44 protein-coding genes and 1 pseudogene are annotated in these 49,029 nt (G+C 67.3%); 20 read left to right on the top strand and 25 right to left on the bottom strand.

What is annotated here, in order from left to right; genetic code table 11:
* Window positions 1-324, top strand: a 324-nt coding sequence (locus F816_RS0112725; protein WP_019593421.1) for an IS110 family transposase, incomplete at its 5' end; no start/stop codon positions are given.
* A 13-nt stretch (window positions 325-337) separates the two neighbouring features.
* On the opposite strand, the gene F816_RS0112720 is transcribed toward F816_RS0112725, so the two are convergent.
* The 5 genes and pseudogenes from F816_RS0112720 to F816_RS0112700 form a co-directional block, all read right to left on the bottom strand.
* Entirely contained in the window at window positions 338-1,126 is a 789-nt protein-coding gene (locus F816_RS0112720) for a sulfite exporter TauE/SafE family protein (protein WP_019595053.1), read from the bottom strand.
* An 18-nt stretch (window positions 1,127-1,144) separates the two neighbouring features.
* Window positions 1,145-2,125, bottom strand: coding sequence for a M14 family metallopeptidase (locus F816_RS0112715; protein WP_019595052.1), 981 nt, complete (start codon window positions 2,123-2,125; stop codon window positions 1,145-1,147).
* A 97-nt stretch (window positions 2,126-2,222) separates the two neighbouring features.
* Window positions 2,223-6,128, bottom strand: coding sequence for an EAL domain-containing protein (locus F816_RS0112710; protein ID WP_019595051.1), 3,906 nt, complete (start codon window positions 6,126-6,128; stop codon window positions 2,223-2,225).
* A gap of 32 nt (window positions 6,129-6,160) precedes the next feature.
* Window positions 6,161-6,593: pseudogene (locus tag F816_RS14150) on the bottom strand (response regulator).
* Window positions 6,590-8,677, bottom strand: coding sequence for a PAS domain S-box protein (locus F816_RS0112700; protein WP_026333270.1), 2,088 nt, complete (start codon window positions 8,675-8,677; stop codon window positions 6,590-6,592). The pseudogene F816_RS14150 and the gene F816_RS0112700 overlap by 4 nt, the downstream one beginning before the upstream one ends.
* A gap of 241 nt (window positions 8,678-8,918) precedes the next feature.
* Here F816_RS0112700 and hisI point away from each other — a divergent pair, with 241 nt between their 5' ends.
* The 5 genes from hisI to F816_RS0112675 all read left to right on the top strand — a co-directional run bounded on the left by hisI (window position 8,919) and on the right by F816_RS0112675 (window position 14,456).
* Window positions 8,919-9,359: a phosphoribosyl-AMP cyclohydrolase gene (hisI, locus tag F816_RS0112695; protein WP_019595048.1), complete on the top strand. Its 441-nt coding sequence runs from the start codon at window positions 8,919-8,921 to the stop codon at window positions 9,357-9,359.
* Entirely contained in the window at window positions 9,356-10,765 is a 1,410-nt protein-coding gene (gene cysS, locus F816_RS0112690; RefSeq protein WP_019595047.1) for a cysteine--tRNA ligase, read from the top strand. Before hisI ends, cysS begins: the two co-directional genes overlap by 4 nt.
* A gap of 5 nt (window positions 10,766-10,770) precedes the next feature.
* A complete protein-coding gene (locus tag F816_RS0112685; protein WP_019595046.1) occupies window positions 10,771-11,418 on the top strand; it encodes a DUF1007 family protein in 648 nt (215 codons plus the stop codon).
* Window positions 11,419-11,487: 69 nt separating this feature from the next.
* Window positions 11,488-12,555, top strand: a complete 1,068-nt coding sequence (locus F816_RS0112680; protein ID WP_019595045.1) for a nickel/cobalt transporter — start codon at window positions 11,488-11,490, stop codon at window positions 12,553-12,555.
* A gap of 98 nt (window positions 12,556-12,653) precedes the next feature.
* A complete protein-coding gene (locus tag F816_RS0112675; protein WP_019595044.1) occupies window positions 12,654-14,456 on the top strand; it encodes a long-chain fatty acid--CoA ligase in 1,803 nt (600 codons plus the stop codon).
* Window positions 14,457-14,564: 108 nt separating this feature from the next.
* On the opposite strand, the gene F816_RS0112670 is transcribed toward F816_RS0112675, so the two are convergent.
* From F816_RS0112670 to F816_RS0112625, 10 genes are all read right to left on the bottom strand, one after another.
* Entirely contained in the window at window positions 14,565-15,035 is a 471-nt protein-coding gene (locus F816_RS0112670) for a DsrE/DsrF/DrsH-like family protein (RefSeq protein WP_018144415.1), read from the bottom strand.
* A gap of 105 nt (window positions 15,036-15,140) precedes the next feature.
* A complete protein-coding gene (locus tag F816_RS15010) occupies window positions 15,141-15,287 on the bottom strand; it encodes a hypothetical protein (RefSeq protein WP_019595043.1) in 147 nt (48 codons plus the stop codon).
* Between the two features lie 100 nt (window positions 15,288-15,387).
* On the bottom strand, window positions 15,388-16,953 hold the full coding sequence (locus F816_RS0112660) for a dynamin family protein (protein WP_019595042.1): 1,566 nt from the start codon (window positions 16,951-16,953) through the stop codon (window positions 15,388-15,390).
* 27 nt (window positions 16,954-16,980) lie between these two features.
* Window positions 16,981-17,502 (bottom strand): hypothetical protein, encoded by a 522-nt coding sequence (locus F816_RS0112655; RefSeq protein WP_019595041.1) that lies wholly within the window; start codon window positions 17,500-17,502, stop codon window positions 16,981-16,983.
* A gap of 44 nt (window positions 17,503-17,546) precedes the next feature.
* A complete protein-coding gene (locus tag F816_RS0112650; RefSeq protein WP_018176017.1) occupies window positions 17,547-18,134 on the bottom strand; it encodes a DUF302 domain-containing protein in 588 nt (195 codons plus the stop codon).
* A gap of 51 nt (window positions 18,135-18,185) precedes the next feature.
* The gene (locus F816_RS0112645) at window positions 18,186-18,830 is read right to left on the bottom strand and encodes an AAA family ATPase (protein WP_019595040.1); all 645 of its coding nucleotides are present in this window, start codon (window positions 18,828-18,830) and stop codon (window positions 18,186-18,188) included.
* Between the two features lie 112 nt (window positions 18,831-18,942).
* On the bottom strand, window positions 18,943-19,383 hold the full coding sequence (locus F816_RS0112640; RefSeq protein WP_019595039.1) for a sulfur globule family protein: 441 nt from the start codon (window positions 19,381-19,383) through the stop codon (window positions 18,943-18,945).
* A gap of 596 nt (window positions 19,384-19,979) precedes the next feature.
* Entirely contained in the window at window positions 19,980-20,690 is a 711-nt protein-coding gene (locus F816_RS0112635) for a sulfur globule family protein (protein WP_019595038.1), read from the bottom strand.
* A gap of 31 nt (window positions 20,691-20,721) precedes the next feature.
* A complete protein-coding gene (locus F816_RS0112630) occupies window positions 20,722-25,035 on the bottom strand; it encodes an efflux RND transporter permease subunit (RefSeq protein WP_019595037.1) in 4,314 nt (1,437 codons plus the stop codon).
* Window positions 25,036-25,165: 130 nt separating this feature from the next.
* Window positions 25,166-26,374, bottom strand: a complete 1,209-nt coding sequence (locus F816_RS0112625) for an efflux RND transporter periplasmic adaptor subunit (protein WP_019595036.1) — start codon at window positions 26,372-26,374, stop codon at window positions 25,166-25,168.
* Window positions 26,375-26,804: 430 nt separating this feature from the next.
* Here F816_RS0112625 and F816_RS0112620 point away from each other — a divergent pair, with 430 nt between their 5' ends.
* Window positions 26,805-28,205, top strand: coding sequence for a sigma-54-dependent Fis family transcriptional regulator (locus tag F816_RS0112620; RefSeq protein WP_019595035.1), 1,401 nt, complete (start codon window positions 26,805-26,807; stop codon window positions 28,203-28,205).
* A gap of 107 nt (window positions 28,206-28,312) precedes the next feature.
* On the opposite strand, the gene F816_RS0112615 is transcribed toward F816_RS0112620, so the two are convergent.
* From F816_RS0112615 to F816_RS0112595, 5 genes are all read right to left on the bottom strand, one after another.
* Window positions 28,313-28,972 (bottom strand): hypothetical protein, encoded by a 660-nt coding sequence (locus F816_RS0112615; RefSeq protein WP_019595034.1) that lies wholly within the window; start codon window positions 28,970-28,972, stop codon window positions 28,313-28,315.
* 220 nt (window positions 28,973-29,192) lie between these two features.
* A complete protein-coding gene (locus F816_RS0112610) occupies window positions 29,193-29,996 on the bottom strand; it encodes a class I SAM-dependent methyltransferase (RefSeq protein WP_019595033.1) in 804 nt (267 codons plus the stop codon).
* Window positions 29,993-31,045 carry a glycosyltransferase family 4 protein gene (locus F816_RS0112605; protein WP_019595032.1) on the bottom strand — a complete coding sequence of 351 codons (1,053 nt, stop codon included), beginning with the start codon at window positions 31,043-31,045 and terminating at the stop codon, window positions 29,993-29,995. Before F816_RS0112605 ends, F816_RS0112610 begins: the two co-directional genes overlap by 4 nt.
* Before the next feature lie 5 nt (window positions 31,046-31,050).
* Window positions 31,051-31,449: a 6-carboxytetrahydropterin synthase gene (locus tag F816_RS0112600; RefSeq protein WP_019595031.1), complete on the bottom strand. Its 399-nt coding sequence runs from the start codon at window positions 31,447-31,449 to the stop codon at window positions 31,051-31,053.
* Between the two features lie 39 nt (window positions 31,450-31,488).
* Window positions 31,489-32,499, bottom strand: a complete 1,011-nt coding sequence (locus F816_RS0112595; protein WP_019595030.1) for a zinc-binding alcohol dehydrogenase — start codon at window positions 32,497-32,499, stop codon at window positions 31,489-31,491.
* 136 nt (window positions 32,500-32,635) lie between these two features.
* On the opposite strand from F816_RS0112595, the gene F816_RS0112590 reads away from it, so the two are divergent.
* Both F816_RS0112590 and F816_RS0112585 read left to right on the top strand, forming a co-directional pair.
* Window positions 32,636-33,415, top strand: coding sequence for a CDP-alcohol phosphatidyltransferase family protein (locus F816_RS0112590; RefSeq protein WP_019595029.1), 780 nt, complete (start codon window positions 32,636-32,638; stop codon window positions 33,413-33,415).
* Window positions 33,408-34,049: a YceI family protein gene (locus F816_RS0112585; protein WP_019595028.1), complete on the top strand. Its 642-nt coding sequence runs from the start codon at window positions 33,408-33,410 to the stop codon at window positions 34,047-34,049. Before F816_RS0112590 ends, F816_RS0112585 begins: the two co-directional genes overlap by 8 nt.
* 427 nt (window positions 34,050-34,476) lie before the next feature.
* Here F816_RS0112585 and F816_RS0112580 read toward each other — a convergent pair whose 3' ends face one another.
* Both F816_RS0112580 and F816_RS0112575 read right to left on the bottom strand, forming a co-directional pair.
* Complete coding sequence (locus tag F816_RS0112580; RefSeq protein ID WP_019595027.1) at window positions 34,477-34,689, bottom strand: YjfB family protein; 213 nt, start codon at window positions 34,687-34,689, stop codon at window positions 34,477-34,479.
* A gap of 238 nt (window positions 34,690-34,927) precedes the next feature.
* A complete protein-coding gene (locus F816_RS0112575; RefSeq protein ID WP_019595026.1) occupies window positions 34,928-35,557 on the bottom strand; it encodes a class I SAM-dependent methyltransferase in 630 nt (209 codons plus the stop codon).
* A gap of 501 nt (window positions 35,558-36,058) precedes the next feature.
* On the opposite strand from F816_RS0112575, the gene F816_RS0112570 reads away from it, so the two are divergent.
* Window positions 36,059-37,795, top strand: a complete 1,737-nt coding sequence (locus tag F816_RS0112570; protein ID WP_019595025.1) for a uracil-xanthine permease family protein — start codon at window positions 36,059-36,061, stop codon at window positions 37,793-37,795.
* A 28-nt stretch (window positions 37,796-37,823) separates the two neighbouring features.
* Here F816_RS0112570 and folE read toward each other — a convergent pair whose 3' ends face one another.
* Both folE and F816_RS0112560 read right to left on the bottom strand, forming a co-directional pair.
* Window positions 37,824-38,477: a GTP cyclohydrolase I FolE gene (folE, locus tag F816_RS0112565; RefSeq protein ID WP_019595024.1), complete on the bottom strand. Its 654-nt coding sequence runs from the start codon at window positions 38,475-38,477 to the stop codon at window positions 37,824-37,826.
* A 24-nt stretch (window positions 38,478-38,501) separates the two neighbouring features.
* On the bottom strand, window positions 38,502-39,287 hold the full coding sequence (locus F816_RS0112560) for a DUF3429 domain-containing protein (protein ID WP_026333269.1): 786 nt from the start codon (window positions 39,285-39,287) through the stop codon (window positions 38,502-38,504).
* Between the two features lie 143 nt (window positions 39,288-39,430).
* On the opposite strand from F816_RS0112560, the gene F816_RS0112555 reads away from it, so the two are divergent.
* The 10 genes from F816_RS0112555 (at window position 39,431) to F816_RS0112505 (ending at window position 48,099) form a co-directional block, all read left to right on the top strand.
* Window positions 39,431-40,804 carry an NAD(P)/FAD-dependent oxidoreductase gene (locus tag F816_RS0112555; RefSeq protein WP_019595022.1) on the top strand — a complete coding sequence of 458 codons (1,374 nt, stop codon included), beginning with the start codon at window positions 39,431-39,433 and terminating at the stop codon, window positions 40,802-40,804.
* Window positions 40,805-41,575, top strand: a complete 771-nt coding sequence (locus F816_RS0112550; RefSeq protein WP_019595021.1) for a DUF1365 domain-containing protein — start codon at window positions 40,805-40,807, stop codon at window positions 41,573-41,575.
* Window positions 41,575-42,831 (top strand): cyclopropane-fatty-acyl-phospholipid synthase family protein, encoded by a 1,257-nt coding sequence (locus F816_RS0112545; protein ID WP_019595020.1) that lies wholly within the window; start codon window positions 41,575-41,577, stop codon window positions 42,829-42,831. The genes F816_RS0112550 and F816_RS0112545 overlap by 1 nt, the downstream gene beginning before the upstream one ends.
* Window positions 42,812-44,176: an MFS transporter gene (locus F816_RS0112540; RefSeq protein WP_019595019.1), complete on the top strand. Its 1,365-nt coding sequence runs from the start codon at window positions 42,812-42,814 to the stop codon at window positions 44,174-44,176. Before F816_RS0112545 ends, F816_RS0112540 begins: the two co-directional genes overlap by 20 nt.
* The gene (locus F816_RS0112535) at window positions 44,173-44,763 is read left to right on the top strand and encodes a chalcone isomerase family protein (protein WP_019595018.1); all 591 of its coding nucleotides are present in this window, start codon (window positions 44,173-44,175) and stop codon (window positions 44,761-44,763) included. The genes F816_RS0112540 and F816_RS0112535 overlap by 4 nt, the downstream gene beginning before the upstream one ends.
* Window positions 44,764-45,129: 366 nt before the next feature.
* Complete coding sequence (locus F816_RS0112525) at window positions 45,130-45,627, top strand: GNAT family N-acetyltransferase (RefSeq protein ID WP_019595016.1); 498 nt, start codon at window positions 45,130-45,132, stop codon at window positions 45,625-45,627.
* Window positions 45,628-45,966: 339 nt separating this feature from the next.
* Window positions 45,967-46,449 carry a hypothetical protein gene (locus F816_RS0112520; protein ID WP_018144443.1) on the top strand — a complete coding sequence of 161 codons (483 nt, stop codon included), beginning with the start codon at window positions 45,967-45,969 and terminating at the stop codon, window positions 46,447-46,449.
* The gene (locus F816_RS0112515) at window positions 46,415-47,266 is read left to right on the top strand and encodes a hypothetical protein (RefSeq protein ID WP_019595015.1); all 852 of its coding nucleotides are present in this window, start codon (window positions 46,415-46,417) and stop codon (window positions 47,264-47,266) included. The genes F816_RS0112520 and F816_RS0112515 overlap by 35 nt, the downstream gene beginning before the upstream one ends.
* A 201-nt stretch (window positions 47,267-47,467) precedes the next feature.
* Window positions 47,468-47,719, top strand: coding sequence for an AbrB/MazE/SpoVT family DNA-binding domain-containing protein (locus F816_RS0112510; RefSeq protein WP_019595014.1), 252 nt, complete (start codon window positions 47,468-47,470; stop codon window positions 47,717-47,719).
* Window positions 47,713-48,099, top strand: a complete 387-nt coding sequence (locus tag F816_RS0112505; RefSeq protein WP_255349505.1) for a type II toxin-antitoxin system PemK/MazF family toxin — start codon at window positions 47,713-47,715, stop codon at window positions 48,097-48,099. The genes F816_RS0112510 and F816_RS0112505 overlap by 7 nt, the downstream gene beginning before the upstream one ends.
* A gap of 67 nt (window positions 48,100-48,166) precedes the next feature.
* Here the strand turns inward: F816_RS0112505 and F816_RS0112500 are convergent, their stop codons facing one another.
* Complete coding sequence (locus tag F816_RS0112500) at window positions 48,167-49,012, bottom strand: transposase (protein ID WP_026333267.1); 846 nt, start codon at window positions 49,010-49,012, stop codon at window positions 48,167-48,169.
* Window positions 49,013-49,029: the final 17 nt, after the last annotated feature.

Below are 49,029 nucleotides of genomic sequence, written 5' to 3'. Positions count from 1 at the left end.
CGCACGTTCACGAGCGCCCGGCAGGCGGCGGCGTTCCATGGGCTGGTACCGGTCCATCAGGAGTCCGGGACCTCGATCCAGCGGCCCCCGCGACTGGCGAAGGCCGGCTCGGGCCGGCTGCGCAAGACGCTCTACATGGCGGCTGTGGTGGCCACCCGCTACAACCCGGACGTGCGGCACCAGTATCACCGCCTCCTGAGGCGGGGCAAGGCCAAGATGGCGGCGATCGGGGCGGCCATGCGCAAGCTCCTGCACATCGCCTTCGGCGTGCTCAAGTCGCAAACCCCGTATCAACCCCGTAATGACATGCCTTGCAACTCATAGATCAAGACGGTATCTACAAGTCAGGCGACGCGAGCCAGGCGGGATCGAGGAAAAACAAGAGGGTAATCACCGCCCCGATCAGGGTGACGGCATGACGATAGCCGGCCTCCGGCACGCGGCGCACCAGGGCGATGCCAAGCCGCGCACCCAGGATCGCGCCGGCGCCGACGGCCAGCAGCCCGGTCGCCACCACCTGCCCGCCCGCGATGTAGACCCCCACCGCCATCAGGGTCAGCACCGAGGAAAGCAGGTTCTTCACCGCATTCGCCCGCGCGAGATCCGTGATCCCCTGGCCACGCAGGATGGCCAGCAGCAAGATGCCGACGCCACCGTTGAAATAGCCGCCGTAGGCGCAGCCCAGCCCGGCCCCCAACACCCGCAGCGGCCCCGAATGCGCCCGCGCGGCCTGATGCTGTAACCAAGGGCCGAGGGCAAACAGCACCGTGGCCAGCAGCAACAGCCAGGGGATCAGCGCGCGGAACCGGGCATCCCCGGTCAGCAGCAGCACGGAGGCCCCCAGGGCCCCGCCCAGCACCCCCGCCAGCAGCAGGCCCCAGGCCAGCCCCTGGCCCAGCTCCTGCCACGCCCGGCGTAACTGCCGCCGATCCGCCAGCACGCTGGCCAGATAGCCAGGCAGCAGCGCCGCGGTCCCGGTGGCATTCGCGGCCACCGGCGGCACGCCAACGCTCATCAGGGCCGGCAAGGTCAGGAAGCTGCCGCCACCAGCCACGGCATTCAGCAGGCCGGCAAAGAACCCGGCGGCGAGGAGCAGCAACGCAACGCCGGAGGGCGCAAAGTCCATGCCGCGCGGTATCCCGGCTCAGACGACCTTGCGGTCACTGAACTCGGCGCGGTAGAACCACTCGTTGCCCGGCAAGGAATTGGGGTTGGGAAACACGATGAAGCCCGGCTCCGGGGCACGCACCTCGGTGCCGTCGGCACGCGTACCGATCAGCTCGCCGGCCGCCAGCGGATCGAAGCTCTTCCACTCTCGCGCAAAGCGGTCATCCGGGTGGTCGCGGTCGATCACCTCGACCAGACGCAGCACCTCCGGACTGACCTGGCCCGCGGTGGCCGGGGCCTCCAGCATGTCCAGATGCGCGAGGGTGTTGCGGATCGCGTTGTACGCCACCTCCGGCGCCTGCGGGTCGTCATGCTGGCCGCATTCCAGGGTCACGCCGTAGCCGCCCTGCGAGCGCATGTACTCGGTGGTGCCGATGCCGTAGCTGGGGTCGGTACTGAGCATCTGCGCGCGCTGGCTGGCGTTCGGGTTCTTCATCCGTCGCGCGACCCCCCGGGCGTAGGTATCCAGCCAGCCCTCGACCATGCGCTGCGGCCCCAGGCAGGCCGCCAGCGCCTGTTCCTCGGCCGCGTGCGCGAAGCCTTCCAGCTCGCCGTCATTATTGCGCGGGCCAAGCATGATGAATGGCTGCCCACCGGTGTGGAACGAGTGCAGATCCAGCAACACGTCATGCGCCGCCAGCAGCGGGCACAGCACGTTGGCGATGCGGTCCTCGAAGTCCTGCGGGTCGTCGGTCACGCGCAGATTGCGGTTCAGGTTGCGCTCGCCCATGCGACTTTCCAGCTGATAGGCCAGCGGGTTGGTGCGCGGCACCAGCGTCAGTTGTCCGCGCAGCAGGCGCCGCTGCCCCGACTCCAGCTCCGCGTGGAGGCGCTCGGTGGCCTGGGTGCCACAGGTCTCGTTGCCGTGCACCGCCCCCAGCACGATCAGACGCGGCCCCGGCTCCAGGCCGTGAAAGGTGATCGAACGCAAGGCAGTGGGACGGGACGGATCGGACATCGAGACAGCTCCGGGCAAGAGACGGGCCTAAAGGCTACCGGAGCGGCCCAGGGGATGCCATGCGGGCATGCCTGACGACGCTGACCAGCGGGGCCCCTCAGGGTACCGGCAGGCCGGCATGCTTCGTCATCCAGGCATCCAGCGCCTCGATCTCCAGCGGCCGACTGTAGAGATACCCCTGCCCCAGGGCACAGCCGCGCTCCTGCAGGAAGGCCGCCTGCTCCGCCGTCTCCACGCCTTCGGCGATCACCTGCATATTCAGGTTGCGGCCCATCGCGATGATGGTGGCGGCGATCTCGCGGTCGGCGCTCTCGCTGGCAACGCCATCCACGAAACTGCGGTCGATCTTCAGGACATCCAGCGGATAGGTCCTCAAGGCCGCCAGCGAGGAATACCCGGTCCCGAAGTCGTCGATGGCCAGCTTCACCCCCAGCGCCTTCAGGGCCACCAACCGTGCAATGGCCTGATCGCCCTGCTGCATGATCGCGGTCTCGGTGATCTCCAGCTCCAGCTGGGCGGCCGGGAAACCGGTCAGCGCCAGGATCTCCGCCACGCGATTGACGAAATCGCTGCGCTGCAGCTGCACCGGGGACAGGTTGACCGCCAGACCGAAATCCCCGGCGCCGCGGTCCAGCAATCGGCGCCCGGCATCGCAGGCCTCGCGCAATACCCACTCGCCCAGCGCAACGATCAACCCGGTGTCCTCGGCAAGTGGGATAAAGCGATCCGGCGGGATCATCTCGCCCTGTGCCGGCTGCCAGCGCAGCAGCGCCTCCATGCCGAAGGGTTGCCCGTCCTCCAGCCGCACCTGTGGCTGGAAATGCAGCCGCAACTCGCCGTTGTCGTCCTGCAGGGCCTGGCGCAGGCGGTTCTCCAGTTCCAGGCGCTCGTCGGCCGCGCGTGTCAGGGCCTGGGTATAGACACTCCAGGTCTGGCGCCCGGATGCCTTGGCCTGGTACATCGCCGCATCCGCGTGCTGGATCAGCGCGGTCACGGTGTCGCCATGGTCCGGGTAGAGACTGATGCCGATGCTGCCATTCAGATAGACCGAACGCCCGTCCTCCAGCGTAAAGGGGCGCTCGAAGCTTGCCAGCAAACTGCGGGCGCAGCGCGCGACCTCATCGTCACTGTCCGGATTCTCCGCCACAATCAGGAATTCATCGCCGCCCAGCCGACCCAGCACATGGGTTGGCCCCAGCACCCCGCGCAGACGCCGCGCGACCTCTACCAGCACCTGATCGCCCGCCGGGTGCCCCATGGAATCGTTCACGTTCTTGAACCGGTCCAGATCGAGATTCAGCACGGCAATCCGGTGCCCATGTATGCGGGCACGCTCCAGCGCCTGCCCCAGCATCACCTGCAGCTGACTGCGATTGGGCAGATCGGTCAGGGCATCGTGTTGCGCCAGGTACTGCAGTTCATCCTCCGACCGCCGCAGCTCCGACATGTCGGTCAGTACGCCAGCGTAATGCAGGGCCTGGCCCTGCTCGTCATAGACGGTATTGAGGCTCAGCCACTGCGGGGCCACCTCGCCATTGCGCCGCCGGTTCCAGATCTCGCCCTGCCAGTGCCCCTCTCGCTGGAGTCCGTCCCACATGCGCTTGAAGAAATCGGCATCGTGCCGCCCGGACTGCAGGAAACTCGGGTTGCGACCCATCGCCTCGGCCTCGGAAAAACCGGTGATGTCGACAAAGGCCGGGTTGACCGCGACGATCCGCGGGGTCAGGTCGGTGATGATGATGCCGTCGCGGGTACTCTCGAATACCGCCGCCATGCGCCGCAGGCCCAGCAAGGCCTGGCGCCGCTCCATTGCGGCCCCCAAGCTGGAGGCGACGATGCGCGCCAGGCTCTGGTCCGCGTCGGTCCAGCGCTGCGCGCGCTGCACCCGGTCGAGCGCGAGAAACCCGCGGTACTCGCCCTCGACATACAGGGGCACCAGCAGCACGGCCTGGCTCTGCGAGGCCTCCAGGATCTCGCGTTCCTCATCCGGCAGCTCGCGGGTCAGCACATCCACCGCGCCGCCGCCCTGCAGGATCGCGTGCCAGCGCGGCAGGACCGATTCCAGGCTCAGGTTGCGCAGCGGCGGCGGGCGGATCATCTCCTCGGTATCCGAACGCACCCAGTAGTAGCGGTGGATATCCAGGGCCTCGCGCACCGCATGGTCCAGCTCGGCCACCAGCACATAGGCACGGTCGGCGCCAGCCTCCTGCCCCAGTTCGGCCAGCAGTCGGTGGATCACGCTGGCGGGGTTGTCCTCGCGCAACAGTTCCACGGTCAGCTCGGCGGCGGTCCGCAGCGCGCGCTCGCGCTCGCCGAGTGCCTGCGAGACGCGCAGCTTCTGCGCCGCGAGCCCCGCGATCTGGGTGAACTCGTCGATCAGCACCCGTTCGCCGGGGTAGGGTCCGCGTGACGCGCCGAGATAAATACCCAGGGTGCCCAGCACGCCACCGTCGGCATCCCGGAAGGGGAACGACCAGCAGGCGCCAAAGCCCGCCCCGCGCACGAGATCGCGGAACCCGGCCCAGTTCGGGTGCGTCCCGCAGTCCTCGATGATCATCGGCTCGCCGCTCCACGCGGCCTCGCCGCAGGAGGCCATCCCCTGCGCAGCGCGGATCCGGCGGGTCGCACTACGCAGCGGGTCCGTAAGCCGCGGAGCCGCCACGCCGTACAGTTCCTGGCTGTCGGCATCCAGCAGCATAATGCAACCGTGCAGGTCGGGGGCCAGCGACTCCAGGCCCTTGACCACATCCTCCAGCAGGCGCGGATCACGTTCGCCGGTTGCCAGCCGCGCCAGCACATTCCCACGCACTTCCTGGACGCGCTGGTCCAGCACCCGCCGGGTCACATCCACCAGACTCCCGGACAGGCCTGTGGCCCGGCCCGTCGCATCCAGATTGGCCTGGCCGCGCAGCTCCAGCCAGCACAGCGAGCCATCCGCCGCGCGCAGGCGGATCTCGGCCTCCAGCCGGCCATCGTCGGCCTCCGCCGCGCGGCACAACAGCCGTGCCGCCATTCCGCGGTCCTCCAGCGGCATGAACGACAGCATCTCCTCACCGATCGACAATTCCACCGAATGGCCGGTGATGGCCGTCCAGGCCGGATTGAGGAAGCGCCAGCAACCGGCGGCATCGGTCTCGAAGACGATATCGCCAGCGCGTTCAATCACCTCGCGGTAGCGCCTCTCGGAGGCCGCCAGCGCAGCGCGTTCCCGGCGCAACCGCGCACGCGCATGCACCTGGTCCAGCAGCATCGGCAGGGTCTTCAGATAGCCCTCGTGCTTGACCGTGTAATTCTCCACGCCCATACGCAGGGCACGCGCAGCGAGTTCCTCGGTGCCCTGCCCGGTCACCAGGATGGTCGGCAGGTCCAGCCCGCGGTCCTCGCGCACCCGCCGCGCCAGCTCGAGACCGTCGATCCCGGGCAACCGGTAGTCCACCAGCAACAGGTCGAAGTCCAGGTCCCCGGCGGCACTCTCCGGCAGGGCCGCCAGGGCCTCCTCGGCGGTGTGCACCGTCGCCAGCTGCACATGCGGGGCCGTGTGCGCCAGTTCGCGACAGGTCAGGCTGACATCGAATTCGCTGTGTTCGACATACAGCACCCGCAGCGGCTCGCGCGCCTCGGTCACGCGCAGCTCGCGCCGGGAACGGGCATCCACCACCCGCCCCGGGAGGCGCTCCAGGTAGCCATCGGCCTTGGTCAGGTAGTCATCGGCACCGGCGCGAAACGCCGCCACCACCGTTTCCTGTTCGCCGTGCCCGGTGAGCACCAGCACGGCCTCGCCGCGACGCGCGGCGTGCAGCTCGCTGAGCAAGTCGAGACCGCTGCCATCCGGAAGACGCAGATCCACCACCACGCAGTCGAAGGCATCTGCCCCGGTCAGCGCCGCTCGCGCCTCGGCCAGGGAACCCGCCAGGGACACGTCGGCGCCCGGCACCTGGAGCTCCAGGGCCCGGCGCTGCAGATCGGCATCTGCCGAATTATCTTCTACGAGCAGGATTCGCATGTGTTCTCGGATTGCAAGGACAGGGGACGGCTTCAGACCGGCGGGTGGTTGAGCAGGCACCAGTAGAGTTCGACCTGTTCGGCAACATCCACGAACTTGGCGAAGTCCACCGGCTTGACGATGTAGGAGTTGGCGCCGCAGTCATAGGCGGTGGCGATGTCGCGGTCCTCGCTGGAGGAGGTCAGCATCACCACGGGGATATGCCGGAAGCGCTCATGCGCGCGGATGCGCCGTAACACCTCCAGTCCGTCCACCTTGGGTAGCTTGATATCCAGCAGGATCACCGCCGGCGGTGCCAGTTCGCCGCGCTCCCAGCGATCGAGAAACTCCAGTGCCTCCACCCCATCGCGCGATCTCCAAAGGGTTGGAGAGGTTCCTCCGCTCGAAGGCGCGCTGCATCAGATCGATATCCACCGGGTTGTCCTCCACCACCAGGATGGAGGGCTGACGTCCGGCTTGGCTCATCGCGGGAACTCCACCTGGAAGGTGGCCCCCTCGCCCGGCATGCCCTCGGCGCGGATCTCGCCGCGCAGGCGCTTGACTGCACGGCGCACCAGGGCCAGGCCGACACCGGTCCCGGGATAGGCCTCGGCACGGTTCAGGCGCTGGAAGATATCGAAGATGCGATCCCGAAACGCCATGTCAAAACCAATCCCGTTATCCCGCACCGTGATCCCGAGTGTAGCGCTGCGAGATTCGGCCTGCACCGTTACTCGCGGGGCCTCGCGCTCGGCACTGAATTTGAACGCGTTTTCCAGCAGGTTGCGCAGGATCAGGGCGACGCCATCCGGGTCGCTGACGAAGCAGAGATCGGGATCGATCTCGATACTCACCTCGGCGCGCTCACGCAGTCCCGGATCCACCGACTCCAGCACCTCCTCCACCAGCGCGCGCACGCGGACGGTGCGCTCCTCCAGCGGCCGACGCTCCATGCGCGAGTAGGCCAGAAGATCCGAGATCAGCTCGTTCATCTGCGCCACGCCATTGCGGATATTGCTGAGGAAGGTGCGACCCTCGCCCTCCAGCTGCTCGCCGTAGTCCGCCTCCAGCAACTGGCTGTAGCCCTCGATTCCGCGCAGGGGTGCCTTCAGGTCGTGGGAGACGGCGTAGGAAAACGATTCCAGTTCCTGGTTGAGCGCCTGCAGGGCCGCCGTGCGTTCCGCCACCCGTTGTTCGAGCGTGACATTCAGATTGCGCAGTTCCAGCTCGTTGCGCTTGAGCTCGGTCACCTCCAACACCGTCCCCTGCACGTAATGCAGGCCGTCGGCACGCTCGATCGGCGCCTCCATGGTGAGACTGAACCAGGCCTCCTCGCGCGCCTCGGGCCGGGCCTTCAGGAGCAACCGCTGGGGCCCGGGCCGGCCGCCGGTGATCAGGGTCTCCATCGCCGCGGAGAAGCTCGCCCCGTCCGCGGACTCAAGGTCGAAGAAATTGCGGGCAAACGACTCCAGCGTCGGCTTGCCGTAGTGGGAATCACAGCCCAGCAGCGCATACAACCGATCGGACCACCACAGCTCGCGGTTCTCCAGCAGGTACTCCCAGCTGCCCAGGCCGGCGTGGCGCTCGGCCTGGCTCAGGCGATCCACCTGGCGTGCCAGGGCGGCCTCCGCCTGCTTGCGCGCCTCGATATTGCGCAGCGTCACCAGCAGCAGCTTCTCTCCGGCGATCTCGGTGACCTGCAGGTTGGCCTCCACCCAGAACCCGTGACCGTCACGGTGCCGGGCGCGCCACTCGAACACCAGCTGTTCGCCACGCCGGGCACGCTCCATCAGGGCCTTCTGGCGCTGAACGTCGAATCCGGTCTCGTCCGCGCTAAGATCGTCCACGTTGCAGGCCAGCAGCTCGGCACGGCTGTAGCCGTACATCTTCTCGGCCGCCGCGTTGATCCCGATCACGGCCTCGGTATCCAGGTCTTGCAGCAGGATCGCCTCCTGCACGTTGTCGAAGATCGCGCGGAAGCGGGTCTCGGAATCACGCAGGTCCTGCTCGGCGCGCCGGCGTTCGGTCACGTCCACCAGCAGGCCATTGATACGGATCACATGCCCGGACTCGTCACGGGTCAGCCAGGTCTGGTCTTCCAGCCAGACCCAGCCGCCCGGTCCGTCCCGCAGGCGATACAACTGGGTGTAACGGTCCGGGCCGCGCTCGATGTGCGCGGTGACCTCGGCCACGATGCGGTCGATATCGTCGGGATGGATCAGGTCGGCATAGTGCACCTCGCCGCGCAGCAGGGCATCGCGGGCAATGCCCCAGCGCTCGATATTCGGGGAGACAAAGGTGACCGGCCAGCCGGGGGTGGTAGCCCACTCGATGGCAACCACCGGGGAACGTTCAACAATCCCGGTGAGCCGGCGCGCCTCGCGCGAGGCGCGGTCACGAGCCTTCAGGGGAAAATACACCAGCAGGAACAGGAGGATGGCCGTAACCACCACGTAGCTCCAGCCCTTGAGGGTCTGCAACTGCCCCAGCAGCTCCAGATCGTCGACCATCAGCAGCAGGGCCCGGTCGGACAGGGCGATCCAGAGCAGCCCGACAACCAGATACAGCACGGCGATGAGTAACGCGGTGCGCCCCGCGCTGGGTCTCCAGCCGCCCTTGTTGCCTCCCGCCATGCCATTCCTCCGACCGCCACGGAGACGCGGCCGGCATTCCCTGCCCGCCAACTGTCCTGTCTCGAGCATCGACCACCCGTGGCCCAAGCGCAACCCAGGGCAGGCGGCGCCGGTTTGCGGGCTTCGGAGCGCGGTTCGAAAATGGTATTCTTCGCCGCTCCCGCAAGCGGACGCAGCGATGTTCAAGCAACTCGAAGGCGAGCCCCGTGGCGAGCGCCACCCGACCCCAGCGGTCCTGGATCGCCTGAAGCTCAATGCCGGCGGTCTGATCCCCGCCATTGCCCAGCAGCACGACACCGGCGAGGTCCTGATGCTGGCGTGGATGAACCGCGAGGCCCTGGACGAGACCCTGGCGACCGGACGCGTCTGCTACTACTCGCGCTCGCGCCAGGCGTTGTGGCGCAAGGGCGAGCAGTCCGGGCAGGTGCAGCAGCTGCATTCGCTGCACCTGGACTGCGACGGCGACACCCTGCTGCTGAAGGTCGACCAGACCGGCCCCGCTTGCCACACGGGGCGGCACAGCTGCTTCTACCTCCAGGTCGAACAGGACACCGTCGTGGTGACCAGCGATCCCGAGATCGCCCCCGAGACGCTGTACGGCAAGGACACCGGTCAATGAGCGCAGCCCGGACCCTCACCCTGCACAACACCCTGGGCGGGCGCGACGATCCGTTCGTGCCGCAGGATCCCGAGCGGGTGACGCTCTACGTCTGCGGCCCCACCGTGTACAACCGCGTGCACATCGGCAACGGCCGGCCGGTGGTCGTGTTCGACGTGCTGTTCCGCGTGCTGCGCGAGCTCTACGGCCCGGATCACGTGGTCTACGCCCGCAACATCACCGACGTCGACGACAAGATCAACAAGGCCGCCGCCGACAACGGCGAACCCATCGCCGCGCTGACCGAACGCTTCACCCGGGCCTTCCACGAGGACATCGCCGAACTCGGCACGCTCAAGCCGACCCTCGAGCCGCGCGCGACCGAACACATCCAGCCGATGATCGAGCTGATCGAACGCCTGATCGAACGCGGCCATGCCTACGTGGCCGACGACCACGTGCTGTTCGACGTGACCTCCTACCCGGACTACGGCGCCCTGTCCGGGCGCTCGCTGGCGGACATGCAGGCCGGCGCCCGGGTCGAGGTCGCCGACTACAAGCGCCACCCCGGCGACTTTGTGCTGTGGAAGCCGGCCGCGGCGGGCGAGCCCGGCTGGGAGAGCCCCTGGGGCATGGGCCGCCCCGGCTGGCACCTGGAATGCACAGCGATGATCCGCAGCCACCTGGGTCCGATGATCGACATCCACGGCGGCGGCCACGACCTGGTCTTCCCGCACCACGAGAACGAAATCGCCCAGGGCTGCGCGGCCGAGGGCTGCCACGAACACGGCACGTACTACGCCCGTTACTGGGTGCACAACGGGCACCTGACCATCGACGGCGAGAAGATGTCCAAGTCGCTGGGCAATTTTCAGCTGCTGCACGATCTGCTGCAGCACTACCCCGGCGAGGTCCTGCGCCTGGCGCTGCTGTCGCGCCACTACCGCGCCCCGCTGAACTTCTCGGAAGAGACCCTGACCCAGTCGCGCAACAGCCTGAATGGCCTGTACCGCGTACTGCGCGATGTGGCCGATATCAAGGCCGACGACATTGCTGCCTCCGACACGGCAGTGTTCACGGCGTTGCTGGACGACCTGAACACCCCCGCCGCGATCACCGCGCTGCACCGCATGACCGACGCCCTGGCGGCGGCATCCGACGATGCCGAACGGGCCCGCCGCAAGGGTGAACTGCTGGCGGGCGCCGCCCTGCTGGGTCTGCTGCAACAGGACCCGGCCGCGTGGTTTCAGGGCGACGCCGGGGACGATGACCTGGCCGCCTGGGTGGAGGAGCGCATCGCCGCACGCAAGTCCGCGCGCCAGGACCGCGACTTCGCCAAGGCGGATGCCATCCGCGACGAACTCGTGGCGCGCGGCATCGAGCTGGAAGACACGCCGGATGGCACGCGCTGGCAGCGCGCCACCTGAAGCCAATGGATCTGCGCCCCTGGCTCATGCGATTGACGCTGGTTCTGGGCCTGCTCCTGCCGGCCGCCGCGCTCGCCCACCCGCATGCGTGGATCGACCTGCGCATGGGGCTGGTCTTCGACGATACCGGCAACCTGTCGAGTATGGAGCAATCCTGGCGCATCGACCCGACCTACAGCCACATGCTGCTGGAAGATCTGACCCGGGACCTCGACGGTGCCACCGGCATCGATGCGGCGCTGGAACACGCCGCCGAACGCATGCTCGGAAACCTGGCTGCCTACGACTACTTCACCGAACTGAACCTGGGCGACGAGCGCCTGGACGTGCCGCAGGCCCGCAACGCGCGTCTGACTCTGGAGGACCGGCGCCTGCACCTGCGTTTCGAGCTGCCTCTGGTCGAACACGACATCACCGCCGGTGACGCCTTCACCTACCGCGTCTTCGATCCGGAATACTGGATCGAGATCCGGCACGACCCGGACGACATCGTCTTCGTGGAGAATCGACCCGGTTGCGAGGTCGCCGTCACCGAGCCCCGACCGGACCCGCAGCTGATCCGCTACGCCGCCACCCTGGAACGTTCGGACCGCAGCCCGGTCAACGACCTGGGCCGTCACTTCGCGGAAACCGCCACGCTGGAATGCGACTGAGCCTGGTGCTGTCGCGCGATCGGACACCACGCACACCACACCGCAGCCTGAGTGTTATACAGTAACGCCATGCGCACCGACCAAGACCTGTTCCACCGCCCTTCCCTCAACCTGCTACTTCTGTTGCTGGCCCTGCTGTTTGGCGGCTCCGGACTCGTGCAGGCCGAGACCGGCCACCCGCTGGGCACCCCCACCGAGGCGCCCGCCGAACGCGACGCGCCCGCCAGCGGCAATCAGGCGCCAACCCCACTGGTTGAGCCCCCGGGCCACCTGGAACGCCTGACCGGCTGGATGCTGCAGACCCAGCGGCAGTTGCACCGCAGCCTGACCGAGGGCCTGCACGCCCTGCGCGACGGCCCGACCACACAAACCGCCGGGGCGCTGATCCTGGTCAGCCTGCTCTACGGGATCTTCCACGCCGCCGGCCCCGGCCACGGCAAGGCGGTGATCAGCGCCTACCTGCTGACCCAGCCGCAGAACCTGCGGCGCGGCATCCTGCTATCCACCGCCTCCGCGCTGGCGCAGGGCGTCACCGCCATCGCCCTGGTCGGTGTGTTGATCGGCCTGTTCGGCTGGCTGGCCCGCGACACCCTGGGTCAGGTACGCACCCTGGAGATCGCCAGCTTCGCCCTGGTCGCGCTGCTCGGGCTGTGGCTGATGCTTCGTGCCCTGCGCCATGCCTGGCGGCTGCATCGCGCCCACCGCACTCAAGCCCACGATCACCATCATGCGCACGAACACGACGCGCACTGCGGCTGCGGCACCCCGCACCACGTGGACCCCAACCAGCGTGGTACCTGGTGGGGCACGGTGCTGGCCGTCGGCATCCGCCCCTGTTCCGGCGCGGTGCTGATCATGGCGGTCTCCACCGCCCTGGGCCTGGCCTGGGCTGGCGTGGCCGCCGTGCTGGCGATGTCACTGGGCACGGCGGCGACGGTCTCGGTGCTGGCGACCCTCGCCGTCTCCGCGCGTGACTGGACCCGTCGCTGGCTGGGTCCGACGCGCATGGGACGGCTCACCTACATTGGGCCGTCCCTGGGCCTGGCCGGGGGCGGCGTAATCGCCCTGATCGGTCTCAGCCTGGTCCTCGGCGCCATCGCCTACCAGCCCGTTGCCCACCCGCTGGGGATTCGCTAGGTTTGCCCCCTCGACAGGTTGTCCACGGGGTCCCGCTTGCCCCGGATGGACGCCTCCTCTAACGTCCGGGTCATCCGACCCTAGCGCGCGAGGCCCTCATGTCGTCGACCACCATCACCCCGGAACAGGCCCCCACCCTGCCGGCGCTGTTCCGCACTCGGGTCTCCATGAGTGGGGATGCCCCGGCCTATCGCCACTTCAGCGCCGACGACCAGACCTGGAAGCAGACCACCTGGGGCGAAATGGCCGCGATGGTGGATCGCTGGCAGGCCGCGCTGGCGCGCGAAGGTTTCAAGCCCGGGGAACGCGTTGCGCTGATGCTCGGCAACTCGCGCGAGTGGGTCGCCCTCGACCAGGCCGCCAGCGAACTGGGGCTGATTACCGTGCCGCTGTACACCGACGACCGCCCCGACAACGTCGCCTACATCATTGGCCAGACTCAGGCCCGCCTGCTCTTGCTGGGCGAGAGCATGCACAACCGCCGCCTGTCCGAACACTTCGAAAACATGCCCTCGCTCAAGCGCATCGTCTGCCTGGGCCACACCGAGGGCGAGCCCGATGACTCGCGGGTGATGGACCTCGACCGCTGGCTGGAGCGCGGCGACCCCGACCACGTGCATCGCCCGGACCTGGACCCCCTGGGCCTGGCGACCATCGTGTTCACCTCCGGCACCACGGGGCGACCCAAAGGCGTGATGCTCTCGCATCGCAATATTCTCGACAACGCCCAGGCCTCTTCCACCGCCGGACCGCTGTCGGATACCGACCGCTTCCTCTCCTTCCTGCCCTTGTCCCACATGCTGGAACGCACCGGCGGCTATTACATGCCCATGCTGATCGGCGCCGAGGTCGCCTTCGCGCGCTCTATCCAGGGCCTGGGCGAGGACCTGATGTCCGTGCAGCCCACCGTACTGATCTCGGTCCCGCGCATCTACGAACGTGTGCATGGCCGCATCCAGGCCGGCCTGAAGGAGAAATCCGCGATCGGCCGTGGCCTGTTCAAGGCCACGGTGGCCATTGGCTGGCGCCGCTTCGAACACCAGCAGGGCCGTGCATCCTGGTCCCCGGGCTTGTTGCTGTGGCCCCTGCTGGAGCGAATCGTGGCACTCAAGGTGCTGAATCGCCTGGGCGGCAAGCTGCGCTTCGCCGTGTGCGGCGGCGCGCCGCTACCGCCACCGATTGCCCGCTTCTTCATCGGCCTCGGCCTCCCGGTACTGCATGGCTACGGCATGACCGAATCGAGCCCGGTGGTCAGCGTCAACACCCCGGACGACAACCTGCCCGCCTCCATCGGCAAGCCCCTTCCGGGGGTCGAAGTAAAGATCGGCGAAATGGACGAGCTGCTTACCCGTTCCAGCAGCGTCATGCTTGGCTACTGGAAGAACGAAGAGGCCACCGCATCCACGATCGACCCGGATCACTGGCTGCACAGCGGGGATCAGGCCCGAATCGACGACGATGGCCGCATCTTCATCACCGGACGCCTGAAGGACATCCTCGTGCTGACCAATGGCGAGAAGGTCCCACCGGCGGACATGGAGATGGCCATCGCCCTGGATGCCCTGTTCGATCAGGTCATGGTGGTCGGCGACGGCCACTCCTTCCTGAGCGCCCTGGTGGTCCCCGAACCCGAGGCCTGGGCGACCTTCGCCGAGGACCACGACCTCGACCCCAGTGCCGCCGGACGCCTGTCGCGTGCTACCGAGCGCGCCCTGCTCCAGCGCATGCAGTACCAGCTACGCGACTTTCCCGGCTACGCCAGGATCCGCCACGTCCACGTGGTGCACGAACCCTGGTCAGTGGACAACGGCATGCTGACCCCGACCATGAAGCTCAAGCGCCCGGTCATTACCAAGCACTACGCCAAAGCCATCGAGGCCATGTACGCCGGCCACGACTGATCTTTCTCTGTCGGTCGCCACGAAGCGCACGAAGGCACCCAAAAACGAAAAAGGCCCCGCAGCGCAATGCCGCGGGGCCTTGAGGGGCGCGCCAGGCGCGCTGCCGGCTCAGATGAACAGGCAGATATCGGACTCGCCGGCGAACTCGAAGAACGCGGCGGCCCCGGCGTACTCCACGCCGTCGATGAATTCGCTGGTGTCCATGTCGAACAGGTCCACCGTCATCTGGCAGGCAATCATGCGTACCTCGGCCTCCAGGCACAGCTCGCGCAGGTCGCCCAGATCGGAGACGCCCTTCGCCGCCATCTTTTTCTTCATCATCACGGTCATCATCTTCTGCATGCCCGGCAGGGCCTGCAGAAGCACCGGCATCGGCATCGGCATCGGCATGCCCGGATTGCCCAGCGAGGTCACCTGCAGGTCCAGTTTCTTGCGCAGCAGTTGCAGGCCGTAGAAGGTAAAGAACACCTCGCAGTCGTAGCCCAGAGCGGCCGCCGTGGAGGCGAGGATGAAGGGCGGATAACCCCAGTCCAGGCTACCCTTCGTGGCAATGATGGCCATCTTCTTTTGATCACTCATTTCTACTTTCTCCTCCAGTGGTAACAGGAATCGGATCCGCCACAGCCCCCTGCGCACGATCCGTCCCCAGTTGGCAAAAGCCCGTGGGTGTCGGGGCGGGACAGCCTACTGCTCCGACGCCTGACGCCCCTTGCGCCAGTCGCGGATCAGTGCACACCCGGCACAAACCCCCAGCGCTGCCATGCTGGCCCATACCGAGATGGGCACCAGGATCATGGCCAGCGCGAACATAAGCCACGCCAGTATGGTCATCGTTCTCCTCCTGCACAACATTAGCGGCCGGTAATCGCACCCGCTGGTCGTGCTGCTTGCTGCGAACCGGCGCAGGAGAAGGCGTCATGCGCCCCTACCCCTAGCGCCTCTCCGGCGCCTCCGGCTCGGCGTAATCGCGGGGCGCATCCGTGCCCGGCGTCGGGTTGGGGGCCGGTGCTTCCGGCTCCTTCGGATTGTAGACATCGCTGGCCGAGGCCCGCCCGCCCTGGCGCGAGACCGGACTAGCATCCACAAACTGGTTGTTCAGGCGCTGGATGTAGGCCTCGGCACGGTCGCGCAGCTGATGCAGGCGGCCGATCATCCGCCGTCCCAGACCCAGCGGTGCACGTCCCATCATCGGGCGCCAGGGACGCGTGTTCTTCTCGAAGGCCGCGCGCCAGTTACCGGCGGGGGTCTCGGTCGGCAGCGTCCGCGCGATGCGGCGGGCCAGCCAGCGGCGATTGAAGAAGTGAATCCCGCCGAGCACGATGGCCAGCACCACGATGCCAAAGACAGTCAGCAACGGGCGCTCGCCCATGGACTGCCAGACGCTACCATCGGTCCACGGGGCCACACCCCCAGTCCAACGGTAGCCAATCAGACCCAGGATCACCGCGACCACCGCGAACATCCCGGCGTCGAACTGCACGACACGGCGGCGCCAGCGCGCGAGCGCACGTTGCAGCGCCGGCATGACGTCCATCTCGATGGATTCGGCGATCGCCTGCAGCGAACCAAGGATCCGGTAGGAACGCGAGGAACTGATCTCCTGGATCTTCGCGTGAATCTCCTGGCGGTCGCGCCGGGATTTTTCCTCGTAGCGCTCGCGCACCTGAGGATCGCCGATCTCGACCGCCGCACTCTCGTTGTACAGGCAGTAGAAGCGCCCGGTGGCATTGCCTTGGCGCACGACGGCGCGCTGCCAGGCGGAAACAACCTCTTCCAGGTTGTCCTCGCGCCAGGTGGTGTCGATCTGGTTAAGGATAAACACCAGTTTGGTGAAATCATTGCGTTCGGCGACGCGATTGACCAGGTGCTCCAGGGTGTCGCGCATCGCGCCCGGTTCCGGGTGGCGGGCATCGAAGAACACCAGCACCAGGTCGGACAGATCGATGATGTGGTCGGTCAGCTGCAGGATCGTCGCGCGCTGCTCGTCGGCATCGAACCCGGGAGAGTCGATGATGATGCGCCCGCGCAGATGCTCCGCGCGCGCGGTCTTCATCGCCAGGAAATGATCCACCGTACGCCCGCCACCGTCGGTGATGCGCTCGATCTCGTCAGATACGCGATAGAACGGGAAACGCGGATCGCCGTCCAGCGCGAGCCCCGGCAGCTCCTGCACGTGCTCGCTTCCGCCGTAGCTGATCACGGTGAACTTGTCGTCTACCGCCTGCGAACCGCTGCGCTGCACGGTGGTGCCCACGTATTCGTTGATGAAGGTGGACTTGCCGGCCGAGAACGTCCCCAGCATGGCGATCATCGGCCACCAGGAGATGGTGAAGGCGTAGGAGTCTTCGGTGGGATCCAGCAGACCGGCCGCATAGCCGACCCGGTCCAGATCACGGAAGGGGTCGACCACCCCCTTCAGGACCGGATTCTCTTCGGCAAGGCGGTCGCTGAGCAGCTTGAGCTGCTTGCGTACCCGAGGGCCAGGACGATTGAACATGCGGACTCCGTCAGTCGAAACGCGTGATCAGCGCGGGTAATACGGCCCCGGCGAACCCCGGACCGGACCGCTCTGATCGGTGAATGGGTTGAACATGTTCATCATACCCATGGGCGCCCCCACATTGCGATTCAGACTCCACATGTCCTGTTGCATGCCCGTGATCGCGCCCGCCATCACGCTGGTATCGCGCGTCATCGAGCCGATATTGGCGTCCATCGAGCGCGTATTGCCCGCGATCACCGCCACTTCCTCGTTCATTACCCGCATGGTGTTGTTGATGTCCGTCATCTGGTGGTCCATCGAGGCCATGTGCCCGGCGATGGTGGACATGTCGCGATCGACCACCTGGGTCATCTGGGCGATCTCCTGGGTCAGCTGGCTGACATCCCGGGTCAGGCTGGTGATCAGCCAGAACCCGTAGATGGCCAGGACCACGAAGGCCAGCAAAGCGGCGTACACAATCAGCTCCACACGCCGGGAGCGGGCATCCGCCTTGTCCGCCTCGTCGCGGACCTCGTTGAAATCACTGTTGCTCTCGTCGCTCATTGAACGCCCTTGGTCGATGCATGGAATCGGGTTCGCTACCCCCGTCAGAAGGCGCCGACGGCGGCGCGGTCGATGATTTCCTCCAGTGATTCCTTCACAAAAATGGCCTGCTCGCGCAGATCCTCGGGCAGCGGGCGCCCTCCGTGGATCATCGGCTCCAGATCCAGTGTCATCAGCCACAGATTGCCCTCGGCATCTTCCTGCAGCACGATCCGGCACGGCAGATACGCAGCCATCGCCGGGCTGTGGCGAACCATCTGCGCGGCAATGGCCACATCACAGAACATATAGATCTTCAGGAACGGAAAGTCCTCCCCGGTAACGCTGCGTACCTCCTCCCCCATCGGCAATTCGCCGACGTTGCGAAGATTCAGTTCGTTGGCCACCAGCCGCAGAATGTCCTCGACCTCGTCGACCGCCAGGCCCGCGTCCACCTTGCGCTTGTAGACCATGGCCTCCGCGGCGTCGCCGGTCTCCAGCACCGTGCGGGCCATCTGCGAATAGACCTTGGGTGCCTGCGAATCCAGCGAGCGGACCTGACCGAGGTAGGGCTCAAAGGCAAAAATGGCATATCCCACGCCAATCAGTGCCAGCAACCCGATCACGACCAAAGCATTGCGTATGAAGCGCATGAAGCTCTCCTGCTCGGTGCCCGCCGTCCGGTGATCACCGGACGCGACACATTATTGTTTTTTGCGGCGACTGCGCCCGAACACGGCGACAGCCAGGGCATCCAGCTCGGCAGCGGCCTTGCCGCGGGGCTCCAGTTCGCGCACCGAAAGCCCCTCGCTGAAGGAACGGCGAAAGGCCATGCGCTGCTTCAGCCGCGGCTTCAGCAAGCGCACCCCCTCGATCTGCTGCAGCGCCTCGTGCGTCTCGTCGGTCTCGCGCACGGCCTGGTGCGTATCGGCGCGATTGATGAATGCCAGAATCTCGGGACGATCACGCGACCCCCGTTGATCCTGGATGCGCTGAACGAAGCGATAAGTCGACCAGACGTCCGCCTGGCTGGGCGGAACCGGGATCAGCACGCGGTCGGCACCCTCCACCGCGGTCATCAGGGAGGCCATGTCCGATGCACCGACATCGATCAGAACCTCGTCGTAATCGCCCGCGCGGGCGCGGACGGCATCGAGATCACTGACCCCGTCCAGCGCGGGTTCGTAACCTTCCTCGTGGCGCACCTCCAGCACATCGCTGAGGGTCCGCTGCGGATCCAGATCCACGGTCAGGGCGCGACGGCGCCCCTCCAGCAACCACAGGGCCAGGTTAAAGGCCACGGTACTCTTGCCGGTACCACCTTTCAGATTGGCGACGACGGTCTGCATGGCGTCTCCTTCGAGCATTGCGGATTGGCGGCTACGCGCAACCCACCAATCCGCACGGCTCCGAAAAAAAGGGGCCTGCCCGACACCGGGCAGGCCCGAACAGAAGCGGGACTTAGTTGCCCTGGCCCTGCTGCTGCGGCATCTGACCCTGCGGGCCATAGCCCTGAGGACCGTAGCCCTGCGGGCCGTAACCCGGACCGTAGCCGTAGCCCGGACCGTAGCCGTAACCCGGATGGCCGTAACCCTGACCATAACCCCGGCCGTCGCCATAGCCCTGACCGTAACCGTGGCCGCGGCCACGACCACTGGCGGAGAAGTCAAAGTTACCGTCGCCCATCATGTCGCCCATCATGTCGCCCATGCCGTAATTACGACCGGAGCCGTAACCGGGGCCACCGAAGAACGGCATGCTCGGACCATAGCCGTAGCCCGGGCCATAGGCGCCGGGGCCATACCCGTAGCCGGGGCCGCCCCACTGGGCGGAGGCCATCATCGGGGCGGCCAGGCCACCCAGGGAAACGGCGAGAACTGCTGCTTTGACCAACTTGTTCATGGTGCTACCTCCTGAAGGAGTCATGCCCTCAATTTGAATGCGTGCACGCGGGGAGGGCTTCCCGAATGCACGCCTTACTGGTCAGGGGAACGGGAAACCGCCCATCCCCCAGGGGAAGACCGAAGATGGCCCGCCCATGCCCGGGTAACCGGACTGCCCCGGATACCCGTATGGATAGCCCCCCGGCATCCCGCCAGGGGTGTGGAACGACGGAGCACCCGGTGTGCCATACGGGTGTTGCGGCCCGTAGCCGCGGTACGCCGGAGCGTGCTGCGGCGGGCCTGGCGCATCCCGCGATTCACCCCGCCGTGACGGGTCGTAATCGCGGTCCGGAAAACGCCCGCGCGGGCGTTCCGGGGCCGATCGCTGCACCTCCGGCGTACCGGAGGCCCAGGGGTTGTGGCGATCACTCGCCGCCAGGTCGACGGCCGGCAACAGAAACCCCGTGGCCAGCAATACCCCGAGTATCGGGGCGTTTCTGACCCGCCTGCGTTTCGCTTGACCGGACTGCCTGCCCTGCATGGCGAACTGCCTCCGTCTGGCTTCCACTCCGACGGGCACCAGCGCCCGTCGGCATGCGACTACTGATCCGCGGATCAGTAGTCGCCTTCTTCCTGCATGGATTCACGACGCTCCTGCATCATCTCCATGCGGCGCTCACGCTGGCGCTCCATCTCTTCCTCGTACGCCGCACGCCCGGCTTCCATCGCCTTCTGGCGCGCTTCGCGCATGGCTTCCATCTCTTCCATGCGCTCCTGGCGCTCGGCGTGCTGGGCCTGGATGCGCTCGCGCATCTCTTCCGGCATGTCTTCCGGCAGGTTGTCCGGATCGAACTGCTGCATCTGGCCGTAGCCCTGACGCTGCTGCATGCCATAGCCCGGCTGCATCATGCCCGGATGCCCAAACCCACCCTGCTGCGGACCGGGGCCGTAACCGGGGCCATACCCCGGGCCGTAGCCCGGACCGTAGCCCTGATGGCCGCGGCCATAGCCCTGGCCGTACCCATCACCGTGGCCGCGCCCGTAGCCCTGACCCTGACTGCGCCCGGACATACCGAAGCTGAAGTCACCGGAGCCTTCACGCTGCTGCATCATCCCGCCACCGGGATGTGCGCCCATGCCGGAGCCGTACGGGCCGTGGCCGTAGGGGCCAGGCACCGGGCCCTGCTGGCCCATCGCCGGACCCTGGCCGTAGCCCTGACCCTGGCCCTGTTCCTGGGCCTGGGCGACGCCCAGGGCCAGCACGGATGCCACGGCGGCACTGGCCAGCGTGGTACCAATCATTCGGGAATTGAAACGCTTCTTCATTGCGAACCTCCTCGAGGTCTTGCTTGCATGTTCACTTGAGTCGAATCCCACGTCGGGTGCGGCCCTTGCCGGGCGTGCCCGGTTTGCCGCTCCCCTTGGGGGTACTGCCGCTGTCCTTGCGGCCGGTCTTGCTGCTCGTGGTGCCGGTCTTGCTCGCCCCCCCGGTCTTCTTGTTGGACGCCGTCGACGCGCGCTTGTTCGCGCTCGCGCTGCCCGTTTCGCGGGTTCCGGTGCCCTTGTTGGTGCTGCTTGCGCGTCCTTTAGTGGCGTCACCGGACACGGACGTGTCGCCGGAGGTCTTGCTCGCGGCTGCGGTGGACTTGCCCTTCGCGCTTACCGAGGTGCCCGCTGGCGACTTCTTCGTACCCTTGGTCCCCGCGGAATCGCCAGCACCCCGCGTGGAGCCGGCCTTCCCGGCACGCGACCCGACCGGGGTAGTCGATGCGGTCGTCTTGCCTGCCCCGGCGCGGGACGTGGTCCTGGAGGTGTCCGCCTGTTTCGCGGTCCCCGCGTCGGGCTTCTCAGCCTGAGCGCGGCCGGACGGCGCGGCACCGGCGTCCTGGGCTCCGGCATTCCCGGTGGCGGGCGTGGAAGCCGCGCGCTCTGGGGTGTCGGTCGGCTCAGGTGCCTGCGCAACAGGGCCTGACGGCTTCGAGTCCGCCGACGGGTTTTCCGAACGGGACTGCGGAGTCGCCGCACCGCCGCCGGAACCCGTGCCCGACGCGCCACCGCTCCCCGGGGCACCGCCCGTCGGCCCGCCAGGCCCGGCGAAGGGACCGCCCGATCCGCCGCTGGGCGGCGGGGGGCCGCCATCGCCATTGCGACGGCGTTCAATGAAGGACCGGATCAGGCGCCCCAGGGCGAGCGCCAGGTCGCGCAGACCCTCGATGAAAGCCACGACCAGGCACTTGAGATAGAGCCCCGCGTATTGCACGACCTGGGTGACCGGCCCGCCCTCGCGCGGGCCGAACAGGTCATTCCCCTCGCCGTATGCCCCCGGAGACGCACCCTGGGTCGGGCTGGCCGTCACACCGGCATGCACAGCATGGCCATTGCCATTGCCATTGCCACAGCCCGCCGTGACCGCACCGTCCTCGTCCAGGCTGGCCGGGCAGAAGGCGCGGCGGCCGGAGATACAGCCCAGCGGGATCACCACCAGGGTCAGCAGGGTGGCCACCACCGTGCCGAACATCAGCGAGATCGCCATGCCCTGGAAGATCGGATCGAACAGGATCACGCTGGAGCCGGCCAGCAGGGCCAGAGCGGTAATGATGATCGGACGGGTACGCGCCTGGCAGGCCAGGATCATCGCGTCGCGCACGTCGTGGCCCTCGTCCACCGCCTGGCGACCGAAATCCACCAGCAGGATCGAGTTGCGGACAATAATCCCCGCAAGCGCGATGAAACCGATCATCGAGGTCGCGGTGAATTCGGCGTTCATCAGCCAGTGGCCGGGAATAATGCCGATCAGGGTCAGCGGGATCGGGGCCATGATGATGCCCGGCAACACGAAGTTGCCGAACTCCCAGACCACCAGCATGTAGATCAAAATCAGCGCGATGGCGAAGGCGATCCCCATGTCGCGGAAGGTCACGTACGTCACCGTCCACTCGCCGGCCCATTCGAAGGCGGTCGAGCCATCATTGGGCGGCGGCCCCAGCCAGTGCGGCTGCACCTGGCTGCCATCCGGAAGACGGTAGTCCTCCAGCTGTTCCTGGACCTCCAGCATGCCGTACACCGGCGCGGCCAGACGCCCGACTACCTCGCCGGTCACGTACTCCACCGGGCGCAGGTTCTTGTGGTAGATCGGCTCGTCCTGCGGGCGCTGGACGAATTCGCCCAGCTCGGCCAGCGGGATCGACCCGCCCTGCCGGGTGGAGATCGGCAGCATCTCCAGCTGCCGGATGTCATTGCGCGTTGCCATCGGCAGACGCATCTCGATCAGATGTGGCTCGACCAGCGACTGCGCCTTTACATCGCCCAGGATCTGCCCGCCGATCGCGGTCTCCAGGGTTCGATTGATGGTGTCCACGGTCACACCGCGGCGCAACGCCTTGTCGCGATCCACATCGAAGTGCCAGACGTTGTGTGGCGCCTGCAGGAAGCTGTCCACATCGGCCACATGCTCGGCACCGGCGAACATGCCCTCGAGATCGCGGGCCACCCCGCGGCGGGTGGCGGCGTCCGGGCCGTACACCTCGGCCACGAGCGACTGCAGCACCGGCGGACCCGGCGGCATCTCGACCACCTGGATGCGCGCGCCGGCCGCCTCGGCCAGCGGGGTCAGGCGTTCGCGCGCCTCGGTGGCAATATCGTGCGAGGTCCGGCTGCGGTCGCCCTTGTCCACCAGCTGCACCTGGATGTCCCCCTGCCAGGGTTCGTTGCGCAGGTAGTAGTGCCGCACCAGGCCGTTGAAATTGAACGGCGAGGCGGTCCCGACGTAGGACTGCAGGGCCACTACCTCGTCCATCTCGCGCAGGACGCTGGCCATGTCGTGGCTCAGCGTCGCGGTCTCGGTCAGGGCCGTGCCCTCGGGGAAGTTCACCATCACCTGGAACTCGGGCTTGTTATCCAGGGGCAGCATCTTCACGCGGACATCCGTGGTCATGAACAGGCTGACCATCAGGAAGAAGATCACGATGACGGCGATCAGAAAGGCGTAGCCGCGCACCCGATTGTCGGCCAGCCCCGGGATTACCGTGCGGTAGAACCGCCCCAGCTTTTCCGCCTGGCGGTGTTCCTTGTCGGTGGCCTTTTCCAGATACGCCATGCTCGGGCGCAGGCGCTGGGTGAGCCACGGGGTGAATACAAACGCCGCCACCAACGAGAACAGCATGGCCACGGACCCCAGCACCGGGATCGGCTGCATGTACGGGCCCATCATCCCGGAGACGAAACCCATCGGCAGCAGGGCCGCGATGACCGTGAAGGTGGCCAGGATGGTTGGGTTGCCGACCTCGCGCACCGCATCCACCGTGGTCTCGGTATCGATGCCGCGCTTCATCAGCCAGCGTCGGTAAATATTCTCCACCACCACGATGGCGTCATCGACCAGGATGCCAATGGAGAAGATCAGCGCAAACAGGCTGACGCGATCGATGGTGTAGCCCAGCAGCCAGGCGCTGAACACAGTGAACAGAATCACCACCGGGATCACGATCAGCACCACGACCGCGGCACGAATGCCCAGGAACAGGCCAACCAGGATGGTCACCGCGAAGGTGGCGATAAAGAGCTTGAACAGAAGCTCGTTGACCTTCTCGTTGGCGGATTTGCCGTAGTTGCGCGAAACCGCCACCTCGACGTTGTCCGGGATCACGCTGCCCTTCAGGCGCTCCAGGCGTTCGAGTACGTCGTTGGCGACGGTCACCCCGTTGCTGCCCGACTTCTTGGCAATGGCCAGAGTGACCGCCGCGGCGCCCTCCGGTGCCGCATCCGGTTCGGGTGCTGCCGGACCGGAGTAGTGGCGCACGAACCGCTCCAGATCGCCCGGGCCGTAGGTCACCTCGGCCACATCGCGCAGATAGACCGGCTGGCCGTCACTGACTGCGATCAGGAGTTGCTCGAGATCCGCGGCGCCGGTGAAGAAACGCCCGGTGTACACCGCGGTACTCAGACCGCCGCTCTCGATGCGTCCGGCCGCGCCCTCGACATTCGCGGACTGCACGGCCTGAGCGATGTCATCCAGGCTGATGTCATAGCCCGCAAGACGTTCCGGCAACACCTCGATGCGCAGGCGCTCCTCGCGCCCACTGACCACGAAGCTCTGGCTGGTGTCGGGGGTTTCGTTCAGCTGCTGCTGCGCATCCAGCGCAATCTGGCGCAACAGGGCATCGTCCACCTCATGCGACCAGAAGGTCAGGTTGACCACCGGCACGTCGTCCGCGCCCTTGGCCTTGACCATGGGTTCGCTGACGCCGGGCGGCATCAGGTCCCGATTGGCGAAGAGCTTGTCGTGCACCTTGACGATGGAGGACTCCATATCTTCGCCAACGTCGAACTGCACGGTCACCATCGCCTCGCCCCGGTGCGACACGGAGTACACGTTGTCCACCCCGGAGAGCTCGCTCAACAGCCGCTCCAGCGGCCGTGCCGCCAGGCTCGCCACCTGCTCCGAGGGGACACCCGGGTAGGACACCATGATGTCCACCATCGGCACCGAGATCTGCGGGTCCTCCTGGCGCGGGGTGACCATCAGGCCGAGGATGCCGATCGCGATACTGGCGATCAGCAGCAGCGACGACAGCGGCGAATGAATAAAGGCCGCCGCCATGCGCCCGGCAATGCCGGGGTCACCGTGTTTCTGCCGGAAACCGGTCTCGGATTGTTTGTCGTCTTCGGCCATCGAGCTTGAACAGTCCTGTTGTCAGTCTGGCGTCCCGAGCACCGGTTCGGCCGGCGCGTCGCCACCGGTGCACCTGCCAGGGGGCAGCAACCGGCGCTGATAGTCCCGGCCTGCAGCCGGGTATGGATCCCTACATACGGCTCCAGGGATCCGTGACACCGTCGCGGCGTCCGACGCCCGAATCCGGGGAACCGCGCCCCACCGGCTGGCCGGAACGCACACCCGCGCCCGGTCGGGCCAGGATCTGCATGCCCGGCTCCAGCCCGGAGGTGACCACCACCTGGTCGCCGCGTCCGCCACCCAGGCGCACCATGCGCACGCGGACGTGGCCCTCGCCATCAAGCACGGCCACGCGCGGCAAGGCACCGCCCGGGATCAATGCCGAACGCGGGATCACGACCCGGTTACTGGAAAGCTCGCTCTGCGGCAGATGCACCGCCGCATGCATGCCCGGGCCACCGCGCACGCCCTGCGGCAGGTCGAACTTGACCGTGACGGTGTGGCGCTGCGGGTCAGCCAGGGGGAAGATCCGGGCGACCCGGGCCTCCACTTCGTCACCGGTATCCAGCCGCACCTGCACGTAGTCGTCCTCCTGCAGGCCGCTCACCAGCCGCACCGGCACCTGCGCCTCGACGCGCAGGAATTCGACATGGCCGAAGCTCACCAGCGGCTGACCGGGCTGGACGGTATCGCCCTCTTCCACGTGCTTGTGCATCACCAGACCATCGAAGGGCGCCTCGGACCGGGTGTCGCGGATGGCCGCGTCCAGTTCGGTGACCCGGGCCCGGGCCTGCTCCCAGCGCGCCTGCGCCTGATCCACGCCGATGTAGCGGGAATAGAGGTCCGTGCGGCGATCCAGCGCGGGATCGCCCATGCCCATGACCTGGCCCATCGGCTGAGTGAACATCTGGTCGAACATCGACGGCACGCCCATGCCCGGCATCTGGCCAATGCTGCGCGACTGTGGCGAGACCATCTCGCGGCCGTACTGCATCTGGGCCTCGCGGATCGCGGCCTCGGCGGTGCGCATCTCGGCCTCGGCCGCCTGGCGCTGGGCGCGCAGCCGGTCGTCGCTGATCGCCACCAGCACCGCCCCCTGTTCGAAGCGGTCGCCTTCGGCGCCCGCCACATCCACCACGCGCCCCGCGGATTGCGCGGTCAGGGTGACTTCACGATAGGGGACCACGGTGCCACTAACGGTCTGAGTGGCCGCCTGATCCGGCTCCACCGTGAGGACGGGACCGGCGGCGTGAGCCGCCGAGATGCCGAACAGCGGCAGAGCCAGCGCGGTACCCAGGAGGGTGCGGGCCAGGAGGCGTCGGGAAACTCGAGCAAGCATGGTCGTCCTACCTCGCGCCGAATGTCGCGATGAAAGAAGGCCCCCGCACCCGGCGCACCTGCGCACACGGGACCGGGGGCAGGGAATGGACCGCACTCGACCGGACGCCGGGGAAACTGGCGGCGAGGCCCGTCCGGCGACCCGGGTCAGCCAGCTGAAAACCGCAGTGGGTATCCATTACCCAGTATGTAGATGAACTCATGCCCGACTACAAGCAACGTATATGCCAATATATCGACCTTCTTATAAAACAATCACTTAATTAGGATTTACTGATATTTAAGCAATGACTGTTGCAACACCCCCGTTTCGCGCTATAACCGAGACAGGGATTGGCGAAACGGGCCATACCGGGGGTGTTGCAGGTGACCCCGGGTGTTGCAACACCGCACCGTTTCCGCCGGCCCCTCCAACAAGAAAAGGAGGCGGGATGACCACAACCGAACTGGCCGAGATCTGCATCCGACACAGTCGCGACCCACACCTCATCAGCGACACCCGGGGCCGTGTCCTGTTCGCCAACCCGGCCTTTCACCAGACGCTGCAAATCCCCTCCGATGCCCGCCTCACCCTGGCGAACCTCGGACCACTGAATCTCGAACAACACCTGCAAGAGGCCGCCATTGCCGCCGGCGAGCACGATGCCGACGCCAACAGCACGCCGCACGCCCTGCACTTCTCGCTAATGGCGGAACTGGACGACGAGACCCTCCCGCTGGAGGTGATCAGCCAGCCACTGCGCCTGAACGATGACCAGCGCGCACTGCGTCTCATCACCCTGCAACCGCAACGCCGGCGAACAACCGCGGTGGAAACCATCAGCGAGGACGAACAGGACGGGCTCGACGACAGCCACTTCCATTCCCACGACGCCAACTGCCGGCCCACGCTGCAGTTCGCACGGCGCGTGGCCGCCAGCGACGTGCGCGTGATGCTCATGGGCGAATCCGGCACCGGGAAAACGCGCCTGGCCCGGGCCATCCACCAGTCCAGCCGCCGCACCCGCGCCCCGTTCGTCGAGATCAACTGCGCGGCGATCCCCGAGGAGTTGCTGGAATCCGAACTGTTCGGCCACGCCCGCGGGGCCTTCTCCGGGGCGGTCAACGACCGGGTCGGGCGCTTCGAAACGGCCGACGGCGGCACCTTGTTCCTCGACGAGATCGGCGAGATGAGCCAGCGCCTGCAGGCCAAGCTGCTGCGCGCGGTCCAGGATGGCGCCTTTGAACGCGTCGGCGAGAACACCACCCGGCAAGTGGATGTGCGCATCCTTTCCGCGTCTAATCAGAACCTGCGCAGCCGCGTCGAGGCCGGCGCGTTCCGCACCGACCTGTTCTACCGCCTCGCGGTCGCCACGGTGGAAATCCCGCCGCTGCGCGAACGGCCCCGGGATCTGGAAGCCACCCTGCAGGCCTATGAGGTACACCACGGCATCCGCATCGCGCCGCATCTGAAGGAACGGCTGCAGGAGCACCCCTGGCCGGGCAACTTCCGCGAGCTGGAGAACGTCTTCGAGTGTCTGACCCTGCACGCCCGCAACGGTCAGGTGGACGACTTCCCCCTGCCCCAGCCGATCCGGGTGGATGCCGACGCGGCGGACACGATCCATGCGCCGCGCACCAACCGCCATGACCCGGCCCACGCTCCCGACGGCCAACCGAACGACCGGGCGGGCCACCCGACCCGCGACGGCCAGCCTAGCGAACATCCGGAGGCCCGGCGCCTGCGCGAGGCACTGGTCGCCCATGCCGGAAATCGCTCGCAGACCGCCCGCGCCCTGGGCATGGATCGCAGCACCCTGTGGCGCAAGCTGCACCGCTACCAGCTAGTCTGAACCTGCGGCTGGCAGACGACCGCCCCCACAAGAAAAGGCCCCGGAGGTGTACACCCCCGGGGCCTTTTCGGTTGCCCTGACCGCGCCTTCCGGCGGCGCGAAAAGACCTAGCGGTACTGTCGCAGATGGCGGGCGCCATCGCGGTGGTGGCGGTCATACACCGGCGCCAGGCGCTCGATCATCGAACGCCGCTCGCTCGTCGGCAACAGCCCCAGGGCGCTGTCCCAGGCCCGCATCGCGCCTGCGGCATCGTCAGCCGCATACAGGGCGTTGCCCAGCTCGCCGTAGAGGTCGGCACGCTGCGCCGAGGTGGCCGGAATGTCTTCCAGTGCCGTGCGCAGCACCTGGACCGCATCCTCGGGTCCGCCACGCCAGTAGGCGACGCGCCCTGCCTCCAGCGCCTCCTGCACCTGCCGCGCGACCTCTTCCTCGCTCATCGGCTCACCGGTGGCCCGGAGCTGCGCCTGTTCCTGCGGGTCCGGAATCGGGCGCTGTGCGCCCCCCTCGTCCTCAGGCTCGTAGGCCTCGCCCGTCATCGGGTCCATGTCACCCTCCGACAAACGCCCCTCGCGCGGCGCCGTCTCGTCCGCTGGGGCCGGGGCATCCTCGGCCACCGCGACGGCCTCGACATCCGCGTCCTCCGGCACCGCATCGGCGCTGGGGGCCAGCACATCGCGCGCCGACCAGGCGATCAGCCACAGCACGATCACGATCACGATCCAGTAGCGATTAACGAAACTTCTCTGCTTGTTATCTGCCTGTTCCATGCCTCACCTTTTCCGGTTTTTCCATTGGCGGAGCGACTCGGGCAACACGGATGAATGTATTCATCAGCGCTTCTCCGGGGTCTCCGTCAAGCGTTCATTCCATTACCTATTTCTATCCTGCACCGAATCGCCTTCCAGAGCGAACAGGATAACGGACAGCACATCGGCGCCAATTCTCCCTTGTAAGGGGGTGCTGATTAAAACACCCGGGCGACATGGCTCAGCGCAACCCGAGCACATCCTGATGCCCGACGGTCAGCTCGACCTCGCCGCGGGCGAGTGCCACGGCGCGCGCCTTGCCCCAGGCACGCAAATCCGCCGCCCGGCCCGGGTCGATCGCGCTGGCTGCGGCCACCCAGCCGTCGATCAGGGCCGCGCCCAGCGCCGCCTGATGCGCGTCAATCCGCCAGTCACTGGCGCAGGTTTGCACCCCGTACCCCAGCCCCTCGATCCGCGCCGCACAGGCCGGCGCGGCGGTCGGCCCCAGGGCCGGGCCGAACCCCTTGTCCGAGCGCTGGTGCCGATTGACCGCGTCCTCCAACTCGGCATCCAGGGCATGCGGCTGCGACCAGCGAATCCGCCCGTCATAACTCAGTGCGAACAACACCGCGGCACCCTGTTCGGCGCAGGCCGCAAGCAACCGGTCCAGCCAGTCGTCCGAAACCAGATCCAACAGCGCCGAACCCGTAACCAGCGACGATCCGCCCGCGAGGACCGCACCCGGATCGTCGGCCAGGTCGCTCACGCACCGCTCGAGCTCGATCCCGGCGCCCGGAGCGACGGCGCGGCCCAGCAGCCCGGCATCGTGATCCACCAGCCGCCAGTGTTGCGGGGGCGGAAGTCGCGGCGCGAGGTAGCGCAGGTTGGAGCCGGTGCCGCTGCCCAGATCCGTCACCTCAAGGGGGGCGGCGACACTTCGCCCAGCCAGATGCGCGCGCAGGGATTCGACCAGGGCCTCCGGCCGGGCCGCATGATCGGCTGCCTCGCGCAGGGCCAGCCAGTCGGCGTCGAAGGATTCCGTCATTGCAGCCAATCCTCCAGCGTCTGTTCCAGCGCGGCCACCGCACCACCCCAGTCCGAACGTTCCGCCATCGCCTCGCGTGCCACCCGTCCCATCCGGTAGCGCGCTCCAGCATCGGTCAACAAGGCGTCAATGGCCTCGGCAAGCGCCCCGATATCTCCTGGCGGAACCAGCCGGCCGGCCGCCTCCGGCACGGTCGCAGGGATCGCGCCACCGGTGGTACCGATCACCGGCAGGCCGCGCGCCATCGCCTCGGTATAGGCCATGCCGAAGCCCTCGTAAGCGCTGAACAGGACAAACAGCGAGGCCCGCGCGTACCAGACCTCCAGCGCCGCATCGTCGCATTCGCCGGCCCACTCGATCCGATCTCCAAGCCCGGCCTCGGTGATCGCCGCCTCCACCCGCTGCACATAGGCCGCGTCCCGCACACGCGAACCCACCAAGACCGCCCGCCAGTCCGTGGTCCGGATGCACGCCAGGGCCTGCACCAGTTCCAGCTGGCCCTTGCGCGGCACGACCGAGCCCACACAGAGCAGCAGCGGCCGCTCGCCGGGACCCGGCCCCAACGCCTGCGGCCGCGGTTCGACCCCCGGCGGTATCGCCTGGAGCCGCCTGGAAGACACCCCCCAAGTGGTCACCTGCCCGGCGGTGAAGGCACTGGTAGCCAGCACGCCCTCTACCTGACCCACGGCGGCGCGTTCACGTGCCAGCAGGTCATCGGCCCGCGCCGGTTCCAGCCCGGTCTCCAGGCCCAGCGGGTGATGCAGCAGATAGATCAGATGCAGGCGCGCGGTGTGGCGGGCCAGCACCTCGGAAAAGGCACCCGCGGCCAGGCCGTCCAGCAGCACCGCCCGCCCATCGGGGAAGCCCGCGAGCGCGCCGTCCAGCGCCGACTCGGCCGCCGCGTCCGGCCCGGGGAATGCCCCCTCCAGCTCGCGCACCGTCACCGTCCAGCCGCGCGCCCTCAAGCCCGCGACCATGCGCGCATCGTAGCGATACCCGCCGGTGCGCTGGTCCAGCGACCCCGGCACCACCAGGCCGAGCTCACGCATTCGGCTCAGGGTGCCGCCTCATAGCTGGCCCAGGCGACGTGCGACTCGTTCAGGGTTACGCACACCGCGTCCAGCTCGCGGGCCGATTCACCCAGCTCGCCGGCATGGATGGCGCGCGCCACGCGCTGATGCAACGCATGGGCGAGGAATTCGGTGGTGGTGTTCTGGCCGCGAAAATCCTCGCGCTCGTCCAGATTCTGGTAGTTCAGATCGCCCAGGAGGGCCTTCACCACCTCGCTGGCGCGTCCGATATCCACCACCAGGCCATCGGCATCCAGGGCCTTGCGGCGGAAGGTCACGTCGACCACGTAGGTCGCGCCGTGGAGCTTCTGGGCCGGGCCGAAGGTCTCGCCGGAAAAGCTGTGGGCGATCATGAAATGATCACGGACGTTCAGGCTGTACATCGGGCAGTTCCCCGCAGGTCGAGTTGAACGGAAAAGGGGTCAGTAACGAATCCGGTGGCACAGCGTGCGTGCGGCCTCGGGCCCGGAGACACGCTGCATCGCCGTCGGCAGGTCGGCGAACGCATCCTCCCCACTGATCAGCGCATCCAGCGCCGGATCGGCCAGCAGTGATAGCGCCAGCGCCAGGCGGCGGCGATAGTCCCAGCGCGCCGCGCGCTCCGGCGGGATGCGTCCGACCTGCGAGCTGCGCAACGTCAGCCGCCGCGAGTGAAAGGCCTCGCCCAGCGGCGCCGGTACCGGCTGATCGCCGTACCAGCTCATCTCCACCACCCGGACCTCGACCCCGGCGAGCGCCAGCGCCTGCTCCAGCCCGGCCGGGTTGCCGCTGGCATGTACGACCCCATCCAGTCCCTGCAGGTCCGGATTCGCTTGCGCCGCGTCCGGGGTGCAAAGGCTCAACCCCAGCCGGGCCGCCACGGCCTCGCGCTGGGGGTTGGGGTCGATCAACGTCACCTCGGTGCCGGGGATCGCGCGCAGCAGCCAGGCCACCAGCAGCCCGACCACCCCGGCCCCGATCACCGCCATGCGATCCCCCGGACCCGGTTGCCCATCCCAGACCGCGTTGATCGCCGTCTCCATGTTGGCCGCCAGCACCGCGCGCTCCGCCGGCACCGCGTCCGGGATCGGGACCACCGCGGCCGCGGGCACGACATAGGCGCTCTGGTGCGGATACAGACAGAACACCCGCTGCCCGAGCGGCACATCCCCTTCGCCCCCCGCCTCGACCATACCGACACTGATGTACCCGTACTTGACCGGCCAGGGGAACTCGCCCGCCTGGAACGGCGCGCGCATTGCCTGATACTGGCTCGCGGGGACCCGGCCATGAAAGATCAGCGACTCGGTCCCGCGACTGATCGCGGAAAACTGCGTGCGCACCCGCACCTCCCCCGGGGCCGGCTCCGCCAGCGCCTCCGGGCGCAGCTCGCCCGTGCCGGGACCGACCACCCAGAAGGCCTGTTCGGGAGCCGGCGTGTTCACCGGAGGCACTGCAAGGTCAGGGTGCAAGGCGGCGTCATCATCCGCGCAGTGTGGGCGAAGCGCATTCCAAGCGGCAACTCCCGGCGCGCGGCGTGGTCGCAAGGCAAAAGCCCGGACACCTCCAACGGAGGGCTACAATCCCCCCATGGAATCATCCACCGCCAAACGTCGCTCCGCGGCACGGATACGGACCGGTCTCCGCGTCTGGGCGGCCGACGGGCTCGTCGCCGGCCTGCTGGGCCTGGTCGTCACGGCGGCACTGATGCTGCATGCCGAACTGGGGCCACACGCAATCATCGGCTTTGTCGTGCTCTGGTTCATGCTCGGCGCCCTGCTCGCCACCACCACCCCCCCGGACGGACTGGCCCGGGACGGACGCGGCCCCGGCCCGGCCAACCGGGTCACACTGCTGCGCGCCGCCCTGACCGCACCTCTGGGGGCCCTGGTATTCGTTCCCCCTGCCACCGGCGACCCATTGCTGGCGCTCTGGGTGATTGCGCTGGCGGGTCTGGCCCTGCTGCTGGACGGACTCGACGGGGCCGTCGCCCGGCGGACCGACAGCGCCACCGCATTCGGCGCCCGCTTCGACATGGAACTGGACGCAGCGATGATCCTGGCACTGTCGGTACTGGCCTGGCAGATGACCGCGGTCGGCCCCTGGGTGATTCTGATCGGGCTGATGCGCTATGCCTTCGTGCTGGCCGCCCGCCCCTGGCCCTGGCTGGCCGGGGCGCTGCCCCCCAGCCGCCGCCGCCAGACCGTCTGTGTGCTGCAGACCGTGGTGCTCCTTCTGGTGCTGATCCCCGGCCTGCCCGCCAGCGCCGCCATCACCATCGCCCTGGCCGGGCTGTTGGCCCTCGGCCTGTCCTTTGCCGTGGATATCCACTGGCTCTATCGCCACCGACCGGAGGTGTGCCATGACTGACGCCCGCTGCATCCGCCCGACCATCCACCTGCGCCACGCGCTCCTGGCCCTGCTGCTCGCGGCCGCCCTCGCCCTGCCGGGTACCACTGCACTGGCCAGTACCGATCGCTGGGTGATCGACCCCGACCACTTCGCGGTCGGTTTCATGGTCGATCATGCCGGCTACGCCAAGGTCATGGGCATGTTCCTCGAGGCCGAGGGCGAATTCGAGTTCGACCCCGAAACGAATGAGCTGGGCGGCGGCTACTTTGTGATCCAGACCGACAGCGTGTTCACCAACCACGCCGAGCGCGACGACCACCTGCGCAACGAGGACTTCCTGAACGTCGAGGAATACCCGGAGATGCGCTTCACCGCCACGCGCTACCAGCCCACCGGCGAAAACACCGGCCGCCTCAGTGGTGGCCTGGAACTGCTGGGCGAGACCCGCACCATCCATCTCGACGTGACCATCAACAAGGTCGGGCGCTACCCGTTCCCGCTCGGTGGACTGTTTGGCCGCCCCTATGTGCTGGGCGCCTCCATGCGCGGCAGCTTCAATCGCTCGGACTTCGGCATGACCTACGGGCTGATCCGCGACATCGTGGGGGACGAGGTCGAACTCATGATCGAGTTCGAGGCCCAGCGGCAATAGCAGGATTCACCACGAAGCACACGAAGGCACGAGAAGGTCAAAGGACTTTCACCACAGAGGGCACGGAGTACACAGAGCAAGGCGGGTCAAGGGCGATTCACAGGAAGATGGGAAGGGCGTGAAGGTTCTTGATGGAATGGTTGGGGACAGGGCCCAGTACGTGCCACCCCGGCCGCATCTCGACTACGTCGTCATCCCGGCCGTAGCGAAGCGGAGAGCCGGGATCTCCCAGGGGTGCCACCGACGCATTGCCAGCCCCGGGAGATCCCGGATAACGGCTTCGCCGTTTCCGGGATGACAATTTTCGCGACGCGGATTCCGGGATGACGTGGGTCGGGGTTGTTGCTGAGCGGTGGGGATGGCGGAACGAAAAAGGCCCCGGGTCGTTGGCGCGCCGGGGCCTTTTGGGGCGAGAGGCTATGAGGCGTCAGGCCTTGGTGTTGATGTTGGTGCCCACGTTCTCCGGCAGACCCTGTGTGGCGGCCTGCATCTCGCCGATGTCGGGCATCGCCTGCAGCAGGGACTGAGCGGCCATCTCCTGCGATTCCATCGCCTTCTTCTGAACGGCCACATCCTTCTGCATCGCCACCTGCTGCTGGCTGTTCTGCGTGGCCATCGCGGCAATCGCGCTTGCATCCATCTCGGTACTCCTAGAACGCTGAATGTTCAGGCCCGTGGACGTCCAACGCGCAAACGGGCCTGTCCCCGCTGACGGCCGCATCCCGCAAGACTTGAGCCTCCATGCACGATTTTTTCGCACGCGGGAGAATTTTCAACGCACACCCTTACGAACGACGATCAGCACCCGAACTCTCGTCGCCGATGCTTCCCCTTCTTCGCGCCTGCGTGCTTTTCGTGGTGAACAAGGTCCTCGACCTTCAATCAGTCTTTCCCGCGTTGCGTCCGGCAGGACCTTCGGGCGCTCGGCACACCCGCGCGGCAAAGCGCCGCATCACGCCGCGGGCCACGCGATCCTCGGGTTCGATGCAGAACCCGGCCTGCTCCACGGCGGCCTCGGTATCGCGATTCGGGTGGCAGCCCCCCGTCACACAGGTCCAGGCCGGCTGCACGCGATCCTGCAGGCGGGCGAACACCGGTCGCGCATGACGCACATGCTCCAGCATCCGCAGCTGGCCGCCATCGGCCAGCACCCGGCGCACCTCGCCCAGGGCCTGGGGCGGATCCTGCACGCTGCAGAACACCAGCCCCGACACGACGGTATCGAAGGCATTGTCGGCAAACGGGAGCGCCTCGGCCCGCGCGACCACCAGGGGCACCCCCGGAGCCCGTCGGCGGGCGCGGCGCAATGCGGCCAGGTCGGGATCCATGGCGATCACTCGAGAGGCGTCGTCATACAGGGGTAGATCACGCCCAGTGCCACACCCGATCTCCAGCACCCGGCCTGTAGCGCCCGCTACCAGGCGCCGCCGCCAGCGGCGAAAGCCCAACACCTCGGCACTGGCCATCAGGGAGTCGTACAACCAGGGAATCTGTTCAAGACCGCGCATCGCGCCTCCGCGAAAGACCGGGAAAACAAAAATGAGTCCTGATTAGCACGAACCCTCCGCAGGTGGGACAAACACGTTGATCGTATCGGCGTTCTGGAGCGTTCGCCTGCAAGCAGGCTCCTACGAAGGCAACTACCTGTAGGAGCCTGCTTGCAGGCGAATGGGCCTCGGCGAGATCCCAGCGCCCATCGGAAAATGTGACACCCATCACACTCTTTCAGCCGCTGGCAGGAACCTGTTTCCACACACCCTGTCCACTTATACAAGTTGCGGAAATCATCGGCTCGTGGCAACGGCAGCCGGTGATCCGCCGTTCAGACGACAACCCTCCATCACACGGGTGTCTGAACGATCTTGGGCCCGGCCATTGCGCCGGGCCTTTTTTTGTCGGGTTGTCCGTCCCCACCGACACGGGGCAACGCCCGACCAATACCCCTTGGGCTCCCGACACCACGTCGCTGTTATGATTGCGCGCTTTCGCCAATCGCGCACAGGGGCACCGTGGCCGAAGCTTCCCAGTCGAAGATCCTCTACGAGGTGGACGATCACCCGCCTCCGGTCAAATGCACGATCAGCGCGCTGCAAAGCCTGCTGTTGGTCGCACCGGCCATTATCATTGCCCCCCTGATCCTGGCCCGCGCCATTGGCCTCGATCTGGCCGCAACCCAGTGGACCGTATTCGCCGCCCTGATCGGCAGCGCGCTCGCCACGCTGATCCAGGTCCGCCGCGTCGGTCCGGTCGGGTCGGGCTACCTGATCTTCATGGGGACCTCGACCGCCTATCTGGCCGTAGGCATCGAGGCCGCCCTGGTCGGCGGCATGGCGCTGGTCGGCACCCTTGGAGTGCTGTCGGCCCCGGTACAATTCCTGTTCGCGCGCTATCTCGGGCTGTTCCGTCGCATCATCACGCCCACGGTCAGTGGGGTCGTGATCATGCTGGTGGTGCTCGGCGTGATCCCCACCACAGCCGACATGATGCAGGGCGAAGGCGACTACGAGGGGACCTGGCGGGCGCTGACGGTCGCCCTGTTCACCCTCGGGTTCACCATCCTGGTGGCGGTCTTCGGCGGGCGCCTGCTGCGCCTGTGGGCACCCATCATGGGCCTGGGCTCCGGGATCGTGGTCGCGATGATCTTCGGCGTCACGGATTTCTCGGAGGTCGCCGAGGCGGCCTGGTTCGGCCTGCCGCCGTTGGAATGGCCTGGCTTCTACTTCGAGTTCTCGCCCACCTGGTTCACGCTGCTGCTGACCTTCGCGATCGTGACCCTGGTCGGCGCGGTAGAGTCCATTGGCGACACCCAGGTCGCGCAGCGCAATTCCTACCGCACCCCGCGCAAGATCGACCACGACCGCGTGCGCGGCGGACTGTATGCGGACGGCCTGGGCAACATGATCGCCGGCAGTCTGGGCACACTGCCCAACACGACCTACGGCATTGGCGTCTCCTCGATCGAGCTGACCGGCATGGCCGCCCGCCGGGTCGGCTACTACTTCGCCGCCTTTCTCGCGCTGATCGCGCTGATCCCCAAGCTGAACATGCTGATGATCTCCCTGCCGGGCCCGGTCTTCGGCGCGTTCCTGCTCATTCTGCTGGCCCTGCTGTTCGTCGCCGGGATCCGCCTGTGCGCCCAGGACGGCCTCAACTACCAGAGCGGCCTGATCATCGGTGTTGCCTTCTCGACGGGTTTCATCTTCCAGAATCAGCTGTTTTTCCACCACCTGATCCCGGAAGCCCTGAGCCCGTTTCTGAATAACGGCGTCTCCACTGGCGGCACGGTCGCGGTGGCACTGAGCATGATCTTCAACCTGCGGCCGCGCCCGCACCGCCGTGCGACCTTCGAGCCCGAGGCGGATTCGCTGCCACAGGTCCACGCGATGGCGCAGGAATTTGGCGAAAGCCTGAGCCTGCCGGAGAAGCAGTCGGTCAAGCTGCAGATCGCCCTGGAAGAGGTCTTCATGCATCTGTCCGAGCAGGCGGCCCGCGAACCGGGGCGCAGCCGACCGGTCGATGTGCGTCTGGAACGCGAGGGCGAAACCCTGGCAGTGGAAATGATCGATCGCACCGCCGCAGCCGAGGTCGACGAGGCCACGCTGCGCGAGGCACGCCAATGGACGGCCAGCGACGAGCAATCGCTGCGCGAGCTGGGCCTTTACCTGTTGAACAGCCTGGCGCAGGACGTTCGCCACATGCGCATGGCCGGGGTCAACTACATCTCGTTCAACATCCCGTTGCGCTGAGAGAGCCCCGGCGCCGCCCTCTCCGGGTTCAGTCGCGGCTACCGTGGATCAGGTTGAGGAACTCGCGGCGGGTACGGCCGTCCTCGCGGAAGGCGCCCAGCATCACCGAGGTCGCCATGGACGAATGCTGCTTCTCGACGCCGCGCATGGTCATGCACATATGCTTGGCATCCACCACCACGCCAACCCCCTTGGCCCCCGTCACCTGCATCAGGGCCTCGGCAATCTCGCGGGTCAGGCTTTCCTGGATCTGCAGGCGCGCGGCGAACATGTCCACGATGCGGGCGATCTTCGACAGGCCGATCACCTTGCCATTGGGCAGGTAGGCGACATGCACCTTGCCGATAATCGGCAGCAGGTGATGCTCGCACAGGGAGTACAGCTCGATATCGCGCAGCAGGACCATCTCGTCGTTATCGGACGAGAACAGCGCATCGTTCACGATGGTGTCCAGATCCTGCTGGTAGCCACGCGTCAGATATTGCATGGCCTTGGCCGCGCGCATCGGCGTATCCCGCAGGCCCTCGCGTTGCGGATTCTCGCCGAGCCCGGCGAGAATCTCGCGGTAGTGCTCGGCGAGTTGTTCCGGGGCGGCCAGCGGCTGGCCCGAGGCAGGGGTGGCCGTCGGCTCGTCGGCCATGCGGGCATCTGCGTTCATCGATGGTTCCTTGTTCTCGTTCATTCTCGCGTTCTTCCTCTTTCCTGCTCAGGCCGCGATGGTGACCGCGAGGCCGGAGGCCAGGGCCAGCATCGCGCCCACGGTCAGCACCAGGCGCAGACCGAGATAGCCACGGGGCAACGCTCGCCGCTGCAGGCTCAGCCGATCCACCCACCACACCCCAAGAAACAGCACTGCCAGCGTCATCAAGGCCTGCGGCAGCGGCTGCAGCACCGCCAGCCAGGCCAGGACGGACGGCACCACCGCCCACACCGGCGCCGAGAGCGGACCCACCCGGTGCTGCCGATCCGCCAGATAGATTCCCCAGTGGACAGCCCCCAGGAACGACAGGATCACCGCACCATAGAGCGCCAGGGCCTCCAGCGCGAAAACCTGCCATTCGGGCTGGGCCATCCAGGCCCCGATGCCGAAGAACGCGAAGGGTAGCAGCCCGGCGTACCCGAGCACCTGCAATGCAGGTGCCGGGGTATCCGGGCGCGCGCCCTCGCCGCGCGCCAGCAGGGCTCGGTGGCCCAGGTACTCGCGCAGTTCAGGGAGCCCCCCGATCACCCCTTCGCGCGTCACAAACAGGGGCAGCACCGCGGCGCCGGTGGCCTGTTGCAACGCATGGAACTGCTCGCGGTTATGGGCCGAGCCCATGCCCCACTCCAGCCGCTGCCAGCGCCCCGGGGCCGTCGCCTTCAGAAGCGCCTCGGCATCCCGGAAATCCGACAGCCCGGAGGTGATGCCCACGATCTCGTGGGTCGTCAGTGCATCGCGCACCTCTGCCGGCCACTCGGGGGCGCCCGCTTGCGCCTGGTTATCTGTGTTCACGATCCGCGTCTCCCGCTGTACCTGTTTCGCGGTATACCGCCCTCCTATTGGAGGCCGGGGAACTTTTTACCGCCACCATTTACAAATATTGTACAGTTATTGTATAAGATGTACATCGCCCTGCGGCCCGGAGATCCACCACCATGCAACGCTCGCGCATCGCCGTCATCGGCGGAGGCATCGCCGGCCTGTCCGCCGCCTGGATTCTGCAGACCCGGCACCAGGTCCAACTGTTCGAATCGGAACCGGAGCTCGGCGGCCATGCCCATACGGTGGAGGTACCCGATCCGCAGGGCCACACGGCCATCGACACCGGCTTCGTGGTCTACAACGAGCGCAACTACCCCCTGCTCACTCGCCTGTTCGCGGAACTCGACGTCCCCACCCAGGATACGGACATGTCCTTCGGCTACTCGCGTCAGCCCGCGGGCGTCGAGTATGCCGGCTCCGATCTGAACACCCTGTTCGCGCAGCGCCGCAACCTGGTGCGCCCGACGTTCCTGCGCATGGCGAGCGATATCCTGCGCTTCAACCGCCTGGGCAAGGGCCTGTTCGAGCGTGGGGAAAGCCCGGAGGGCACGCTCGGCGCGTTCCTCGCCCGACACCAACTGGGCCGCGGCTTCACCGAGGACTACCTGCTGCCGATGGCGGCCGCAATCTGGTCCTGCCCGCCCGAGGAGATCCGCGAGTTTCCGGCCGCCAGTTTCCTGCAGTTCTTCCACAACCACGGCCTGCTGGATCTGCGTGATCGCCCGCAATGGCGCACGGTGGTTGGCGGCAGCCGCGAGTACGTCCAGCGGCTCGCGGAGCGCCTGGAACCCGGCAGCGTGATTCACCAGCCGGTACGCGCAGTGATCCCCGATGCCGACCGGTGGCGGGTCCTGACCCACGATCAAGCAGTTGGGTTCGACGCGGTCGTGTTCGCCTGCCACGCCAACACCGCGCGCTGGCTGCTGAACAAGGCCGACCCGGCACGCGAGCGTCTGCTCGCCGCCTGCCGCTTCCAGCCCAACCGCGCGATACTGCACACCGACCCGGCGCTGATGCCCCGCTCGCGCCGCGTGTGGTCCTCCTGGAACTATCTCTCCGGGCGATCCACCCAGGCGCGCGACAGCGTCTCGGTCTCCTACTGGATGAACCGCCTGCATCGCCTGGAACGGCGCCAGGACTACATCATCAGCCTGAACCCCTGGCGCGAGCCGCACCCGAACACCGTGCTCGGCGAACAGCACTGGGAACACCCGGTCATGGACACCGCGGCGGAGAAGGCGCGTCAGCGCCTCGCGACCACCCAGGGCGAGAACAACCTGTACTTCGCCGGCGCGTGGATGGGCTACGGTTTCCACGAGGATGGACTGCGCTCGGCAGTTTCCATCGGGCGATCGCTGGACATCGAACCGCCTTGGTCCGGCCCTGCGCACCCCCCCATGCAGACCGCCCACCAATCGGGCTCCGCCATTCACGGCGGCGTAGCGACACCGACGCACGCGCCGCCTGCGCAATCCCGGAGCGCGTGAATGGACGCCGCCCTGGTCCATGGCACGGTGCTGCACCAGCGGTTCTTTCCGCAGCAATATCGCTTTCGCTACCCGGTAACCAGCGCGCTGTTCGATATCGATCGACTGGCGGAGACCACACAGCGCTGCCGTCTGTTCTCGCTGAATCGCTTCAACCTGTTCAGCCTGCGCACCCGGGACCACGGCCCGCGCGACGGCCGCCCCTGGCGCCCGTGGATCGAGGCCCACCTGGCCGAACACGCCATCGACCTGGCCGGTGGCCCGATTCACCTGCTGACCATGCCGCGCGTCCTCGGGCACGCCTTCAACCCGCTCAGTGTCTGGTACGCCCGGCATGCCGACGGCGAACTGCGCGCCATCCTGCTGGAGGTGCGCAATACCTTCGGCGAGCACCACCACTACCTGCTGCACGAGAACGGCGCCCCCATGGCCCTCCCCGTGCGCCAGGAAAAGAACAAGGCCTTCCACGTCTCACCGTTCATCGACATGCACGCGCGCTACGCCTTCACCCTGACGCCGCCACGCCTGCAGTCCGGCGCATCGCTGCGCATCGCGATCAACGAATACCAGGACCAGGAACGGATGCTGGTGGCCTCGCAACACGGCCGCCTGCGTCCGTTCAGCGACCGCGCGCTGCTGGCCGCCTTCCTGAAGAAACCCTGGATGACCCTCAAAATCCTGCCGCTGATCCACTGGCAGGCTCTCAGAATCTGGTGGCGCGGCGGGCGCTATCACCCACGGCCCGCACCCCCCGCACAGGAGATCGACTAATGGCCCTCGACCACCTCGACACCCCGCATGAAGGCACAACCCGGCGCGACTGGGCCCTGCGCCTGGTGGCCCGCGCCCTGAAAGACATCGATACCGGGCAGATCACCCTGATCGGTCCGTCGGGCGACCGCATCACCGTGCGCGGACGCAAGGCCGGCGTCGAGGCGGTATGGCACTTCCGCCGCCCGTGGCGGGCCATCCTGCGCCTGCTGCGCCACGGCGATATCGGCTTCGCCGAAGGCTTCATCAGTGGCGACTGGATCACCCCCGACCTGCAGACGCTGCTGCGCTTCGCCACCGACAACGAACAGGCCCTGGCGCCGATGGCCGAGCGCCCGACATGGCAGCGTGCCATCGACCGCATGCGCCACTGGATGCACCGCAACAGTCGCCGCGGAAGCCGCGCCAATATTCGCTTCCACTACGATCTCGGCAACGACTTCTACAACCTGTGGCTGGACCGCACGATGAGCTATTCGTCGGCACTGTTCACCCGCGGCGACGAGGCCCTGGAACAGGCCCAGGCGCAGAAGTACACCCGCCTGCTGGATCAGCTAAACGCCGAGCCTGGGGCACACATCCTCGAGATCGGCTGCGGCTGGGGCGGCTTTGCCGAGATGGCCGCGCAGCGTGGCTACCGCGTCACCGGCGTGACTCTCTCGCAGGAGCAACTCGACTATGCCCGCGCCCGCATCGAACGCGCCGGCCTGAGCGACCGCGTGGAACTGCGTCTGCAGGACTATCGCGACCTGCAGGGCACCTACGACCACGTGGTCTCGATCGAGATGTTCGAGGCCGTGGGGGAACACTGGTGGCCGACCTTTTTCGCCAAGGTCCGCAGCTGCCTGCGCCCGGGCGGCCGCGCGGCGCTGCAGGTCATCACCATCGCGGAAGAGGCCTTCGAGTACTACCGCCGCAACGCGGACTTCATCCAGCTCTACATCTTCCCCGGTGGCATGCTGCCCTCGGTCCCGCGCTTCAACGCGGAGGCCGAGCGTGCCGGGCTCGCGGTCGAGGACCAGGCCCTGTTCGGCGAGGATTACGCGCGCACGCTGCGCCACTGGCACCGGGAGGTCCGCCAGGCGGAGCCGGTGATCGAGGCCCTGGGCTATTCGCAGTCGTTCCTGCGCATGTGGCGCTACTACCTCGCCTATTGCGAGGTCGGCTTCGACACCGCCCGCGTGAACCTGATGCAGGCGGTTCTGCAAAGCCCCGTCCAGCCCGCCGCGCCGGGCCATGACCCCGCGAACCGATGAGGTGAGCACACTACGCTGGCCGCGGCTGTTCGCCTACGGCGGCCTGGGCATGCCCCTGGCCGTCCTCGGCCTGCCGCTGTATGTCTTCCTGCCCGCCCACTACGCCGAGCACACCGGCCTGGGCGTCACCCTGGTGGGCGTCTTTCTGCTGCTGGCACGGCTGCTCGATGTCGTCACCGACCCGCTGATCGGCCATCTGTCCGACCGCATCCCCGGCGCCTGGCGGCGGCGCGCGGTCATGCTTGCGGGCGTCCCGCTGCTGCTGATCGCCGCGCCCTTCCTGTTCCGCCCGCCGGCGGATGCCGGCGCTTGGTATCTGCTGATCTTCAGCACCCTGGTCTACCTCGGCTGGACGCTGGTCGCCCTGCCCTACGCCGCCTGGGGCGCCGAGCTCTCCGGCGACTACCACGAGCGCTCGCGCATCACCGCCGCGCGCGAGGGCTTCGTCGTACTGGGCACGGTAACAGCCGCCGCGCTCCCAGCGGTCCTGGGCCTGCAGGACGACGCCGGCGCGGCGCTGGCCACCCTTGCTGTGTTGCTGTGGGTGCTGCTGCCGATCGCCTTCGTGATCCTGCTCTGGCGGGTGCCGGAGCGCCCGGGGCGCCTGGCGCCGGTGCCCTGGCGCTCCGGCTGGATCCTGCTGCGGTCCAACCAGCCGTTCCGCCGCCTGGTCCTCGCCTGGGTCCTGAACGGCACCGCCAACGCCATCCCGGCCACCCTGTTCCTGCTGTTCATCACCCACGTGCTGGAGGCCCCCGGCCACGCCGGGCCACTGCTGCTGGTCTACTTCGCCACCGGCATCCTCGCGCTGCCCCTGTGGCTGCGCCTCGCCCGCCGGATGCCCAAGCACCGGGTGTGGACGCTCTCGATGCTGCTCGCCTCGACCTTCTTCATCTGGGTCCCGTTCCTCGGTTCCGGCGATGTACTCGCGTTCTACGCCATCACGGTATTGACCGGGCTCAGCCTCGGTGTGGACCTGGCGCTGCCGGCTGCGATGCAGGCCGACGTGATCGACCAGGACACCGCCGACGGCGGCGGCGAGCGCGCCGGGCTGTTCTTCGGCCTGTGGGGCATGGCTACCAAGCTGGCCCTGGCCCTGGCCGTGGGCATCAGCTTCCCGCTGCTGGGCCTGGCCGGCTTCTCGGCCGACGGCAACAACGGCCCCACCGCCCTGCTGGTGCTGGCCCTGGCCTACGCCGGCCTGCCGGTGCTTTTCAAGCTCGCGGCGATGGCCCTGATCTGGCGCTTCCCCATCGACGCCGACGCCCAGCACGCCCTGCGCGAACGCATTCACGCGCGCGAACGCGCCGCACCTTCAGCCCAGCCCGGAGGAACCAACCCATGAATAGCCACGCCACCCGCCGCGGGACCCTGCTCGCATCCATGCTGCTGCTTGCACTGTTCCTGACCGGCGCACCCGCCAGCGCCACGACCGAGATCGACGGCGTCCGCTTTGCCAACACGGTCACGATCGACGACACGACCGTCCCGCTGCGCGCCGGGCGTCTCTATCGCTACACCATCTTTCGCGTCTACGTCGGCGCGCTCTACGTCCCGGAAGACGTCGCTCCGGACGATGTACTGACGGCAGACGTGCCCAAGCGCCTGGAACTGGAGTATCTGCGCGCCATCAGCGCCGACGACTTCCGCAAGAGCGGAAACAGCCTGCTCGAAGACCAGCAGACCCCGGACACCCTTGCGGCCCTGGCCGACCGGCTGGAGACCTTCAACGCCGCCTACCGCGACATGGAGGCAGGCGACCGCTACGCCCTGGAATACCGCCCGGGCCATGGCACCCGCCTACTGCAAAACGGCACGCCGCTGGTCGAGGTCCCCGGCCACGACTTCGCCACGGCCTACTTCGGTATCTGGCTGCACCCGGAAGAGCCCCTTTCCCGCCGCTTCCGCGACACCCTGATCGGCCAACGCTGAACTCACGCTCCAGGCATCCCCAATCTGCGTGCACGCGCACGCACCGCGGGGTCTGGAAAGCACCTGGTTTTTACCCGTCATCGCGAGGCGCGAAGCGCCGCGACGATCTCCAGGACCTGCCACCGGGCCTCTCCCCTGGATTGCCGCGGGGCGCTCGCAAAGCCAGAAAAGAACCTACCCGTCATCTGGCCCCACCCCCCCCGCAGCCCCCGATCCGCGAAGCCCTTCACAGGAACATGGCTCCAACCTGGACTAGACTCTTCCGTCCGGGACCCAGGGCCAGGAAGGCCGGGGAGCCACTGATCCATCCGTCCGCTCGCGTACGGATCGGGGCTCTCCCTCACGGCGTCCCGACGGAGGATTGCCATGCAACACCGCATCGCCTTCCGGGAGGCCACCTGGCCTGCCGACGCCGAGGCACTGTCCCAAGTTCGCTGCGAGGTCTTCGTCGAGGAACAGGGCGTGCCCGAACCACTGGAGTTCGACGGCCTGGACGCCGCCGCCCTGCACTGGCTGGCCACCGGACCAGGGGACGAACCGGTCGGCACCCTGCGCATGCTGCCCTCCGGCCAGATCGGCCGCATGGCCGTGCGCGAACCCTGGCGCGGACACGGCATCGGCTCGCGCCTGCTGGACTGCGCCCTCCTGGCCGCTGCCCGCCACGGCTGGCGCGAGGTCTGGCTGAACGCCCAGAACAGCCGCATCGGCTTCTACGCCCGCCACGACTTCTTCGTCATCAGCGACACCTTCGAAGACGCCGGCATCCCCCACCGCCGCATGCTCCACCGCATCCATTCCCCGATCCCACGACCCCGCCAACCCTGGAGCCACCCGAACCACGGCCTGGCCGCGCATCCGCTATAGCGCTCCCCGCGATGCGATTCGCTGCGCTCATCGGCATCCTACGAAGGCTTTGTGGGAGCGGGCTCGCACGCGAATCGGCAGCACCCCTCCCCCCGCAACGCCCACAAACGTAGGGTGCGTTGAGCCCTGCGAAACGCACCACTCACGTGATGCGATTCGCTGCGCTTATCGCCTGCCTACGAGACATCCTGTTGCAGCCTGCTTGCAGGCGAACGTCCCGGAAACCCACGAATTCCGTGATTCCCGGAACCGCACGAAACCACCACCGAACCCAGAGATGCGAACACACCCGCACTCGCCTATGCTGAGAGGAGCACCCAGCACGCGAGCGACACGCCGATGACCACCCCCGAACGCGACCCGACCCTGATCGACGCCGAGGCCCTGCTGGCCGAACTCCTGGCCGCCACCCGCCGGCGCCTCTGGCTGCATGCCCGCGTCGCGCTCCTGGCCGAGATCGCGGGAGCCGACCTCGGCGCCGAGCTGGCCGGCATCGCGCGGCGCCATCGCCACACCGATATCCGCCTGCTGGTGGACGACGATCTCGCCCTGAAGGAACAACTCCCAAGCCTGGTCGAGAGCATCAAGCGTCTACCCAGCGCCGTATCGGTGCGCCGGCTGGAGGCCGCGGAGGAAAGCCCGCTCACCGTCACCGCCATCGCCGATCACAGCGGCTGGATGCAGCTCACCCAGGCCGGCGGACGCCGCATCCTGCGCGGCGATGTCGAGGACCGGCCCGGCACCCAGCGCGCAGCCCAGGACTTCGAGGCCAACTGGAGTCTCAGCGATGAAGCCGTCGAACTCCGCCGCCTCCTCGTCTGACATGCCCCGCATGGTGGATCGGCGCCGCTGGCTACGGGCAGCCCTCGCGCTAGGCGCTGGCACGCTCCTACCCGCAGCGGGTTTCGCACGCGACACCCACGCCGAGGTCGCGGTCCTGCCGCTGCAAAACCGCCTGGCCCACAGCCTGCTGCCCGAGCTCCAGGCCCTGTTCGGCGACACCGCCACCCTGCGCGGCGACGGCTTCCGCCTCCTGGTACGCGCCGACGCCCGCACCCTCCAGCAGATCCGCGAGGTCGTCGCCGAACTTGACGCCCCGACCCAGGACCTCATCCTCTCCGTGCGCCGCCACAGCGACGCCCCGCGAACCGAACGCGGCAGCGGTATCGAGTTCGAGAGCGGCCCGGACGGCACCGAAGGGCGCATCACCACCCAGCGCCTGCGCACCACGCGCCGCGACGACCAGACCCAGCACCTGCGCCTGCGCGAAGGCACCGATGCGATCATCCTGGTCGGCGAGACCCGCACCGCCGGCTTCCGCATCATCCACGGCCGCGCCGTCGTCGGCGTCGAACCCCTGCTACAGGACACCGCCCGCGGCTTCCGCGTGCGACCCCAGGTCCAACCCGACGGCCGTGTGCGCGTCGCCATTGCCCACCTCCACGAACGCCCCCTCGCGCGCGGCGCCGTGGACCGCGACGCCATCGACACCCAGCTCACCCTGGAGCCGGGCACCTGGCACACCCTCGGCGGCGTCCACAGCGAGAGCGCCACCGAGCAGCGCGGCCTCGCCTCCCGCCGCACCACCCGCGACCGCGACACCCTCACCGTCGAAATCCGCGTCGATCCCGTTCGCTAGCCAGCCCCCATGATGCGATTCGCTTCGCTCATCGGCATCCTACGGGATAGCACCGCCCCGTAGGGTGCGTTGAGCCCCGCGAAACGCACCTCCAACCGCGAGGCATCGACCACCCAACTGGCAGGCTAACGGTCCGGCGCACTTCCACACCGGGGTGATACAGTTGTTTAAACAATGTCTATACATCTTGCGGGTGGAGCCATGGCCGAGACACGACTGAACATCAAGCGGTGGGGCAACAATCTGGGGGTTCGCCTTCCAGCGGCCATCGCGCGCGCAGCGCATCTGGAGGCGGACCAATCCGTCATCGTGTCCGTGGAGGGCAACCAGATCGTAATCCGTCCGGAAACCAGTCAATCCATGACGCTCGATGAGCGGCTGGAAGCGTTTGACCCGGATGTCCACGGCGGTGAGGTCATGCGCACGGACGTGCTTGGAAATGAACGATGGTAAAGCGCGCAGCACCCAAGGACTGGGTACCCCGGCGCCGTGATGTCATCTGGATTGACTGCAACCCTCAGGCAGGACGGGAGATGCGAGATATTCACCCCTTCCTGGTCCTGTCGCCGACCCAATTCAACACCCGAACCTCGCTGGTCCTGGGGCTCCCCATGACCACCGCCGACTACGATGCGACCAACCCATTCGCCGTGGTGGCGGGTACCACGCCGGATGCAAAAACCAGCTACATCCTCTGCCACCAAGTAAAGTCCTTCGACTGGCGCCAACGCAACGCGACACCCCATCCAGCCGGACAAGTGCCGCAGGGGACCTACCGGGAAGCCTGCGCGGTCCTCAACCAGATCCTCGAACTCTGCCCCGATCCCGCCTAGCGGACGTTTGTCGTACGGGCGGGACTCACGTAGGCCGGCCGCGTCCGCGTCGCCATAGTCAACGGGGTCAAACCTTGCCTTTTGCCCTCGGGGACACAATCCGACTGACGCGCGAAAAATGCAGACCAAAATGGTCACCGATGGCCTTTAGCGTGTAGCCACCGCTGGCATAGGCTCGTCGGATCGCCTCATTCCTCGGCAAGCTGGCAGCCAGCGAGTCGAGCGTCGGCGGCATAGGCCGCTGCTGGGCCCTCGGGTATTCCGGATCCGAGTCCAGCCTGCCGGACTGGCCTGCCAGCTGCTCCTCGACAAAGGCCTCGGATCCAAGGAATAGCTGGGCATGCAGATCATTCCAGGGGGAAGCGCATCCGATCCCCTCATGGACAAAGCGCCGATACGCCTGGCGTCGGGAGGCGGCAGCGCCGAATTCGTCCAGCACGCGATCCGTCGATAACCACGAGGCGCCGTCCGAAAGACCCGCGGTGGCCCGGTAGCTGCTCCAATCCCAGTCGGCAGGATCGTCGATCAGATGCGCGCGCACCGGGTTGAGGACGATGTAGCGCGCCAATTCCAGAAGATACGACTCGCGCTCGACCAGGATCGCCTTGTACCGGCCTTGAAGCACATGACCCACACGCCGGTGACGGCGGTTGAACCGCTGCGTGTAAACGCCGTTCAGCCACTGCATCCCCCGCCCCAGGTTCGCATCCGGCGTCTCTACCAGAAGGTGATAGTGGTTGCCCATCAGGCAGTACGCAAAGACCACCCAGTTGAATCGCTCGACCGCCTGCGCCAGCGTTTCTTCGAAGCGCCGATGGTCAACGTCATCCAGATAGATCCAGTCCCGCCGATTGCCACGCGCCGTTACGTGATACAGCGCCCACGGATACTCCAACCGCAACGATCGAGCCATCCCTGCTCTCCCCGTCT

This window comes from Thioalkalivibrio sp. ALM2T (assembly GCF_000381505.1).
Lineage (GTDB): Bacteria > Pseudomonadota > Gammaproteobacteria > Ectothiorhodospirales > Ectothiorhodospiraceae > Thioalkalivibrio > Thioalkalivibrio versutus.
This window is presented reverse-complemented; position numbering and strand designations above follow the sequence as displayed.

Excerpts from the sequence above, each read along its gene's own strand:
- F816_RS0112720 (WP_019595053.1), bottom strand. The coding sequence starts at position 1,126 with ATGGACTTTGCGCCCTCCGGCGTTGCGTTGCTGCTCCTCGCCGCCGGG.
- F816_RS0112715 (WP_019595052.1), bottom strand. The coding sequence starts at position 2,125 with ATGTCCGATCCGTCCCGTCCCACTGCCTTGCGTTCGATCACCTTTCAC.
- F816_RS0112710 (WP_019595051.1), bottom strand. The coding sequence starts at position 6,128 with ATGCGAATCCTGCTCGTAGAAGATAATTCGGCAGATGCCGATCTGCAG.
- hisI (WP_019595048.1), top strand. The coding sequence starts at position 8,919 with ATGTTCAAGCAACTCGAAGGCGAGCCCCGTGGCGAGCGCCACCCGACC.
- cysS (WP_019595047.1), top strand. The coding sequence starts at position 9,356 with ATGAGCGCAGCCCGGACCCTCACCCTGCACAACACCCTGGGCGGGCGC.
- F816_RS0112685 (WP_019595046.1), top strand. The coding sequence starts at position 10,771 with ATGGATCTGCGCCCCTGGCTCATGCGATTGACGCTGGTTCTGGGCCTG.
- F816_RS0112680 (WP_019595045.1), top strand. The coding sequence starts at position 11,488 with ATGCGCACCGACCAAGACCTGTTCCACCGCCCTTCCCTCAACCTGCTA.
- F816_RS0112675 (WP_019595044.1), top strand. The coding sequence starts at position 12,654 with ATGTCGTCGACCACCATCACCCCGGAACAGGCCCCCACCCTGCCGGCG.
- F816_RS0112670 (WP_018144415.1), bottom strand. The coding sequence starts at position 15,035 with ATGAGTGATCAAAAGAAGATGGCCATCATTGCCACGAAGGGTAGCCTG.
- F816_RS15010 (WP_019595043.1), bottom strand. The coding sequence starts at position 15,287 with ATGACCATACTGGCGTGGCTTATGTTCGCGCTGGCCATGATCCTGGTG.
- F816_RS0112660 (WP_019595042.1), bottom strand. The coding sequence starts at position 16,953 with ATGTTCAATCGTCCTGGCCCTCGGGTACGCAAGCAGCTCAAGCTGCTC.
- F816_RS0112655 (WP_019595041.1), bottom strand. The coding sequence starts at position 17,502 with ATGAGCGACGAGAGCAACAGTGATTTCAACGAGGTCCGCGACGAGGCG.
- F816_RS0112650 (WP_018176017.1), bottom strand. The coding sequence starts at position 18,134 with ATGCGCTTCATACGCAATGCTTTGGTCGTGATCGGGTTGCTGGCACTG.
- F816_RS0112645 (WP_019595040.1), bottom strand. The coding sequence starts at position 18,830 with ATGCAGACCGTCGTCGCCAATCTGAAAGGTGGTACCGGCAAGAGTACC.
- F816_RS0112640 (WP_019595039.1), bottom strand. The coding sequence starts at position 19,383 with ATGAACAAGTTGGTCAAAGCAGCAGTTCTCGCCGTTTCCCTGGGTGGC.
- F816_RS0112635 (WP_019595038.1), bottom strand. The coding sequence starts at position 20,690 with ATGAAGAAGCGTTTCAATTCCCGAATGATTGGTACCACGCTGGCCAGT.
- F816_RS0112630 (WP_019595037.1), bottom strand. The coding sequence starts at position 25,035 with ATGGCCGAAGACGACAAACAATCCGAGACCGGTTTCCGGCAGAAACAC.
- F816_RS0112625 (WP_019595036.1), bottom strand. The coding sequence starts at position 26,374 with ATGCTTGCTCGAGTTTCCCGACGCCTCCTGGCCCGCACCCTCCTGGGT.
- F816_RS0112620 (WP_019595035.1), top strand. The coding sequence starts at position 26,805 with ATGACCACAACCGAACTGGCCGAGATCTGCATCCGACACAGTCGCGAC.
- F816_RS0112615 (WP_019595034.1), bottom strand. The coding sequence starts at position 28,972 with ATGGAACAGGCAGATAACAAGCAGAGAAGTTTCGTTAATCGCTACTGG.
- F816_RS0112610 (WP_019595033.1), bottom strand. The coding sequence starts at position 29,996 with ATGACGGAATCCTTCGACGCCGACTGGCTGGCCCTGCGCGAGGCAGCC.
- F816_RS0112605 (WP_019595032.1), bottom strand. The coding sequence starts at position 31,045 with ATGCGTGAGCTCGGCCTGGTGGTGCCGGGGTCGCTGGACCAGCGCACC.
- F816_RS0112600 (WP_019595031.1), bottom strand. The coding sequence starts at position 31,449 with ATGTACAGCCTGAACGTCCGTGATCATTTCATGATCGCCCACAGCTTT.
- F816_RS0112590 (WP_019595029.1), top strand. The coding sequence starts at position 32,636 with ATGGAATCATCCACCGCCAAACGTCGCTCCGCGGCACGGATACGGACC.
- F816_RS0112585 (WP_019595028.1), top strand. The coding sequence starts at position 33,408 with ATGACTGACGCCCGCTGCATCCGCCCGACCATCCACCTGCGCCACGCG.
- F816_RS0112580 (WP_019595027.1), bottom strand. The coding sequence starts at position 34,689 with ATGGATGCAAGCGCGATTGCCGCGATGGCCACGCAGAACAGCCAGCAG.
- F816_RS0112575 (WP_019595026.1), bottom strand. The coding sequence starts at position 35,557 with ATGCGCGGTCTTGAACAGATTCCCTGGTTGTACGACTCCCTGATGGCC.
- folE (WP_019595024.1), bottom strand. The coding sequence starts at position 38,477 with ATGAACGAGAACAAGGAACCATCGATGAACGCAGATGCCCGCATGGCC.
- F816_RS0112555 (WP_019595022.1), top strand. The coding sequence starts at position 39,431 with ATGCAACGCTCGCGCATCGCCGTCATCGGCGGAGGCATCGCCGGCCTG.
- F816_RS0112550 (WP_019595021.1), top strand. The coding sequence starts at position 40,805 with ATGGACGCCGCCCTGGTCCATGGCACGGTGCTGCACCAGCGGTTCTTT.
- F816_RS0112545 (WP_019595020.1), top strand. The coding sequence starts at position 41,575 with ATGGCCCTCGACCACCTCGACACCCCGCATGAAGGCACAACCCGGCGC.
- F816_RS0112540 (WP_019595019.1), top strand. The coding sequence starts at position 42,812 with ATGACCCCGCGAACCGATGAGGTGAGCACACTACGCTGGCCGCGGCTG.
- F816_RS0112535 (WP_019595018.1), top strand. The coding sequence starts at position 44,173 with ATGAATAGCCACGCCACCCGCCGCGGGACCCTGCTCGCATCCATGCTG.
- F816_RS0112525 (WP_019595016.1), top strand. The coding sequence starts at position 45,130 with ATGCAACACCGCATCGCCTTCCGGGAGGCCACCTGGCCTGCCGACGCC.
- F816_RS0112520 (WP_018144443.1), top strand. The coding sequence starts at position 45,967 with ATGACCACCCCCGAACGCGACCCGACCCTGATCGACGCCGAGGCCCTG.
- F816_RS0112515 (WP_019595015.1), top strand. The coding sequence starts at position 46,415 with ATGAAGCCGTCGAACTCCGCCGCCTCCTCGTCTGACATGCCCCGCATG.
- F816_RS0112510 (WP_019595014.1), top strand. The coding sequence starts at position 47,468 with ATGGCCGAGACACGACTGAACATCAAGCGGTGGGGCAACAATCTGGGG.
- F816_RS0112505 (WP_255349505.1), top strand. The coding sequence starts at position 47,713 with ATGGTAAAGCGCGCAGCACCCAAGGACTGGGTACCCCGGCGCCGTGAT.
- F816_RS0112500 (WP_026333267.1), bottom strand. The coding sequence starts at position 49,012 with ATGGCTCGATCGTTGCGGTTGGAGTATCCGTGGGCGCTGTATCACGTA.